Source organism: Mycobacterium angelicum (genome assembly GCF_002086155.1).
Taxonomy (GTDB): Bacteria; Actinomycetota; Actinomycetes; order Mycobacteriales; family Mycobacteriaceae; genus Mycobacterium; species Mycobacterium angelicum.
This window is the reverse complement of the sequence record NZ_MVHE01000002.1, coordinates 230,687-272,235: the sequence shown is the minus strand read 5'-3', so window position 1 is coordinate 272,235 and position 41,549 is coordinate 230,687. Positions and strand designations below refer to the sequence as shown.

Genomic DNA, 41,549 nt, shown 5'->3' with positions numbered 1-41,549 from the left:
GGTGGGAGACGGCCGCGGGGGTCAGCGGCGGGGCCGGGGCCGGCGCCACGGCCTTGGTCGCCACCGCTTCTGCGATCGGCGGCGTGGGCTTGTGCACCGGATGTTGCGCCGTTGCGGTGTCTTTCACCGGAGTCAGCTGAAGGCCGACGGCCAGCGACACCGAGGCGACGAAGGTCACCGCGGCGGCCGCCAGCGTGGTCGCGGCCCCGGTGTAGGACAACTGCCGCGACCGGTCAGCCGCGACGACGGGCTTGGCCGCGTCGGCCACCAGCTGCGCGTCGGTGAACTCCGTGCTCTGGGCCGCCGCGAGGGCCACGCCCCGCGCGACCGTCACCTGCGCCATCGTCTGCGCGAAAACCGGCACGGGCAGCGCCCGTTCCAGCCGCCAGGAAAAGTCGCTGACGTCACGGTCGGAACCGACCACCACCACGCCGGAGGGGCGCCACGCGTTGCGATCGAACATTCCGGAAAGCCAGGACGTCAAACCTTCGAAGCCGCCGCGTACATGCTTAACGGCCGTCTGGGTCTCCCCGTCGTGGGTGTCGACCATGACCACCGTGGCCCACTCGTGCTCAAGAATGCACACTGCGGTCTGCTCGTAGCCGATGACGGGTGCGATGGCCTGCGCCAGGGTCTCGACGGCATCGAGCATCCGAACCTGCACGACGTTGTCGAAACCGGCGTCGGTCAGTGCCTCCAGCAGCAGCGCCGCCTGCGCCGATGCTTCGTCGTTCCAGGTCACACCGATGACGCGCAGCCGATGGTTGCTCGCGGTGGCGATATCACTGGCCCGCATGACCTCCGCGGCGATCTGCGCAGCGGTGGTGACGGCACCCGCACCGCGACCGCCGTGCAGTTCCTGCTCGTGGTGGTCGAGTATGTTGCCGTCGGCGTCATGTCCTTCTGCGAGGACCCACCCAACTGTGGTCGGCGTGATTGATAGCCCAAGTACCGTATCCAAAGTTTTCCGCACCTCAATCAGTCCCGGACCGCCACGTATCCGGTGCCCATGCATAAAGCACCACGGGGCAGGGTGCGTTGTGCGTGAGCGCCGGAACGGGACGGGATAACCCGGGATGGCTTCGTCTCCATCGGCTTGCTTCGAGCGAGCCTACGCGGTCCGCGCAAGTTCGGCTGCCCCAGTATGCACCAACCCGGGGGGCCGCTGAGCGGCCTCAACCGGGCGGCCGCGGCCGTCGATTTTGCTTAGTTACGCCCGTGTAAGACGCCGCCGGCGTCGCTTATCCCCCGGTTCCAAATGCATAACGATGCATAACGCGTGCATAACGGCGGCGTGTGCGCCGTTTATCGGTGGCGGGCGGGGGTTATAACGAATGCGGTTAACCGTCGCGGGCTCACATAACACAGTTGCTGGGCTCGCGGCGGAAACCGATATCGAACTGAAACGTGATTGCGTCCCGATCGACATTTGGCCTATTCACGCGGTAAGTTCTGCCGGGAGCATGACCACATAAGGAACTAAGGGGCACAGGTATGACAGTGGTGAGCGGGAAGCTAAGGGCCTGGGGACGCCGACTATTGGTCGGCGCGGCTGCGGCTGCAACCCTGCCGGGTCTGGTCGGACTCGCTGGCGGAGCCGCGACCGCGGGAGCATTCTCCCGGCCAGGTTTGCCGGTCGAGTACCTGCAGGTGCCGTCACCGTCAATGGGCCGCAGCATCAAGGTCCAGTTCCAAAGCGGCGGCGACAACTCCCCCGCCGTCTACCTGCTCGACGGCCTGCGCGCCCAGGACGACTACAACGGCTGGGACATCAACACCCCCGCGTTCGAGTGGTACTACCAGTCCGGCCTGTCGGTCATCATGCCGGTCGGCGGACAATCCAGCTTCTACAGTGATTGGTATGCCCCGGCCTGCGGTAAGGCCGGCTGCCAGACCTACAAGTGGGAAACGTTCCTCACCAGCGAGCTGCCGCAGTGGTTGTCGGCGAACCGCAGCGTCAAGCCCACCGGCAGCGCCGCGGTCGGCATCTCGATGGCCGGCTCGTCGGCTCTGATTCTCGCCGTCTACCACCCGCAGCAGTTCATCTACGCCGGCTCGCTGTCGGCTTTGATGGACCCCTCGCAGGGAATGGGCCCCAGCCTGATCGGACTTGCGATGGGTGACGCCGGCGGCTTCAAGGCCGCCGACATGTGGGGTCCCTCCAGCGACCCGGCGTGGGCGCGCAACGACCCGTCGCTGCACATCCCCGAGCTGGTCGCCAACAACACGCGGCTGTGGGTCTACTGCGGTAACGGCAAGCCCTCCGAACTGGGTGGCGCCAACCTGCCCGCCGAGTTCCTGGAGAACTTCGTCCGCAGCAGCAACCTGAAGTTCCAGGACGCCTACAACGCCGCGGGCGGTCACAACGCCGTCTTCAACTTCCAGTCCGACGGCACGCACAGCTGGGAGTACTGGGGTGCTCAGCTCAACGCGATGAAGGGCGACCTGCAGGGCGCCCTCGGCGCTCGCTGACGGGCCTACCCCACACTGCACTACCGCAACTGCGCTTGACGGGCCGATTGATGGGCCGTCAAGCGCAGTTGCGTATTTAGCGGGTACTGGTGAACTGGCTGGTGATGTCGATCCAGGCAGACGGGTCGTTGCGGTGATCATTCATGTTCCGGCACTGCCCGTAGACGCGCATCTCCCCCACCTTCGGCTCCTCGAAACGGCGGTAGACGACCGCCGTGACGGCGCCTTTGACCAGCGTCCTGCCGAACATGTGCTGGTTTGGTGGCGAACCCTCCGCCCAGCCGTTGCTGACCAGTGTGGCGGCCAGCTCGCCGAAGTAGGCGTCGGTGCGTGCATCGGCCGGCAGAGCGAAGGTCAGATGAACCGCGCCCTGGTAGGGCGGACCGTCCTGGTCCTTACACGACATGAACAGATAGCCCGCCGTCGTGGTCCGCAGTCCGGCGACGGCGACGATCTGCCTGGCCGAGTCGACAACCTGGGCTTGGGTCTGCTCGTCGGAGGCCGGATGGGCGGGATGCTCGAGGGCGTCGGCCGCCGAAGAATGCAGCGTCTCGGTCAGCAGCACCGCGATACCGAGTAGCAGTGAGGTGGCGAGAGCAACGGCAAGCACCGGCCGGGCTCCCGGCCTGCGCAGCCAAGTCACCTTCCCGACCTCACGCCGCGTCATCGCCCAGGTCATTCTGAAAGTGTTGTCGCAGAACGACTTTCGTTCCGTATGGACCAACTGCCGGACCTGCCACCGAGTCCACCATTGACTTTCGTGCACACTGTACGTAACTTGCGTACTGTGAGTTTGTAAGTTCAGGTAAAGGATAGCTGAGATGGCACAGGTCGCGCTGAGGCACGCAACGATCAATTACCGGGTGTTGGGTCCGCAGGACTCGTCACACCCTCCGGTGCTGTTCGTCCACGGCATCCTCGCCGACGAACGCCTGTGGGAGCGAGTGGCGGAAGGCCTTGCTCAGAAAGGGTTTCGCTGCATTCTGCCGACCTGGCCGCTGGGTTCGCACACCATTCCCGTCGAGGACGGCCCCGAACTTTCGCCGCGCCGAATCGCCGCGCTGATCCACGAATTCATGGTGGCCCTGGACCTCTCCGACGTGACCCTGGTCGGCAATGACACCGGCGGAGGGCTGTGCCAGCTCGTCATCGACGCCTATCCCGACCGCATCGGTCGCTTGGTGCTGACCAACTGCGACGCATTCGACACGTTCCCGCCGTTTCCCTTCACCCTTCTCTTCGCCCTGCTGCGTGGTCCCACATCCATCAAGGCGCTGTTCTCGATGCTGCGATGGACGCCGATGCGGCACTCGGCGCTGGGCTACGGCCTGCTGCTCAGCAAGCCAGACGCGCAACTGACCGCCTCGTGGATTCGGCCCTGTCGGGACGACGTGCGCATCCGCCGCAACCTCGCGACCCTGCTGCGACACGTCGCGGCCACCGATCTCACGGACGCGGCAACGCGGTTTCCGCAATTCAGCAAGCCGGTCACGCTGGTCTGGGGAATGGGCGACCGCTGCTTCACCCCGTCCCTTGCGCGACGGATGGCGGCGCTTTTCCCGAACGCCAGGATGATCGAGGTCCCCGGCGCGAAAACGTTTGTCGCCCTGGAAAATCCGGACGCCGTAATCGACGCGATCGCCACTGTCAACGCCAACAGCCGCTGACGCGCTGCCGGCCTAAACCGTCGGGCTGCGGGAGTCTGCCCATTAGATAAGCAAATCGATTGATTGGTTATGGCGCCGATCGGGGACAAATCCGGGGTGACCACCGGCCGCATCCGCTAGCCCCGCGCTGGTCGGCAAGGCGAAATCAGCCCCGGCGCTCGACGCCGCGAATGCTAAGAGTTTCTCTCAAAATGTGATCGATTGGAGTTTGCTGGCCTCCCCGCTCGCGCCTTAGGCTCGAGCTCTCGGGCTGCGAAACGCGTGCACGTGTGCGGCTTCGGCGACCTGTGACAACGGGCCAGAGAAGCCATGGTCAGCTGCTGCTTCCGGGCTGCGCCGCGGGCCCGTTGCATCCAACTGAAAGGCGTTCGCGCCAATCTCGGAGAGGTGGATTTCCAATTTCTTAATTTTCTCTAATCGGTAACGCTTTGGCTAAGGCCGCCGAAATGCCGGTCATGACGAACATCGGCAAGCCCCTCATCAAGTCCGCTGCGGCGGCGGGTTTCCTCGCGGCCTCGATGTCGCTAACCACCGGCTTTTCACCGGGGGTCGCCCACGCCGATCTGATGAACTGGGAGGCCGTCGCACAGTGCGAATCCGGCGGCAACTGGAGCGCCAACACTGGCAACGGAGCCTACGGCGGTCTGCAGTTCAAGCAAGCCACGTGGGAGGACTACGGTGGCGTCGGAAACCCCGCAAATGCCTCTAAGCAGCAGCAAATCGCCGTCGCCAACCGCGTCCTGGCCGGCCAGGGACCCGCTGCGTGGCCGAAGTGCGCCACCGCCGGCGGCCTGCCGCCCGTCCCGGTGGTGCTGCCCAAGGAGATGCGTCCGCTGCAGCAGGCGGTGACTCAGATTATCGGGATATTCATGCCCAGTCAGTGAATATCGGCGCGTGGCCTGGTTTCGTTACAGTGAACATGTTTGGATCCCCCTATGCAGGGTTCAGCAACGGTTCATATGGCCGCGCAACCAGACACGATCTGGCAATTAATCGCAGATATTCGAAATACCGGACGGTTCTCACCGGAAACGTTCGAAGCCGAGTGGCTCGGCGATGCGACCGGTCCCGAGCTGGGTGCCCGCTTCCGCGGGCACGTCCGGCGCAACGAGATCGGCCCGGTCTACTGGACCACCTGCGAAGTCACCGCATGCGAGCCCGGCCGCGAGTTTGGATTTGCTGTACTGGTCGGCGATCGGCCGGTGAACAACTGGCACTACCAGTTGGCACCGGCCGGCGACGGCACCGACGTGACCGAGTCGTTTCAGCTCGCGCCGTCGCCGTTGCTCAACGTCTACTGGGTGTTAGGAGGCTTCTTACGTAAACGCCGCAACATCAGAGACATGACGAAGACGCTGCAGCGCATCAAAGATGTGGTCGAAGCAGGCTGAGGGGCGGCTCGGCCAGATCGATGAAGACGATATTCATCACCGGTGCCGGCAGCGGGATGGGCCGTGAAGGCGCAAAACTGTTCCACGCCAAGGGCTGGCGGGTCGGCGCGGTGGACCGCGACGAGGAAGGGCTCGCGTCCCTGCGCGCGCAGCTAGGCCCCGGGGTGTGGACCCGCGTTGTCGACGTGACCGACAAGACCGCGCTCGATGCCGCTTTGGCTGACTTTTGCTCGGGTCATGCCGGTGGCGGCCTCGACATGATGTGGAACAACGCCGGCGTCGGCCAGGGTGGCTGGTTCGAGGACGTGCCGTACGACGCCGCCATGCGCGTCGTCGAGGTGAACTTCAAAGCGGTGCTGACCGGTGCGTATGGCGCGCTGCCCTACCTGAAGAAGGCACCGGGAAGTCTGATGTTCTCCACGTCGTCGTCCTCAGGCACCTATGGAATGCCGCGTCTCGCGGTCTACTCGGCCACCAAGCACGCGGTCAAGGGGCTGACCGAGGCGCTGAGCATCGAGTGGCAGCGGCACGGGGTACGGGTCGCCGATGTGCTGCCCGGGCTGATCGACACCGCGATCCTGACCACTACGCCCGACCACTCGAACGGGGGTGCGACCGCTACGGCCGAACAGATTCGCGCTGCCGCACCCAAAAAGGGCATGTTCCGGCTCATGCCCGCCGCCAGCGTCGCCGAGGCGGCATGGCAGGCTTATCAGCACCCGACCCGGCTGCATTGGTATGTGCCGCAAGGCATTCGGTGGATCGACCGGCTCAAGGCGATCAGTCCGGAATTCGTTCGCAGTCGCATTGCCAAATCACTTCCCGCCATGGACCCGAATCGGCAGTAAAGTTTCGTGCACAATGCTCAGGCGCTAACTGGGAGGTGGCCGGTGCGGAATCGCTTCGTCACGGTGGCAGGGGTCGCATTGACGGTTGTCGCCGGCGTCGCGGGATGTGCGGATGCCCAGACGGTGCCCCGTAAAGCCGCCCGTCTGACCATCGACGGCGCTACCCACACGACCCGTCCTCCGGCGTGCAGTCAGGACCAGTCCTACCGGACCATCGACATCCGTGACCGCGACGGCCAGGTGCAGGCGGTAGTCCTGATCAGTGGTGACCGGGTGATCCCGCAGTGGGTGAAGATCCGCAACGTCGACGGGTTCAACGGCAGCTTCTGGGAGGGCGGGGTCGGCGACGCGCATGTCGACCTGGCCAATCGCACGTACACGATCACCGGAAGCGCCTACGGGATCAGCAACAGCAATCCAAACAAGGTCGTGACGACCGACTTCAAGATCGTCGCCGAATGCTGATAGCGCCGGACATATCCGGCCTGTCCCCCAGGGAGGTGTGGTGAGGGACAAACTGCATTGGTTTGCCATGCACGGGGTGATCCGAGGCCTGGCCGCCTTCGCGAGGCGGCGAGGTGACATGCAGGCCAAGCTGTTCGCCGACCCGGCCGTCGCCGTTGATCCGGTGCCCTTTTTCGACGAGGTGCGACGGCATGGTCGCTTGGTTGGGACCCGCGTCAACTACCTGACCGCCGATTACCGGCTCGCGCATGACCTGTTGCGGTCGGACGATTTTCGCGTCATCTCCCTGGGCGAGACGCTGCCGGCGCCGGTGCGCTGGCTCGAGCGTCGCACCCGCGACCATTTGCTTCATCCGCTACGGCCGCCTTCGCTGCTGGCGGTGGAGCCACCCGATCACACTCGCTACCGCAAGACGGTCTCGGCGGTCTTCACCTCGCGTGCGGTTGCCGCGCTACGTGATCGGGTCGAAGAGACAGCGATCAGCCTGCTGGATCGCCTCGCCGATCAGCCCGGCGTTGTCGACGTTGTCGGGCGCTATTGCTCCCAACTCCCCATCGCGGTCATCAGCGACATCTTGGGAGTACCCGACCACGACCGGCGGCGCGTCCTGGAATTCGGTGAGCTGGGAGCACCGAGTCTGGACATCGGGGTGTCCTATTGGCAATACCAGCGAGTGCAACGCGGCATCGCCGGGTTTCACTCATGGCTCATAGACCATCTGGCGCAATTGCGGCGGACTCCCGGTGACGACCTTATGAGCCAGTTGATCCGGACGGCCGAAAGTGGTGATCCGGACACACATCTCGACGAGTTCGAACTGCAGGCGATCGCCGGATTGGTATTGGTCGCCGGCTTTGAAACCACAGTGAACCTGCTGGGCAACGGGATTCGCATGTTGCTCGATGCGCCTGAGCAACTGGAGAAGTTGCGGGAGCGCCCCGAGCTGTGGCCGAATGCGGTGGAGGAGATTCTCCGGCTGGATTCGCCGGTCCAGATCAGTGGCCGGGTGGCCCGCAAGGATATCGAGATCGCGGGCACCATGGTAAAGCGTGGCGAGTTGGTGGTGATCTACCTGGCCGCGGCCAACCGCGATCCGGCCATTTTCCCCGATCCGCACCGGTTCGACATCGAAAGGCCTAATGCCGGAAGGCATCTCGCGTTCTCCACCGGCCGGCATTTCTGCCTGGGTGCCGCTCTTGCCCGTTCCGAGGGCGAAGTCGGGCTGCGTACGTTCTTCGAGCGTTTCCCCGATGTGCGGGCCGCGGGTGCCGGCAGCCGCCGCGAGACTCGGGTGCTGCGCGGGTGGTCAAGCCTGCCGGTGACCCTGGGTACGGCCCGGTCGATGGTCACGTCGTAACCGGCCGGCCCGGTGCCGCGATAAGGTGCGCGGGTGCCGGAATCCGAAGCGCCCGATCATGAACTTGTGGTCATGTCGTGGGGCGGGCCGTGGGACAGCGCCCTTCGAAGCGCGGTGTCGGATCCTTTCGAAGCGGCGACCGGGATCGCGGTACGTCACCAGAAATACGTAGGCCTGGCGGTGCCCGATCAGCTGGCCACGGCCGTGCGTGCCGGGGTGCGTCCACCGTGCGGCGTCGCGTGGACGAACGCGGTCGCCGCGATGCGCGCCGCCCACGACGGCTGGTGTGATCCCCTGACGCCCGAGCAGGTACCCAACCTGCTGAGTTTGCATCCGCGGGCCAAGCTCGACGGGTTTGACGGGTGGCCATTGGCGATGGTCTATTCGGTGATCTATGTCCTGGTATTTCAGCGGGCGGTGTTCGGCGGCCGCGGGCCGGAGTCCTGGGACGTGCTGCTCGACCCGCGACACCGCGGCCGGATCGCGTTGTATCCGGACGGCAACGGCATCCACGCCGTGGCGCAGGTTCTCGGCGGCGGCGCAGTCGACGACATACCTGAGCACATGGAGCCGTGCTGGGATTTTCTGCGCGCCATGCGGCCGCAGATTTCGGCGATGGATTACAGCGGACAACTGGCCGAACATTTGCGCGCGGGGCGCCTCGACTTGTGTTTTCGGGCCCTTCCCAACGCAATTGGATTCCAGCATGCGGGCATGGACGTCGGTTGGGTTGCCCCGGCCGAAGGTGTGCCCGACACCATGGACTGCTTGTGGATGCCGCGCGGGCTGCCGCCGCAGCTGGCCGAGTGGGCCCGCCGCTACATCGATTTCGCGCTGAGCCGGCCGGTGCAAGAGCATTGGTGCCGATTGCTGGGCGCGATACCCGCCCGGCCGGACGCGGCCGCGCCGCAGATACTGGGCGACGGTACAGCGACGCCGCAGTCCCTCGACGACCGCCAGCACCTGCTGTATGTGCCAGACCGCATCAAGGCGGTCCACGCGGCCGAATGGCAGCAGAAATTTCGGTCGATTTTCGATGAGCCGAATTCGTCGGCGACCGCGTAAAAGAAGGGGTGGAACACTTGCTCCAAGTTTGTTAAAGTCGTGTCGCCGACGTTGTCGGCCCAGGCATGGCGGGCTGGTGGGCAGCTCAAAATACTGTGAATTGCTGTACACCAGAAGGGGTTTCGGGGGTGTACCCGTACCATGGGCGATTTGTCGCGCAATTAGTCGACGACATCGCGTGTCTTATCCTCGGTGAGGATATCGAGGTCGACTCGATCCTCGATCGGTCGTTCGCCTTGGCCGCGGCCAATTCCCCATTGATCGCCGAGTATTGGCGCAGCACCCGGTTCGGCCACCCCATCCCGGACACCGCGTTCAAGCAATCAGCGCCATATTTGTTTCCGGATCAACCGCCGGTGCGGCAGTTTCACACCAGCGGTACCTCCGGTGCCGCACCTGGCCGAGTCGGCTACTCGGCATGCGGCATGGAATTGATGCGGATGTCCATCCTGGACAACGCCCGCAGGCACGTCATGGCCGGTTTGTCGCAGCCGGCCGTCATCCGATTCGTTCCACCGGCCGCCAGCGCGCCGACGATGGTGATGGCCTACGGCATGGAACTCATCGCCTCCGAGCTCGGCGACCCGGAGTTGAGCGAGGTGGTCGTCGGCGCCCACGGGGTGGATTACGAGCGGCTGGATACCGCAATCGAGCGGGTGTGCGACTTCGGTCAGCCGGCCGTGCTTATCGGCGGTTCGTCGGCGTTCGCCAACGTATGCGAGCACTTCACCACGCGCGCAAAGTCTTTCGTGCTACCGACGGGCTCGAGGGTGGTCGATGCCGGCGGGTTCAAACGACAGTCCGCGCCGCTGCACGTCGACGCGCTGCGGGCGAGTCTGACCGATGTGTTCGGAATCCCGGCGGGCCGTTTTGTGAATCTCTTCGGCATGACCGAGTTGGCCAGCCAGCTCTACGACCGCGGCGACGCCTCGATCGGCCCACTGGGCGAACGGATCAAAGGCGGCCAGCCCTACGTTCAGCTTCGCGTCCGCGATGCCGAAACGATGAACCCCGTCGACGACGGCCTCGGATTGCTCGAAGTGATCGATCTGTGCGTACTGGACCGGCCGCCGGCACTGTTGACCGGCGACCTGGCGATCGCCGCACCGGAAGGGGCCGCGATCGTCGGCCGGGTGCAGCGCAACAGCACCCGTGGCTGTTCGGTGAGCCTCGATGCTCTCACCGCCCGGCAGGCCGCGCATGTCTGAAACGGCCACGCTTGCTACGACATCGGTGATCTCACATCTTCCGGCGTGGCTGGCCGCACCCGACATCGAACGTGTGCGTATCCCCCATCATGAGCGCGGATATGCCGTGGACCGTCCGCGGCTGACCGCGTGGCCCGAAGTCGGGCGGCGACTGCGCGCGGCCACCACGAATCTTCGGACCCTCGAGATCACCAGCATTGTCGAGGCGATCGACGCCGTCGCCAGCCAATGGTGCGATCGCGAGTGGCCCGTCCGGCGCGCCACCCGGGACGCCGTCGCCGCGGCGACGGGACTTTCGGTCGAGACGGTCGAACGCAGCTTCGACGTCGAGCTGCGCAACTATCGGGCCGCGTCACTGTGGGCAGTGCTGCGGCGCGAGTTGGGCAATCCGCAAGTGCTGGACGACTTTTGCCTCGATGGCGATCTCGGCGGCCGGACGATGGCCGTGGGCCCGAGCCTGACCTGTCACGTCATGACTGGGAACGTGCCCGGCCTGCCGGCACTGAGCGTGGTGCGCGCGCTGCTGGTGAAGTCGGCCTCGGTGGTCAAGGTCGCAAGCAGTGAACCCACCTTTGCCGCGCAATTCGTCGAGACCCTGGCGCAGCTGCAGCCACTGTTCGGCGAAGCGGTCGTCGTCACCTACTGGGACCAGACGGAAACGGCCGTGCGGGATGCGGTGCTGGCCGAAGCCGACACCGTCATCGCCTACGGCGGCGACGAGTCGTGTGCGGCCATTCACGCGCGCATGCGACTCGATCAGCGGTTCATCGCGCACAACCACAAGTTTTCGGTGGGCCTGCTGACCCGTGAATACCTGGCGACCAAAGGGATAGCCGAAACCGCCGAGCAAGTGGCGCGCGACGCCTCGATGTTCGATCAGCACGCGTGCATCGCGGCGCAGGCCTATCTCGTCGAAGGCGGCATCGAGGCGGGCACCCTGTTCGCCGAGTCGGTGGCGCAGGCGATGCGGCGCTATGCGGCAACGTGTCCCCTGGGCCGCCCGGACAGCGCCGCGCTAGCCGCGCGCCGGATGCGCTGGGTGGATCGCCAATACTGGGCGGCGCAGTCTGCGCGACGGCGCGTCTGGACGTCGGCGGATTGCCTGGTATCCGTCGATGACACGCTGGCCGACTCGGCCGGTGGCGATCGGACACTGCAGATCGTTGCGGTGCCCGGCGTGGACCAGATGCTCGACGCGCTTCGCCCGTACGGAAGTTACCTGCAGAACGTGGCCGTCGGGGCCGTCGACAGCGAAATGCGAACTCTCGCACCAGCTCTGGCTTGCCTAGGTGCCACTCGTCTGTGTGCGCCCGGGCGCATGCCCGACCCGAGTTTGATCTGGAAGCACGACGGCCGCGCGTGTGTGGCCGAGCTCGTCGTCTGGTGCGACGCCGAGATGCATCCGTGGGCAACCATCGAGTATTAGGAAGGCACTTCGATGACCGCAGACAGGGACCGCGTCGAGATCATCGACTGCACGTTGCGCGACGGTGAGCAGGCGCCCGGTGTCGGCTTCTCGATCGCCGAAAAGGTGGAAATCGGAATGGCCCTCGACGCGGCCGGTGTCGACATGCTCGACGCCGGATTCCCGGCCAGTGACGCCACCGAGATCGAGGCGCTGCAGGAGCTTCGCCATCGTGGCGTCAACGCGACGATCGGGGCAACCGCGCGCCCGTTTGCCGGTGACATCGCCGCGGCCGAGCGAGCGCACGCCGACGAAGTGTTTCTGTTCATGCCGACCAGCGATGCCCGCATCGAGAAGACGCTGGGGATGGACCGGTCCGCTGCGGTCGACCTGCTCCGAAGTGGCGCCGAAGAGGTCGCCGGCCGCGGCATGGGGCTCAACATCGTATTCGAGGATGCGACGCGCGCCGATCCGACCTTCTTGATCAAGGTGGGCGAACGGATCGCCGACGACGGCTTGACCGTGCGACGAATGATCCCGGCCGACAGTGTCGGCTGTGCGACACCGGAATCAATGACCAGCCTCGTGCGGCTGCTTCGGGACGCGTTCGGGTCGACGATCGCGATCTGCCCCCACTGCCACAACGACTTTGGGTTGGCTACCGCCAACACCTTGGCTGCCGTTGCCGCCGGCGCCACGAGTCTGACGTGCACTGTCAATGGCTTAGGTGAGCGAGCCGGCAACGCCGATCTGGCCGAGGTCGCCGTCGGCCTCAGTTATCTGCACGGCCGCCGGCATGGGGTCAAGCTCACCGAGCTGCAGAACCTGGCCGAGCTAGTGGAACGCCACTCGGGCGTGCACACCAGCTTCATCAAACCGGTCACCGGGCTCAATGTGTTCCGGCACGAATCCGGAGTACACGTCGATGCCATGCTCAAAAGCGAAGACAGCTATGAATACCTACCGTCCGGCGGAGTGGGCCGCTCGACGGAGTTCGTCTTGGGCAAGCATTCCGGCCGTGCGCTGGTGCGGGTCCTGCTCAACCAAGCCGGTCGCGACGCCGACGACAACACGGTGACCCGGTTGCTCGCCACGGTGAAGAGCCGTTACGCGCACGCGACGAAGACCGCCCACCGGCAACTGTTCGAGCTGCACCGGCGCTTCTACGCAGAACACCTTTCCGGGGTCAGTTCCGCCGAGCTGGTGCAGCTGCTGGGCACTTCCGGTCAACCGGCGATGGACTGACATGGGCCACTCGATCAGCGACAAAGTTCTGCGCGCGCACGCCGTTGACTACGAGCCGTCGGCCGCCGTCCAGCAGGTTCGCGTCGATGCGCTGCTCGGCCACGACGCCACCATCGGGCTGCTGATGGAGCGGTTCGAACAACGGGGCCTTGAGATTTGGGATCCCACCCGGGTGATCTTCACCAACGACCACTTCTCTCCCCCGGCTACCGCCGACCGCGCCGACATCTCCCGGCGATTCATCGACTTCTCACGTCGCCACGGGGTGGGAAATCTGTTGGTGGACAAGGGAATATGCCATCAGTTGCTGGTCGAGAATCGGCTTTGCCAGCCGGGCAGCCTGATCGTCGGCGCCGACAGCCACACCATCATGGCCGGCGGTGTGGGTGCCTGCGCCACGGGGATGGGCTCCACCGACATTCTGTTCGCCCTAGCCACCGGCACTACGTGGATGCGAGCGCCGAGCAGCATCAAAATCACTTTCCGCGGCGAACTTCCCGCTAGCTGCAATGGGCGAGACATCGTTCTGCACCTGCTGGCCGAGCTCGGCGAGCACGGGGGCCGGTATCGTGCCCTGGAATTCCACGACCACGCCGAACCGAAGCTGGCTCAGGACGAGCGATTCGCGATCGCCAACATGGCCGTCGAAATGGGCGCTAAATTCGGCGTTTTCGTGCCCGACGAGGTGACGCTCGATTACCTGGAGCAGCGCGACGGTGCGCCGCCGAGCACGGTAACGCGTCCCGATGCCGACGCCGGGTACGAGCGGGAGATCGAGGTTGATCTCACCCGTTTGCGTCCGATGGTGGCCAAGCCGTGGTCGCCGGCGAACGTCATTCCGGTCGACTCGTTGGAGCGCACGCCGGTCACCATGGCCTTCCTCGGGTCCTGCAGTAGCGGCCGGCTTTCCGACATCAAGGTGGCCGCCGAGGTACTGCGCGACCGCCAGATCGACGATCGGGTGCGGTTCGTCGTCATTCCCGCCTCGGTCGAGGTATTCAAACAGGCGCTGAAGCTGGGGTACGTCGAAACGCTGACCGAAGCCGGCGCCTTGTTCAACCAATCAAGCTGTGGTCCGTGCGGCGGAATCGACAAGGGTGTGCTCGGGGCGCAGGACGTGTGCGTGTCGACGTCGAACCGCAACTTTCGGGGACGGATGGGGCATTGGGACAGTCGCACTTACCTGGCCAGCCCGCGAACAGTAGCGCTGGCGGCGTTGCACGGTTACATGGGAGGTCCGGTCCAATGAAAGAATTGAATCCATTGCACCCGGTGCGCGGACGCGCGTGGGTTTTCGGCGACGACGTCAACACCGACGTCATCCACCCGCCGTCGTTCTTCAGCCTGGACCGCGAGGTCGTCAAGCGCGGACTTTTCCATGAGTTCAATCCCGAGCTGCAGCCGGCAATTGTGCCGGGAGACATGATCATTGGCGGGCGCAACTTCGGCTGCGGGTCGAGCCGTGAAACGTCGATACAAAGTCTGCTGCTCAATCGCATAGCCGCGATCGTGGCGGTCGACTTCGCCCGCATCTTCTACCGCAGCGCCACCAACAATGCGCTGCCCTGCGTGAGCTTCGCCGATCCAGCGGACCGGCATCGCATCAAAGCCGGCCAGCGTATCGAATTGGACTTCGACACGTGGACGCTGCACACCGATGCCGACGATCACATCGCGCTGGAACCACCCGGTGCCTTCGTGCAGCGGATCTGGCGGGCCGGCGGCCTCCTGGAAATACTGGACAAGCGGGAAAAGATCGGCAGCGGCTAGCGTATCCGTAATGCGCGCAGCACCGCTCGCATGGCGGGGCGGTCGCCGATCGCCAGTCGGGCAGCGCCATCCCGGTAGGCCTTGACGCCGATGTTGGCGCGGGACAGGACTTCTGCCACGCCGGCGCACGGCAGGTAAAGGAAATTCGCGTGGCTTCGCGGTACTGGAATCCCGCTTTCCACCAATGCGTTTCGAAGTTCGTCCCGCTCTTTGACGATCGTCCTGACCCGCGCGGTCAACTCGCTCTCGGCGCGGTAGGACGCCTGCACCGCGGCTTCGGCGATCACTCCCAACGCGAACGGCACTTGTCGGGCACGCACCCGGGCCGCCAACTCCGCGGCGGCGAACGCATAGCCGATTCTGAGACCGGCGAGCCCGTACGCCTTGGAAAACGTGCGCAGCACAACGACGTTGGGATATTTGGCGACGATGCCGCGAGCGTCGATCCTATCCTCGCCGTCCAGAAATTCCACGTACGCCTCGTCCAAAATGACGGTGACATGCCGGGAGACGCGGTTAAAGAAGTCTTGGAGTTCAGCCGAATCGACGATGGTTCCGGTTGGGTTGTGCGGCCGGCACACGACGATCACGCCGGTTTGACTGGTTTGTGCGGCCGCCATGGCGGAGAGGTCCTGCCGGCCCGATGCGTCGAGAGGCACCGTAACCGGTGTGGTTCCCACAATGCGAGAGATGATCGAGTAACCGTCGAATGTCGGTGTCGCATAGATCATCTCGTCACCGCGGCGGGAGACCGAATCGACAATCTGCATGGCCACACCGGTGGCCCCGGCCCCGACTATGACCTGATCCTGGCGCACGTCAATGTGATTGGCGATGATCTGGGCGAGCCGCTGCGGCAAGAATTCCGGGTATCGGTTCGCGCGGTCCATGGCCTCATCGATGGCGCAGCGCACCGATGGCAAAGGGGGAAAGGGATTCTCGCTGAGACCGAGCTCGTAGCGGCACGAATCGGCCACCACACTTGTGTTAGATGTTGTCACTGTCCCCGAATCCGCCTGTCGTGGTGCTCGTGGCTGACAGTGTACCCAGATGAGCATCCAAAAAGGAGCGTATGCTCCGAATTTTTATCAGCTCTTAAGCGGCTATTTGTGGGCTCACCGATAGTGTGAAAAGCCGCTGGGGGCACTGCAGCTGGCGGTCGGTGCCCGATGGCGTCAGACTTCGATACGCGCACCGATGATCACAGTACGGTCCAGTGGCAGCCCAAAGTATTCGGCCGCGTCGGCGGTGCTGTATGAGGTCGCAATGAAAAGACGCTTGCGCCATGCCGCCATGGTTGGTGCCGTGCCCTTGATCAGCTCGAGCTTCGAGAGGAAGTAGGAAGCTTCCTCCACGGCGATCGGTCCCTCGGTTTGGGCCGGATCGAGGAGCCGAAGCGCAGCAGTGACATTCGGCGTTTCCATGTATCCGAAGTGTGCGGTCAAGTGGATGATGCCGTCCTTGGCGTAGCCGAGCGCGTCAACTTCGGTCCGCTCGGACTCGGGCACTCGCGGCACTGGAAGCGTATCGATCGCCATGATCACCACCTGCTCGTGCAGCACTCGATTGTGTTCGACATTGGCGCGCATGGCCAGCGGCGCGGTCTGTTTGCCTCGGTTGAGGAAAATTGCCGTCCCGGGAACGCGCGTAACCGGCGGCTTGCCCGTGGCGAGGCTATCGACGAATTCGCGAAGCGGCCCTTCGGCCTCTTCCCTTGCGTGGGTGACAATTTCGCGTCCGCGTTGCCAGGTGGTCATCACGGTGAAGGCGATTACGGCGATCAGCAGCGGCAGCCAGGCCCCGTGCACCAGTTTGGTCAGGTTAGCCGCCAGGAACATCAGGTCGATCAACAGCAGAGCCCCGCCGCCTATCACGATCAGCCACAGAGGTGTTCCCCAACGGGTACGGGCGATGTATAGGAACAGCAGCGTGGTTATCGTGATCGTGCCGGTGACCGCCATCCCGAATGCGAAAGCCAATGCAGCCGAGCTGCGGAACGCAAACACCAGAGTCAGCACCGAGACCAGCAACAGGCCGTTGATCCACGGAACATAGATTTGGCCGATCGTCGACTCCGACGTATGGGCTATTCGCAGTCGTGGCAGATAACCAAGTTGAGCGGCCTGGGACGCCACCGAGAACGCACCAGTGATCACGGCCTGCGAGGCGATCACGGTCGCGGCCGTGGCCAGTAGCACCATCGGCAACCGCGCCCAGTCCGGAATGAGCAAGAAGAAGGGCGCGCTGACGGCTCGGGCGTCACCGAGCAGCAGCGCGCCCTGGCCGAGGTAGTTGAGGGCACACCCCGGCAGCACGAACGACAGCCAGCCCCAGGTGATGGCGCGCCGGCCGAAGTGCCCCATGTCGGCATACAAAGCCTCGGCGCCGGTCACCGAAAGCACAACTGCGGCAAGTGAAAAGAACGCGAAGTGGAAGTGCCCCATCATGAACTTCGCCGCATACACCGGTGAGAGCGCCTTGAGGATCTCTGGGTGGTCGACGATTCCCGCCACTCCGCACGCACCGATCGCGGCAAACCAAGCGATCATCACCGGCCCGAAGAGGCGCCCGACGGCGCCGGTCCCGTGCCGCTGCACGGCAAACAGGGCAATGATGATCACCGCGGTGATCGGCACGACCCAGGTAGCGAGTTGCGGCTCGATGACCTTGACGCCTTCGACCGCCGAGAGCACCGAGATGGCGGGGGTGATCATGCTGTCGCCGAAGAACAGCGCCGCGCCAAACAGGCCCAAGGCGCTCAGGGCCATGACCGCACGGCGCGTGGTCCAACGCCCCAGCAGCGTGATGAGCGCCATGATGCCGCCCTCGCCGTGGTTGTCGGCTCGCATCACCAGGCTGACGTAGGTCAGCGTCACGATCAGCATCACCGACCAGAAGATCAACGACACGACGCCGTACACGTTGTCGGTGCTGATGGGCACCGGGTGCGGGTCATCGGGGTTGAAGACGGTTTGGATCGTGTAGATGGGACTGGTGCCGATGTCGCCGAACACCACACCCAGTGCGCCTACCACCACGGCGGTTGCCTTGACCGGGCTTGCTTTGACCGTGCCGAGCCGTTGCCGCGATACAGGTTCGGGATTTGTTTGCACGATTGATCGTACTCAGCCCAGGTACCGGCCGAACCAGTCCAACAGCCGTTGCCAGGCGTCGGACGCCGCGACCGGGTTGTAGCGCGGGCCGGTGTCGTTGAAGAAGGCGTGGTCGGCGTCGGGTTCGACGACCAGTTCGTTGACCAGGTTGGCGCGCTGCAGCGCCGCCTTGGCCGCGGTCTGCGACGCCGTGACACGACTGTCCAGGGCGCCATAGATTCCCAGCACGGCGGCCTTGGACCCGGCGAAGTCGGGGTTGTCGGGAAGCGGTCCGTAAAACGGGACTGCGGCCGACACACCCAGCGAGCCGGCGGCCAGCAGTTGCCAGACCAATCCCCCGCCGAAGCAGAAGCCGACCACCCCGACCCTCTGCCCCGGTGCCCGCAGCTTCAATTGGGCCACACCGGAATTGAGGTCATGAACGAACTGTTCTGGCGAAATTGTGCTCAGTGCGGCGGTGGCTGCGGCGGGATCTTGAAAGGCTGCGGTTCCCCCTTTCTCCGAGAGCAAGTCGATGGCCATGGCCGAATAACCGGCCCCAGCCAACCGGCCGGCAACCGACCGCACCCAGTCGTTCAAGCCCTTGTTCTCATGGACTACCAGCACGGCGCCTTTGGAATTAGCGGCTTGAGCCCACGCCGCTTGTAGTGGCCCCTGCGGTCCGGGCCAGGTGATCGGCGAGGTGGGCAGGGCGCCCGCCATGCCAGGTGGCTGCGCTGAGCCGGGGGCAGTGTCCGAGCTCGTGGCGCTCGCAGATGTCGACTCCTGCCCCTGTTGTTGCGGCTTGGAGCAGGCCGCGATCAGGGCGCTCGCGGCTGCCGCACCCATGCCGAGCAAGGCCAACCGCCGCATGGCTTCGCGTCTGGTCAGCAAGCCGTCGACGTGATCGGACGCGATCTCTTCGGCTAGGTAGCGCTGCAGCGAAGTCACGTTGGCGAGTATGCGCGCCAAAGCTGTGGTTGACACCCCACCGGTAAGCGGGTTAATTGACGGTTATGACAGACGTTTCTATGATCTCGGCCCAAGACGTCGTATTGGGAATGTGGCAGGCACTTTCACGACGGGACTGGGATGCGGTCAAGACGTTCTTGTCAGAGGACTGCCTCTACGTCGATATGCCGGTGCCGGCGGTGTCCGCGCGTGGTCCGGAAAACATCGTCAAACGCCTCAAGATCGGTTTGGCGCCGCTGGCGGGATATGAGAACCATGACGGCACGTTGCTGGCCGACGGTTCTGATGTCATGTACGAGCACTCCGAGACCTGGACGTTCGCGACCGGGGAGTGCGGAGTGCTGCGGTTCGTCACCGTTCACCGGGTTGTCGACGGGAAAATTGCTGTCTGGAAAGACTATTGGGACATGAACACCCTCGTCAGCTTCGCCCCGCCCAGTCATTTCGAGAACCTGGCGAGTGGGGACACTAGCTGGGTTTTTGATGCGACGGGCCTCGTCTGAGCGCTCCAACCGCGGGCCGATGTCAACGCGCTATGTCACACCGTTGATGTGGCCAACAGTTTGCCGGATCTGGGGGCCGCGCTGGCCGATGCCGGAGTCTTTGTCCCACAACACTGTTCGCGGGACTGCGCCGGTGCCACCGGACAGCAGCTGCCACAATTCGGCCAGCAGCTCCCCTGTGACTCACGAGGGGATCATCAAAGCGGCGACCATCGCCAAAACCGGAAACGAGCACAACAGCCCGCCGTGGTCGGGCAATACCTGCCCGGAGAACCGCAGATCGCACTGGACCTGATCACCGGGCCCCTCACGTCCAATCAACCCGGTCGGCGATAACCGACGGGATGAACTGCACGCCGAGCACGGTGCTGATCGACCGGTTACTGGACGAGCGAGCGGCAGTAACCGTCCTCCGCGGCGATCTTTCAGGTGAACCTTGCACGGAGATAGGTGGTAGTAGTGTTGTCACCCGCCAGGAAGGGGATGACAGTGCTTGACGTTGATTTGGAGCAGTTGATGTCCTCGGGACGGCACGTGAGCGGACAGGCCGAGGATTTGGCGACAGCGTTTCTGTCCGCCGACAATCGCGTCGAGGCAGCCCAATACGGATGGGCCGGCGCATCGGCGATGGTGCTCAACGCCAGGATTGCCCGCTGGCTAACAGCATCGCAGGCCTTGATTGGCGGGGTCGCAGATCACGGATTCGCGCTACAAGATGCCGCCGCACAGTACGCGGCCGCCGAGGCGCAACGCGCGCAAGCGCTCGCAGACGTGGCTGTCGCAGCCGATAGCCGGGCTTCGCTAAAGCACTGAGGCATGACCCTATCGGTGGCCGACATCGATCGGTGGAACGCCGAGGCAGTGCGCGAGGTATTTCACGCGGCCACCGCCCGATCGCAGGCCGCTACTGGGGCTTCTCGCGAATTGTCGTCGCTGTCGATATTCACGGCCTGGCAGGGCGCAGCCCATGATGCCGCCGCGCACTAAAACGCGACGATTCGCCAATACCTTGACGACCACGGCAATGAGGCGCTGGCAGTCGCACGGGCAGCGGGCAAAGCCGCCGACGACATCGACAAGGTCAAAGCCGACCTGGCGAAGTTGCGGGCAGATGTCACCGCCGCGGAGATGGAAATTGAGCCCCCGAGCAACCAAGTGCTCGCCATTCCCAGAGCGCGATATAGCGCCGCGGACTGGGCGAAGATTCAGGAAGAGCGCGCGGCATTGCAGGCGCGTTTGACTGCCATTGTGGCCGAGGCCAACGCAGTAGACGAGGAGTTGGCTACGGCGATCAATATGGCCGATGGCGACGCGCCTATTCCCCCAGGGCCCCATGACAATCGGCCAGACATTCAGCAGGCGTTGTCAAAGCCGATGCCGGAGGACCCCAATCAGTTCACCGACCTGTGGAACAAGCTCACCCCGGAGGAAAAGGACTGGCTGTATAGCCAAGACCACAACATCGGCAACCATCCCGGGATGCCGTGGGACCCGCCCGACCACTTGGGCAAAGACCACTACAACCGGCTATATCTTCCAGAACTTCAGCAACAGGCACAAGCTAACGTCGACAGTCTGCAGCAGCGCGTCGACGCGCTGGCACGCCAGATCTATATGGGCGACCACAGCGCAGCGACGACCAACGAATTCAATTCCCTTGCGCCCCAACTGCTGGCGGCCCGGCATAGCCTTGACGGCTATAAGGCAGTGCAGGCCGACTTGAACCGCAAGGATGGTGTACCCCGGTATCTTGGCCTTATTGACGACAAAGGTCACGCCGCGGTCGCGATCGGGAACCCCGACTACGCTACGCGGAATGCCCTCTTTGTCCCGGGCACCGGCCAAGACCTGCCCACCTTGGAGGGCAGCGACCTAAAGTCCCTGCGCATGTACAACGCAACGCTCGCCGCGAACCCCGACCTGAAACCCGGTGATGTCGCGGTGACGACCTGGATGGGTTACGACCGTCCGATGGACCTTTTCGAGGCGGCATCCCCCGATCGCGCCCGGGCCGGCGGGGCGGCTCTCGATTCATTCGAAAGCGGCATGCGAGCCTCCCACGTGGGAGCACCATCGATCGACACCGTGATCGGACATAGCTACGGCTCGACCGTGGTCGGTGCGGCCGCAACCGGTGGGCACCACCTCGACGCCAACAACGTCATCGCGGTCGGTAGCCCTGGGATGCTCTCTCACGACGCCAGCGACTTAAGCCTTGATCCCGGTGCCACCGTATACGGTATGAGGGCACGCAACGACATCATCGACGTAGTGACCGACCTGACGCTCGGTCATGACCCGGCCGCCCAGGAGTTTGGAAGCACACGGTTATTCGCGGCGCCAGGCCCCAGCAGCGACCCGATTGGGCTGACGCCCAGCGTCGCGGCCCACAGCAGCTACTGGAGTGAAGGAAACCCCGGACTGCTGAACATGGGCGCCGTCATCGCCGGCGTTCCGCCTCCCCAGCCCATCCCCAACTGATAAAGGACGTCACGCACCAGTGAGCCATCTCAGCCAGCGACCGCGAGTGCGTATTTTCAGTGCTCTCCTCATGCTCGTGTTCGTCGGTGCCTGCAGTCACGAACGCCCCCTCGGGCCGCAGACACCAACCGGCGCCACACCGCTTGGAGGACCACCCATGGAATCACGACCCCCGCCGCCACCGGGATGGAAGCTGCAACCCGTGATCCCTAAAAGCCAACAGCAGGCCCAAGATACGGTTATCGGCTACCTGAGAAAGACCCTGCAGGCGCTACCGCCTGGAACAACCCTTGACGCCAGCCGTTACAGCAGCGGTGCCACCGTCGCCCCGTGCAAGGATGTCGCCAACTCGCCGATGGAATTAGCAACCAACGGCGACATGACACTTCCGCCGGGCACCGACACGAACAGCATCGTCGCCAAAGCTGGCGACATCTGGAAAAGCTGGGGCTGGTACGTCTACGAACGGGACGCCTTCTACAAACCGAACCGCTTTGGGTACTCACCGGACGGTTACGTCCTGCAGATCATCGCGCGGTACAAGCCCGACTATCCCCCCGGCCTTCAAGGCATTTCGCCGTGCTTTCCGCGTGATCTGCCTGATGACCGCAGTCCGTTCCCGATGATCCTCAGGGCGTGACGAGAGGACCGACTGCACATGTTTGCAGCAGCAGGCCCCAGCGGCGACCCGCTCGGGCTATCCCCAAGCGTCGCAGCGCACAGCAGCTACTGGGACTACGACAACCCGGCACTACGGAACATGGGCGCCGTCATCGCCGGCGTTCCGCCTCCCCAGCCCATCCCCAAATGATGGAGGACGGCACGCACCAATGAACGAAGTCAGTCAGCGACCGGGAGCGCGCATTTTCGGTGCTCTCTTGATGGTCGTGTTCGTCGGTGCCTGCAGTCACAGCAACCCGCTCGGGCCGCCGACGCCGACTGGCGCTACCCCCCTTGGAGGACCGCCCATGGAATCAGCACCACCACCGCCACCGGGATGGAGGCTGCAACCCGTCATCCCCAAAAGCCAACAGCAGGCCCAAGATACGGTAATCGGCTACCTCAAAAAGACCTTGCAGGCGCTCCCCCCGGGAACCACCCTTGACGCCACCCGCTACAGCGGCGCCACCAAAACGACCCCATGCAAAGACGTCGTCAGCGGCACACCACCGATAGAGTTCTCCACGGTCGGTGACCTCAAGCCTCCACCCGGCACCGATTTCGCCGCCCTCGTTGCCAAAGCCGGTGAAACCTGGAAGAGCTGGGGCTGGCACGTCTACGAACGAGACGGCTTCTACAAGCCCAACCGCTTTGGTTACGCCCCTGACGGATACAGCCTGAGCATCGAATCGACGTCCCGGCCGGACTACCCTCCTACCCTCGGCGGAGTCTCTACCTGCTTTCCGCGTGATCTGCCCGATGACCGCAGTCCGTTCCCGATGATCCTCAGGGCGTGACGAGAGGACCGACTGCACATCCACCCGTATTAACCGGGCCTAACCGGGTAACGATTTACGGTATGGGAAGGCATTCCACGTAAATGGCTGTGCCTGCTGGCATTCCACTGAAAAATCCTGATGTTGCGGTTGCTCATCTTGACCGCCGGTCAACAGGAAACGGGCGACCAGGTGCACAGGTCCAACATGCTGGAAGGTTACGTGTCAAACTCGTAGCCGTGACGCCACAGGCGGCCTATGAGCGGATGCGGGCAGCGCACCTCGATGCGGTCCAGGCCGCTCTCAAAGATCACCTGACCCGACTGGATTGGTCGCGCCAACAGATCGAGGATTACCAAAACCACCGCCTGCGGGCCTTTCTCGGCTACGCCAAGCAACGCTCGCCATTTCACGCCCGGCGGTTGCGCGGCCTCGACCCGGCGCGCGCGTCGATCGCCGATCTGGCCTCGCTACCGATGATGACCAAGCAGGACGCCCAGCAACAGTGGGACGCCATCGTCACCCGCACGGATCTCGACCGCGCCGGCGCCGAGCGCATTCTTGCTGAGCAGCAATGGTTTTCATACACCGAAGGCGACCATCAGGTGTTCAGCTCGGGCGGTTCCAGCGGGGTGCGCGGTGTCTACGTGTGGGACTGGCACTTCTACATTTCGGCGGCCTGCCTGGCCTGGCGGACGCAGACGCGCGACGAGCGCCGCAGCCCGGCATCCGACCCCGTACGGTTGGCCGTGCTTTCGGCCGGTGTGCCTCCGCATGCCAGCACGCCCTTATTCGACGTGCCGACCGTCCCGAACATGCAGACCGTGGTGATCGGCGCCGGTGCACCGTTCGGCGAAGTGCTCGCTGCGGTGTCGGCCGCCCAGCCGACCCATTTGGTGGGCTACCCGACGGTGATCGGCCGGCTGGCCCGCGCGCAGCAGGCCGGCGATCTTCGCATCACCCCGGTGCGGGTGAGCACGAACTCTGAGCCGCTACTGGACGAGGACCGCACCGCCATAACCGACGCGTGGCATCCGATCATCCACAACCTCTGGGGCTCAACGGAAATCGGAGTGCAGGCCGTCGGCTGCGGGTATGGCGACGGACTGCATGTGTGCGAGGACGAGGTCGTCCTGGAACGTGTAGACGACAACGGCAGACCGGTGGGCCCCGGTGAGCCAGCCGCGAGGACGCTGGCCACCGGGCTGGCCAACCGGACGTTTCCGTTCATCCGGTACGACCTCGGCGACCAAGTCCTGCCGCTGGAGGGCGGCTGCGCGTGCGGCAGTTCCTTTATCCGGATCGCCGATATCGGCGGACGCCGCGACGACGACTTCGGCTACGGGGAAACGACGGTGCCCGCCCTCGCTTTTCGTCACGTACTGGGTACCAATCCGCGGATATCGGAATACCAGGTCACCCAGACCGCGACCGGAGCCGACATCGTAGTCGTCGGCAGCCCAGGACTGGAGGCATTGACCGCGTCGCTGATCGCCGCGCTGCGCCGCTACGGGTTGGCGAATCCGACGATCAATATCCAAGTGGCCGACAGCTTGCAGCGGCACCAGGCCAGCGGAAAGCTGCGGCGCTTCGTGCCGCTAAAGGGGTGAAGGTGAAGCGGTCATGATTCGGCAAGTCGCTTAAGGCATTTCAAGGTGTCGGCCAGGTTGCGTCCCACCTGACGAACCGCGATCCGATCGGCGATGTATCCGAATATCCCGCCGGGCGCCTGATACGACAGCCGGAAGGTCGCCTTCGTCCGGCCGTCGGCGGCGTCGCGCAACCTGATCCGGCCGCGCAGCGTGACACCGGTGATGCCCACCCAGGCCAGGTCCCGGCCCTCGTCGAACTCCACCACCTCGATCAGGCCGCCGACGGGGACCGAGCCGATCTTCCAGTGCACGGTGTATCGGGCACCAACGCCGGTGGCCTGGTCGTTTGCGCTCTCCCAGCGTTCCAAATTGGTCATGAACGACGGATAGCAGTCTGGGTCGCTGACGATTTTCCAGACCGCGTCGCGGTCGGCGTGGATCACGCACCGGCGTTCGACGCGCATCAGCCGATCACCGGGAATCGCCGTTCGGCGGCCAGACGGTCGACGCCGCCCTGCAGACTTTCCATCACCTTGTCGTGCACCGCCTGATCATCCCCGTCGACCTCGATGGGGTCCTGCACTTCGATCACGATCTTGGTGGGCAGCGGTATGTGACCGGCCAGGTCGCTGATGTTGAGACCCCACGGCAAGGCCAGCGAGATCGGGATGCTCTTGAGCCGGAGCAGCTTGTCGGCCATCAGCAGCTTGGCCAGCCATTGCCCGCGGTTCAGGAACAGCGCGCTCTCCTGGCCGCCGACGCTGGCCACCGGCACGATCGGGACACCGGCGTCGCGGGCCAGGCGCACGTATCCCTTGCGCCCGCCGAAGTCGACCTGGTGGCGCTCCCAGGACGGGCGGAAGACTTCGTAGTCGCCGCCGGGATAGACCAGCAGCGCGGCCCCGGAATCCAATGCGAGCCGGGCGTTTTCGTGGTTGGCCGCGACGGTGCCGAACTTGCGCAGCCAGCCCAGCGGCGGCGCCGACACCACCAGGTTGTGGGCCAATTGATAGAAGGGCCGCTCGACCCCGAAGTACGAACAGAACGCCAGGGTGAACACGAACGTGTCGGGTGGCACGTTGCCGCCGCTGTGGTTGCCGACCAGCAGCACCGGGCCCTCGGCCGGAATTCGGTCCATGCCTCGCACATCGGCCCGGAAGTACAGTGACGCCAGTAGCCAGGTGCCGGGCAGCTGGTCGCGGATGTAGTCAGGGTCCCGCTGGTCGAGGTCAGCCTTGGGCACTCGCGAGACGACCTGCGTCCGCGCCCAGTTCAAGGCATCCCCGAGGGCTCCCATAACCGCCTATATACCCCGGTGTTACCCGGAGTCAAACGCGTAAATGCGGGCGGCATTGTCGTGGGCGATCAGATCGACCACCCGAATGGCGTCGCCTTCACTCCAGTCGCCACTGGCCACAAACTCGCCAAGCACACGATGAATACCGTTGCGCCACAATGCCGCACCGAGATAGTGCAGTTCGGCCGGGCCGAACCCGTCCGAGGAGTACACGATCTTGCGGAACGGGGCCAGCTCGAGCAGCCTGGCCAAAAACGCCGGTGCCCGTGCTCCGAGGTGGTTCACGCTCAACCCGCAGTCGACGTAGACGTTGTTGAACGCCTGCGCAAGGTAGCCGGCTTCGCGCTCGTAGGGATAGCAGTGCAGCAGCACGATCGGGGTATCCCCGGATTGCCGCAGAAAATCGAGCAGCAACAGCGGGTTGGTCCGGTGCAGATCGCAGTCCCGGTCGCCGAACCCGACATGCAACTGCAGTGGCTTGCCCAGCCGCAGCGCCTGATGCAACCCGAAACGCAGCAGCACCCGGTCGCGCAGCCGGGTGCCGCCGTCGTCGCGCCAGCGCTGGGCCGCCTCGGCGACTTGCGCCGCCGGCGGTTCGGTCAGATCGCCCTCGAACCCGCCCCGGTAGGCCAGGATCGACTTGGTACCGACCGCGGTGACCATGCGCCGGCGCAGGATTGCATCGAATGCGGTGACGTAGTCGCCCGGTGCCTGCGCGGCCTGCTCGGCGACCTGCTCGAGCCGGACCACCTCCGCGGCCCGGCTTCCGGACAGATCGCGCAATGTGGCGAGATCGGTTGTGTCGCCAGCGATTCCGGTATCGAACAGCCACCTCGACACACCGGCGGCACGGAGGAACAGCCGGGCCAACTCGACCTCGCTGAACTGGCTGCGGCGTTGCCAATAGTCTTGCGGATCAGTGTGTCTGGGCAATCCCAGGACCTGGCTGCAATGATTGCGCACCGCGAAGCCCAGCTGCGAGTCGAAGCCGGAATCGAATTCGGCAAGCGGCTCGGTGTTGGCCTCGTTGAGCGCGTTCTCGAAGCGCCGCCGGTCCCCCGGCGTCAACCAGCAGCCGTGCACGTGCTGATCGATGAGCGACACCGCGCTGATGTGTTGGGCCAGCGCGGATTCGGCCGTCGCAGCCGGTCCCGTCACAGGCTCCAGGCCATCCGGAACTGGTCAGTCAAGTGGTCGGGACCGAATTCGTTGTAGCGGTCATGCTCTAGACGGCGGACCGCGACGACCATGTCGACAACTGGGTCACCGAGTATCTCGCGCAAGAGCTTTGAATTGCCAAGTGTGGAAATTGCTTTGATTTGCGACTCCGACAGACACATGATGCCGGCTCGAGCCAGGTCGTCCTCGGAAAGCCGTCCCGGATCTTTCGTCGTTTCCGGCGGCAACGCCGCTTCGGTCCTGATTCCGTCGAGAGCGAGCCCCAGGATGGTGGCCGACGCGTAGTACGGGTTTGCCGACGGGTCGATCACTTTTACTTCAACATTGGCCCCATGCGGATTTGCTGGGCTGGCAGGGATGAAACGCACTGCCGCTTCCCGGTTTTCGGTGCCCCAGCACACATAGGCCCCGGCCCAGTTGCCAGGCTGCATGCGCAAACCTGACACGACGGATCCGCACAAGATGCCCTGCGCTTCCGGAAGTCCCCTGAGCAATCCCGCCACCGCCGACGCTCCGGCCGGTGTCATGCCAGCGGGACCGGTGCCGCCGGAGAACAGCGGGCCGTCCGGGGTGGTCAATGAAATGTGCTGGTGGGCACCGGATCCGACATCGCCAGCGAACGGCGCCGGTGACAGGCTGACACGTAGTCCGTGACGGCGCGCGGCGCGACCGACGATGAGCCGGGTCAGGACCAGTTGGTCGGCTGCGGCCAACGGTGCCAGCGGAGCCAACGAGAGCTCAAATTGGTTGGCACCGTACTCGGGGTGAAACTGCTCGATCGCAACGCCGGCGGTCGCGGCCGAGGTAATCACGTCGCGGATGAATGCCTCATGCTCGAGCACACCGGCCAGGCCGTACTGTGCCCACAGCGTCGAGGGCAGCCTGCCCCCGTCGGGACCGACCAGCACAAATTCGACCTCGTGGCCGATCATCGCGTCGATCCCGGCCTCGGCGAGCACGGCCTCGACGCGCCCTAGGGTGCCGCGTCCGCACATGGCTACCGGTGAGCCGTCTTGTTGGAAGAATGCCGCAGGCGCCCACGCCAGCCCGTCGCCGATGATGCGCAACGCCGACAGATCGATCCGCACCCGCTGATCCCCGACCACCCCGATTTCCTCGGTGAAAGCGATACCGGTCTGATCGATGGCAAACGCGTGCCAAGAAGGACTGGCCCCCAGACCGGGATCGGCGAACGTGTTGGTCCGGCGGATCGGCACGGCTTTGCGTGCGTGAGCCCGGCGGGGTTCATGACGGTTCCGATTACGGTGTCGACGCCCGCTGCCTCCAATTGGGCGATTGCCGCGGCGGCAAGCGGTGTGACGGTCACGGCCTCTCTGGCGTCTATGCGCGGCTGGGCAGCGTCAGCTTGCAGGCCTGGCCGATATCAAGGGTGCGCAACACCCGGCCCATGCCTACCCACAGGGCGCAGGACAGCGCAAGGTCTGCGAGCAATTCCTCGGAGAACTGCGCGCTGCACCGGCTCCAGAAGTCTTCGTCGTCGCGCAGGGCGGTGTGCTCGGTGGCGAACCGGTAAGCGAATTCGGCTGCCAGCCGCTCCTGTTCGCTGTAGCCGGGCCAGGTGCGCCACTGCGTGGCGTGCTCATACAGCTCTTCGTCGACGCCGGCGGCGGGTCCGTCGGCGTCACGGGTGTTGGCGCAAACGATGCATTCGTTGGCGTCGGCGATCACCGCCCGCGCCAGCTCGCGGGTGCGCAGTGGCAGCCGATTTTTGGTGTAGACCATCTGACTGAAGTTGGCGATCGCCCCGCCTAGGTCCGGGGATTTCATGACCCAGCCGTAGACGTCGTCGTCGGCGAATGTTCCGATTCGGCTCATGGCGTGATGGTACGCCCCGGCGGAACGTCGCTAGCTGTGCTGGGCTACGGCCGCTCGCGGCGCGGTCAATGTCGGGCGTTCGTCGTGCCAATCACGTTGAGTCAGAACACGATACGCGACGCGCTGCAAGGCGGCTTCGACCTCGTGGCGATCCGGCCGACCCGCGGAACTGGCCGAGCGGGACAACTTGTCGACGATCCATCCCAACAACAGCGAGTACACGTAGTTGACCTGTTGGACCCCCGTCGGCGTCAGCCACATCTCGTCGCCGTCACGCACCGCGTAGCCGCCGGCGACCAACCGGGCAAAGGTGGGTTCGAGGACTTCGAACGGCACCCGCAGATGGTCGCCGATATCGGTGAGCCGGGCCGTGCCGAAGAACTGTCCGTAGCGGTTGATGCGCAACAGCCCCCACAGGCCGGCGACGTCGAGCTGACAATCGGGGCGCAGGGCGATGCTGCGCAGGCGCACACCCGGATCGCCGCGCAACATGCGCATGATGGCGTTTTCCAGCAGTCGCTCCGGTGTGTCGGTGCTCGGCATGCCGAACCCGTCGCCGAGGTCGACCGCGCTGTTGTGGATGTCGCGCAGCGGGACCTCGCGCAGAAACAGCGCCAGCACGAACCCGACCGCGGCGACCGGGGCGGCCCACAGGAACACCTGGGTCAGCGACTCGGCATAGGCCTGCACGATCGGCGCCGCCACGGCCGCGGGCTGCCGGTGCAAGGCCCCCGGGGAGCTGACCGCGTCCGGCGGCGCGCCGCTGGCCGCCAGCGCACGCCCCAATCTCTCGTCGAGGAAGTTGCCGAACAGCGAACCGAAGATCGCCGCGCCGAACGAACTTCCGATCGTGCGGAAGAACGTCACACCCGAGGTCGCCACACCGAGGTCCTCGAAATTCGAGGTGTTCTGCACGATGAGCACCAGCACCTGCATGGACAGGCCGATACCGGCGCCCAGGATGAACAGGTACAGCGATTGCAGCAGCGCCGAAGTGGACACGTCCATCCGCGACATCAACAGGAACGCGATGCCCATCAAGGCCGTGCCGGTTACCGGGAAGATCTTGTACCGGCCGGTGCGGCCGACCAGGGAGCCGCTGCCGGTCGAGGTGATCAGCATGCCCACCACCATCGGGAGTGTGCGCAGGCCCGACGTAGTGGCCGAAACGCCGTCCACGTACTGCATGTAGGTCGGCAGGAACGTCATCGCGCCCAGCATCGCGAAACCCACCACAAACGAAAGCGCACAGCAGACGGTGAATACCGGGCCGCCGAACAGCCGGATGGGCAAAATCGGTTCGGCGGCACGCTTTTCCGCCCACACGAATACGCACAGTGCCGCCGCTGCTGCGACGAAAAGGCCGATGATCGTCGCCGATCCCCACGGGTACAGGGTGCCGCCCCAGCTGGTGGCCAGGGTCAGGCCGGTCGCGCCGAGACCGATGAACACGATGCCCGCATAGTCGATCACCGGCTTGCTGGACGCCGTCACCGCCGGAATCGCGGCGGCCGCCACGAAAATCACCAGCACCGAGACCGGGAGGTTGATCCAGAACGCCCAGCGCCAGGTGAGGTAATCGGTGAAGTAGCCGCCCAGCAGCGGGCCGACCACCGTGGTGACGCCGAACACCGCACCCAGAATCCCCTGATAGCGGCCCCGCTCCCGAAGCGGGACGACCTCGCCGATCAGCGCGCTCGCCGTCACCGTGATGCCGCCGCCGCCGATGCCTTGCAGTGCCCGGGCGCCGACCAGCATGGCCATCGACTGGGCCAGCCCGCACAGCACCGACCCGGCGACGAAGAACACGATCGCCGCCTGGAACACCCGCTTACGTCCGAACAGGTCGCCGAGTTTGCCGACCAGCGCGGTGACGATCGTCGACGCCAGTAGGTAGCTGGTGACCACCCACGACTGACGGCCGGCGTCGCCGAGGTCGGCGACGATGGTCGGCAGGGCGGTGGCGACGATCGTCTGGTCCAGCGCCGCGAGCAGCATGCCGAGCAGGATCGCGACGAAGATGAAGTTGCGCCGTTGTGGGCTGATGCGGGCGCTGGGCGCCAATTCCGCGGAGGTAGCTGGAGCGACCGCTGGTCCCGGGCGTGTCATCGCTGCCTTCCCATCGGCGTCCGATGCTATCGGGTGCCTTGGGTTACCCCGTCCGGCCGGATTTTAACTGCCGGCGGCCGGCGTCAGCTCGGCGGACGCGAGACGCACTGCGCCGAGTACAGCTCCTCGCCCAGCTTGTCCATCAGCTCCAGCTGGGTCTCCAGGTAGTCGACGTGTGATTCCTCGTCGGCCACGATCTTCTCCAGCAGGATCGCGCTGGTGCTGTCCTGCTTCTCGCGGCACATGATGATTCCCGGCTTGAGGCGCTCCAGCACCTCGTATTCGATCGCCAGATCGGCCTCGAACTGCTCGCGCAGTGTCTGGCCGATGCGTAACGAGAAGATGCGCTGGTAGTTGGGCAGCCCGTCGAGCAACAAGATGCGGTCGGTGATTGCTTCGGCGTGCCGCATTTCGTCGAAGGATTCGGCGCGGGTGTGCTCGGCCAGTTCGGTGAAGCCCCAGTTGTCCTGCATCTTGGAATGCAGAAAATACTGGTTGATTGCGGTGAGCTCGCTGGTCAGTTGTTCGTTGAGTAGGCGCAAAACGTCCGGATCACCTTGCATGAGCACTCCTACGGTGTGAAGGCTGGCACGTTAAACCGCAGCAGGTGGGCTGGGCTGGAGCACACCATGCGCAGCTGTAGCGGCACCTTTAGGTGCCGGTCTTAATCTAGTGCAGCGATTGGGCGTCAGCGCGAGTTTGTTGGGCGCTGCGGCGCGTCACGCTCTGGTGAAGGTCAGGCCCCGGGTCGTTAACTTAGGTTAGACTCCGCTAACCAACTTAGGTTAGACTCCACTAATATGCGGCCTGTGAATGTGGCGATGCGCGTGCCTGTGGTGGGAGACCACTGATGTACGTGTGCTTGTGTGTGGGCGCCACCAACCAGACCGTGTGCGATGTAGTGGCGCGGGGCGCGTCAACATCGAAGGAGATCGCCGCTGCCTGCGGGGCCGGTGGTGACTGTGGGCGCTGCCGTCGCACCCTGCGGGCCATCCTGGCGGCTTCTCAGCTCGAACCCGCTCCGGCTGGTTAGATTCCGCGTTAGCGGCGCCGTTCGCTGAATTCCGCCAACGCCGCGGCGTTGGCCTGCGCGCCCATCAACTCTGCGAAATGCGCGTTCTCCCGCGCGGTCGCGGCGGCGATCTCCGGACGGATCGGTTCGACCATCGTGTGCTTGACGGCCATCAGGCTCGAAATCGGCCGAGTGGCAAGGATTTCGGCGTGCCGGCGAGCCTCAGGCAGTAGCGTGTCGGGATCGCATACCCGCCACACCAGGCCCATCCGCAACGCTTCCTGGGCATCGACCCATTCCGAGGACATCAGCAACCAGGCCGCGTTCTGACGCCCCACCAGCTGCGGCAGCAGATACGACGATGCCGCTTCGGGCGCCACGCCCAAGCTGGTGAACGGGCATTTCAGCCGCGCGGTCGAGGACATGAACGCCAGATCGGCATAACCGAGGATGGTGGCCCCGATGCCGACCCCGACGCCGTTCACCGCGCAGATCAGCGGTTTGGGGAAACCGCTCAGCGCGTCGATGAAGCCGGGGAAGCCGTACCTGCCCGGGGTGAAGTCGGGGTCGGTGATGCGGGCCTGCATCTCGGCCAGATCGGTGCCGGCACTGAAGCCGCGGCCGGTCCCGGTGAGCAGTACCACGGCGACCTCTGGATCGCCGGCGGCATCCAACAGCGCCTCAGCGGTGGCGTCGTAGAGGGCTTCGTTGAAGGCGTTCAACGCCTCGGGCCGGTTAAGGGTGAGGGTGCGTACGCGGTTCTCGTCGTCGATCAGCAGCGTCACGGCTGCAGCCTAACCCGCTTGTCAGCCGTTGCTGTAGACGCGGGTTGGCGTGATCAGCACGACGGCACGCCGTTCGGCGGCCATCACCCGGTCGTACTCGTCCCAGTTGTCGTGCGTACCGCCCGCCGCGGTGAAAACCCTACGCAGCAACAGCCGCAACTGGTCGCCGTCGGCCAGCCAGGACTGTTCGTCGTCGGGGCCGACCAGCTCGGCGCGCCCCTCGGCCGTCGCCCATTGCCAGCCCTTGCGGAAAGTGACGGCCAGTTGGGGGCGCGCCCGCAAATTGGCGAGCTTGACCTTGCCGTAGGTGGTGAAGCCGAGGACCGGCTCTCCCCCGGCCGGGTGCGGCAACAGACCGACATTGACCAGCGACGCCTGCACGGTTCCGTCGGCGCGAACCGTGGACACCACCGCCAGGCCACTTTCGCCCGCGGCCAGCGCCACGGCGTCGTGGAGAGTTGTCATGTGCTAGTCCTCATCGGGGTCCTCGCTCGGCTGAAAAGGTGTCTTGAACACGTAGCGGCTGGTTGGGACGGTGTCGATGTTTTCGTTGGCACCGAATGCAGTTGTGCTGGCGACCATCCGGCCGAGCCGGTGCTGCAGGTCGTCGTCGTCGGCGGCACCGAAGAAGGCTTTGAGATCGGTGATCGCTTCCGCAGGAAACAACTCTTCGACGATGGCCGCGATTCCCGGCGCGCCCGCGGTGAGCGCCCGAACCACCCAATTCTGGGTGTAGCCGAACGTCGACTGCGTCTCGATGGCCACCGGGGTGTGATCACGCTGCCACCGGTCCAGCCAGGTCGACTGGTCCAGGTCCGCGGGCCGGCGCAGCAATGCGATATTGGCTAAACCCGGTGTGCGAGAACCATATTCGGGAATCGGACCGGGCAGTGGGACGGACTCGGTAACCAGGTAGGCGGCGAAGCGCTCGCATTCGGCGGCGAGCAGATCCAGCGCTGCCGTCATCGGTTCGCCATAGCATTGCTGGGTCCACAGGCTCACCACCGCGGCCACCGGCGGATCCAGGGTCGTCAACGTCATCAGGGAGTGGCGCACCGCGGCGTCGCGAACATTGACCGACAGGCCGGGGACGCTGAGCTCCAACAGGGCGTCGGCGACCGGGCCCCGCTGTCGGGCGCACCACTGGTCGTCCGGTTCGGCACGCCGCAATAGTGCGATTACCTTTTCCATAGGGGCTCCATAAGGCATGAACTTACATTCACCGGAGGTGCGCGGCGGTTGAGTCGATCATGGGTTGCGCACGTGATCTGGTGGCAGGTCTATCCCCTCGGCTTCGTCGGGGCCTTTCCCGCCGATCACCCGCCCGGTCCGGGCGAACACCGGCTGCGGCGCCTCGTCGACTGGCTGGACCACGCCATCGCGCTGGGTGCTTCGGGGATTGCGCTGGGGCCGATCTTCGCCTCGCACACACACGGTTACGACACCACCGACCACTACCGCATCGATCCGCGGCTCGGTGACGACAACGATTTCGACGAGTTCGTGAGCCAGGCGCACCGCCGGGGGCTGCGGGTCATGCTCGACGGCGTGTTCAATCACGTCGGCGTGGAGTTTGCGTGTCCGGCCGCCTGGTTTAGCGGCGACACATTCGAAGGCCACTCCGAGCTGCGTACCCTGAACCATGACAATCCCGAGGTCGTCGACTACGTCGTCGACGTCATGGCGCACTGGCTGCAGCGCGGTGCCGATGGCTGGCGGTTGGACGCGGCTTACATTGTGCCGCAACGATTCTGGTCTGCCGTGTTGCCCAGGGTGCGCGAGCGGAATCCGGATGCGTGGATCGTCGGTGAGCTCATCCACGGCGACTACGCGGCCGTGGTCGATGCGGCCGGGTTCGACTCGGCCACCCAGTATGAGCTGTGGAAGGCGATCTGGAGCAGCCTCAACGACGGCAACTTCTTCGAGCTGGACTGGGCGCTGCAACGCCACAACGAATTCCTGGGCAGCTTTGTGCCGCTGACCTTCATCGGCAACCATGACGTCACCCGGATCGCGAGCCGGCTGCAGCGGCCCGACCATCTGCCCCACGCGCTGGTGCTGCTACTGACGGTCGGCGGGGTGCCCAGCATCTACGCCGGCGACGAGTTCGGCTTTCGTGGCGTCAAAGAAGAGCGGTACGGCGGCGATGACGCGGTGCGTCCCGAATTCGCCTCTCCCCCGGTGCCATTGGATGAAACCGGCGCTCAGGTGTGGGAGTTGCACCAGTATCTGATCGGGCTGCGTCGCCGTCACCCCTGGTTGCACGAAGCATCGACCGTCGCGGTGCGGCTGGAAAATCGGCACTACGTCTACCGAACCAGTTGCGGCGATGACGCGCTGCTGGTGGCACTCAATATCGACGATGAACCGCTGCGCTTCGACACGGCGCGCGTCGAGGTGGTGGCGGGATCATCGGCCCCGCCGCAGGTGGTCGTCGACTCGGTGGTCGTCGAACCACATGGCTGGCGGATCCTGCGACCTATTTGATGGCCAGTCGGGCCACGGTTCGGCGGTCCTCGCCGCCCCCGTAGTACTTGTTCAGCACCGCGACGAAATCCTCGTTGTCGTCGGTGGCCCGGGCGAACAGTGTCATCGACGAGCACAGCTTCAGATCGTCAGGTGCGCCGAAGATCTCGTCGATCGAGCGGCCATGCACCTGGTTGACCAACTGGGCGCACTCGTGCAATCGCGGCCCCAACGCCTCATGGGCAAGGTAGGCGCGGGCCTCATCCAGGGACGAAATGCCATATTGGGCCGCCATTGGGCTGCTGCCCAGCCCGCGCAGCTGCGGGAAGACGAACCACATCCAGTGACTGCGCTTGCGTCCGGCGCGCAACTCGTCGACCACGGTGCGATAGACCGGCGCCTGCGCGTCGACGAAGCGGCGCAGTCGGAAGGGGTCGGTTGCCGAGGTCATGGGACCACATTCGCACACTGGTTAGATGAATTGGTGACGATTGAACGGCGCGTGCCCAGAATCGGTGATCTCGCGCCGCTGATCGGGTTCAAGCGGCCGGAGTTCGATCGCGTCAAACGCCGCCTGGATGCCGCGCTGACCATCGAGGATCTGCGGCGCATCGCCAAACGCCGCACCCCCAAGGCGGCCTTCGACTACACCGACGGCGCCGCAGAGTACGAACTGTCCCTGCAGCGGGCCCGACAATCCTTCCGCGACATCGAGTTTCATCCGACGATCCTGCGTGACGTCACAAATGTGTGTGCGGGGTGGAATGTGCTCGGCCAGCCGGTCGTGTTGCCGTTCGCGGTCGCGCCGACGGGATTCACCCGCTTGATGCATACCGAGGGAGAGATCGCCGGCGCCCGCGCCGCCGCCGCGGCCGGGATTCCGTTCTCGCTGTCCACCCTCGGCACCTGTTCGATCGAAGACGTCGTCACTGCTGTTCCGCAGGGCCGCAAGTGGTTTCAGCTCTACATGTGGCGGGACCGGGACCGTTCGATGGCATTGGTGCAGCGCGCGGCCGATGCCGGATTCGACACCATGCTGGTAACCGTGGACGTTCCGGTTGCCGGGTCGCGGTTGCGCGATGTCCGCAACGGGATGTCGATCCCGCCGGCGCTCACCCTGCGCACTGTGCTCGACGCGCTGCCGCGCCCGCGGTGGTGGTTCGATCTGCTGACCACCGAGCCGCTGTCGTTCGCTTCGCTGGATCGCTGGTCGGGCACCGTCGGTGAGTACTTGGACACCATGTTCGATCCCGGCGTCACCTTCGACGATCTGGCCTGGATCAAGTCGCGCTGGCCGGGCAAGCTCGTCGTCAAGGGCATTCAGACACTCGACGACGCGCGCGCCGTGGTCGACCGCGGTGTCGATGGGATCGTGTTGTCCAATCACGGTGGCCGCCAATTGGATCGGGCTCCGGTGCCTTTCCACCTGCTGCCGACGGTTGCCCGGGAACTGGGCCGCGACACCGAGATTCTGCTCGACACCGGGATCATGTCGGGCGCCGACATCGTCGCGGCGATCGCGCTGGGAGCACGCTGCACGCTGGTCGGGCGGGCCTATCTGTACGGGCTGATGGCCGGCGGCGAAGCGGGCGTCAAGCGTGCCATTGACATCCTGGAGAGCGGCGTCATCCGGACCATGGCCCTGCTCGGGGTGACCTGTCTGGAGGAGCTTTCGCCCAAGCATGTGACGCAATTGCGCCGGCTCACGCCGCTACAGCAGGAGTGAGCGCGCGGTCTTCAGGCGCGTGGCTCGCGTCGTTCAGGCCGGCCAGCGCACGCCACGCACCGACGGCGTGACCGCTGACCTCCACTAACCGGCCTATCGGGGCGTTCTCGGCAGCTATCGCGTGGGCGTTCAGGGCGTGGCCGATCACCTCATCCAGCCGCAGCATCAGGTCGGCGCCCATCACCGCGGCCGCGTCGTAGGAGGTCCGGATTGCGTACAGTCCGGCGCAACTGCGGGCCGGGTTCATCGCGTTCACGGCGCGCGCCGCAGCATCCCAGTCGGGCGGGATCCCTTGGCCAGCCTCAGCGGGTGAGTCATGCGGTAGAGCTGCATCTCTGTTAGCTCCTTTCGCTTTCCGTCGTTCAGTAAGACGGTCGCGACGCCGGTTGCGTTCATCGCTCTCCAGGTCCCGCGACTGTGACGGCTGCGTCACGTTCGGCGCCGAGTGTGACGACAGCGTCACGTTCGCCGAGGGCATAGCGGCAACCGAGCGGGAACAAACCGACCCTGCCCTGGGTTGAGCGCAGCAGACTTAACTTTGGGAGGATTGATGGCTCAAGCCATGTCATTGCCGGTGTTGTTCGCGACCGACACGATCGTGCTGCCTGAAATGGTGGTGCCCATCGAGCTCGACGACGCCGCCCGCGCTGCGGTCGACGCCGCTCAGGCCAGCGAGTCACGCCAGTTGCTGATCGCTCCGCGGCTTGCGGACCGCTACCCCACCCACGGGGTGGTGGCGAAAATCTTGCAGGTCGGCCGCATCGCCGGCGGCGGCAGCGCCGCTGTGGTTCGCGGTGAGCGGCGGGTGCAGATCGGTGCGGGCGCGACGGGCCCGGGTCCGGCGCTGTGGGTCGAGGTGACCGAAATCCCCGCGGCCGAGGTGACCGATGAAATCAAGTCGCTGGCAGCCGAATACAAGAAGTTGCTGCTGGTGATGCTGCAGCGGCGTGAGGCGTGGCAGATCATCGACTACGTCAACCAGTTGACCGACCCGTCGGCGCTGGCGGACACATCGGGGTATGCCTCCTACCTGTCCGATGTGCAGAAGCGCCAACTGCTGGAGACCGATGACGTTGCCGAGCGGCTGCGGGTGCTGATCGACTGGACCAGCGAGCATCTGGCCGAAGTCGAGGTCAACGACAAGATCGCCGAGGACGTGCGCGAAGGCATGGAGAAGACGCAGAAGGAATTCCTGCTGCGTCAACAACTGGCCGCCATCCGCAAGGAACTGGGCGAGGGTGAGCCCGACGGTTCTGACGACTACCGGGCCCGTGTCGAGGCCGCCGAATTGCCCGAGAAAGTCCGCGAGGCCGCGCTGCGCGAGGTCGGCAAGCTGGAACGGGCCAGCGACCAAAGCCCGGAAAGCGGCTGGATTCGTACCTGGTTGGATACCGTGCTCGACCTGCCCTGGAACGAGCGGACCGAGGATTCGACGGACCTGACCGCGGCGCGGGCAATTCTGGATGCCGACCACCACGGGCTGGACGAAGTCAAGGACCGCATCGTCGAATACCTGGCGGTACGCACCCGCCGCGCTCAGCGCGGGCTTCAGGTTGTCGGCGGCCGCGGCTCCGGGGCCGTCATGGTCCTGGCCGGTCCGCCCGGCGTCGGCAAGACGTCATTGGGTGAGAGCGTGGCCAGGGCACTGGGCCGCAAGTTCGTGCGCGTCGCGCTGGGCGGTGTGCGCGACGAGGCCGAGGTCCGCGGACACCGGCGCACCTACGTCGGCGCGCTGCCGGGCCGCATCGTGCGCGCGATCGGTGAAGCGGGGTCGATGAATCCCGTTGTGCTGCTTGATGAAATCGACAAGGTCGGTTCGGACTACCGCGGGGACCCGAGCGCGGCGCTGCTTGAGGTGCTCGACCCCGCGCAGAACCACACCTTCCGCGACCACTACCTGGATCTGGACCTGGACCTGTCCGATGTGGTGTTTCTGGCCACGGCCAACGTGATCGAGAACATCCCGTCGGCGTTGCTGGACCGCATGGAGCTGGTCCAGATCGACGGCTACACCGAGGACGACAAGGTTGCCATCGCCCGCGACTACCTGCTGCCCCGGCAGCGGGAACGGGCTGCGCTGACCGAGGACGAGGTCACGGTCACCGACGCGGCGCTGCGCAAGATCGCCGCCGACTACACCCGCGAACCGGGCGTGCGACAGTTCGAGCGATTGCTGGCCAAGGCGCTGCGCAAGGTGACCACCAAGATCGCAGATTCGTCGATCACGATCGACGAGCCCGATCTTGTTGGCTACTTGGGTCGTCCGCGGTTCACCCCGGAGTCCGCCGAACGCACCGCGGTGCCCGGCGTGGCCACCGGTCTTGCCGTCACCGGCCTAGGTGGCGACGTGCTCTACATCGAAGCCGGTGCTACCGACGGCGAAGCCGGCTTGCAACTGACCGGCCAACTCGGTGAGGTGATGAAGGAGTCGGCGCAGATCGCGCTGTCCTATGTGCGTTCGCACGCAGCCGAACTCGGTGTCGACCCGACGGTGCTGGACCGGCGCATCCACGTGCACGTGCCCGCGGGAGCCGTTCCCAAGGACGGCCCGTCGGCCGGTGTCACAATGGTGACCGCCCTGGTCTCGATGGCGACCGGACGCCAGGTTCGCTCCGATGTCGGCATGACTGGCGAGGTCACGCTGAATGGCCGGGTATTGCCGATCGGCGGCGTGAAGCAAAAGCTGCTGGCCGCCCAACGTGCTGGATTGTCAACGGTTTTCATTCCGGCGCGCAACGAGCCGGATCTGGATGACGTGCCCGCCGAAGTGCTCGACACGCTCACGGTGAAGCCGATGACCGACGTCGCCGAGATCGTCGCGCAGGCGCTCGAACCTGTGGCTGTCACGGCAACCGCGGCCGCCTGACAGGACTGCCATACAGGCCCATAACGCCGCGGAGCGATCGCTCCAATTGCGTTAGGCTTTTTCAAGCGATCAACAGCTGAGTTGACGTAGCCGTGTTTTGGCTTTCGCCGCCGGGGTAACCGGGGTGATCGGGGGGTTTTCCGTACGAACAGCCACGCTGCTCGAAAAGGAGTTCACCATGAAATTGAAGAAATTCGCGGCCAGCGCCGCGATCGCCGGGGGGTTGGCGTCCGGAGCGCTCGCGTTGGGTGCCGGGTTCGCACAAGCCGACCCCAATGACCCGGTTCCGCCGCCCGCACCGATTTGCACGGGCGGCCCGGGGGTCAACTGCAATGGGCCGGGCACTCCGCTACCGCCCGGACAGCGTGGCGCTCCCCCGCCGGGGCACTACAACGACCCGGTCGGATATGGGCTGCCCGCCACCTGGATGCCGCCCAATTCGGTGGTGGCCTACCCGGTCGTCTGGAACCCGCAGGTCTCAGCCTGGGGCGTCTTCGTGCCCGGCGGTCCGTTCGTTCCGTACGCGACCTAGCAGGTAGCCGGATAGGCGCCGTCACCGCGTGGCGGCGTCTATCTTTGTCGGGCTCGACGGGCAGAATCGGAATATGACCGACCTTCGAGACCTGAAACGAGCTTTCGTCCATCGCGTCCAACGGCTGGTGGCCAATCCGCTCGGGCGGCAGTTGCCGGGGACTCTGCTGGAAACGACCGGGCGTAAGTCAGGTCAACCGCGGCGCACCGCGGTCGGCGGCAAGGTCATCGACAACCAGTTCTGGATGGTCTCCGAACACGGCGACCATTCGGATTACGTCTACAACATCAAGGCCAACCCGGCGGTACGCGTGCGCGTCGGTGGCACCTGGCGCAGCGGCACCGCGCACTTGTTGCCCGACGACGATCCATGGCAGCGGTTGCGCAGCCTGCCCCGCTTCAACGGCGTCGGCGTCCGGACCATGGGCACCGACCTGCTCACCATCCGCGTCGATCTGGACTGACACCGCATGGCTTACGACACCGATCTGGTCGAGCGGATCCGCGAGCTGCTGGCGTCGCAGACCGGGGTCGACGAAAAGCGGATGCTCGGCGGGCTCGCGTTCCTTATCGGCGGGCACCTGGCCGTGGCCGCCAGCGGCCAGGGCGGACTTCTGGTGCGGGTGCCGCCCGAGGACACCGACAGGCTGCTGGGCCGGGCCCACGTCAGCCCAATGGTGATGGCCGGCCGGGAAACGCGCGGGTGGTTGCGCATCGCCGCCGAGGGAGTGAGAACCAAACGGCAGCTCGAGGGGTGGGTGGCATGCGCCGCG

44 protein-coding genes and 2 pseudogenes (1 of these 46 cut by a window edge) are annotated in these 41,549 nt (G+C 65.1%); 28 read left to right on the top strand and 18 right to left on the bottom strand.

The features are described 5' to 3' along the window. The coding region (locus BST12_RS02685) for a DUF7159 family protein (RefSeq protein WP_083111476.1) at positions 1-961 on the bottom strand (961 nt) is incomplete at its 3' end. A gap of 533 nt (positions 962-1,494) precedes the next feature. Between BST12_RS02685 and ag85B the strand changes: the two genes are divergently transcribed. Then, positions 1,495-2,472: a diacylglycerol acyltransferase/mycolyltransferase Ag85B gene (ag85B, locus tag BST12_RS02680; protein ID WP_083111443.1), complete on the top strand. Its 978-nt coding sequence runs from the start codon at positions 1,495-1,497 to the stop codon at positions 2,470-2,472. A gap of 76 nt (positions 2,473-2,548) precedes the next feature. Here ag85B and BST12_RS02675 read toward each other — a convergent pair whose 3' ends face one another. Then, the gene (locus tag BST12_RS02675) at positions 2,549-3,151 is read right to left on the bottom strand and encodes a hypothetical protein (RefSeq protein ID WP_245850022.1); all 603 of its coding nucleotides are present in this window, start codon (positions 3,149-3,151) and stop codon (positions 2,549-2,551) included. 142 nt (positions 3,152-3,293) lie between these two features. On the opposite strand from BST12_RS02675, the gene BST12_RS02670 reads away from it, so the two are divergent. The 12 genes from BST12_RS02670 to BST12_RS02615 all read left to right on the top strand — a co-directional run bounded on the left by BST12_RS02670 (position 3,294) and on the right by BST12_RS02615 (position 14,893). Continuing rightward, a complete protein-coding gene (locus BST12_RS02670) occupies positions 3,294-4,139 on the top strand; it encodes an alpha/beta fold hydrolase (RefSeq protein WP_083111442.1) in 846 nt (281 codons plus the stop codon). 455 nt (positions 4,140-4,594) lie between these two features. Then, on the top strand, positions 4,595-5,023 hold the full coding sequence (locus tag BST12_RS02665; protein WP_083111474.1) for a transglycosylase family protein: 429 nt from the start codon (positions 4,595-4,597) through the stop codon (positions 5,021-5,023). A gap of 51 nt (positions 5,024-5,074) precedes the next feature. Continuing rightward, positions 5,075-5,530 (top strand): SRPBCC family protein, encoded by a 456-nt coding sequence (locus BST12_RS02660; protein WP_083111441.1) that lies wholly within the window; start codon positions 5,075-5,077, stop codon positions 5,528-5,530. A 20-nt stretch (positions 5,531-5,550) separates the two neighbouring features. Continuing rightward, entirely contained in the window at positions 5,551-6,378 is an 828-nt protein-coding gene (locus BST12_RS02655; RefSeq protein WP_083111440.1) for an SDR family oxidoreductase, read from the top strand. 42 nt (positions 6,379-6,420) lie between these two features. Further along, positions 6,421-6,843 (top strand): lipoprotein LpqH, encoded by a 423-nt coding sequence (locus tag BST12_RS02650; RefSeq protein ID WP_083111439.1) that lies wholly within the window; start codon positions 6,421-6,423, stop codon positions 6,841-6,843. Positions 6,844-6,883: 40 nt separating this feature from the next. After that, the gene (locus BST12_RS02645) at positions 6,884-8,200 is read left to right on the top strand and encodes a cytochrome P450 (protein ID WP_083111473.1); all 1,317 of its coding nucleotides are present in this window, start codon (positions 6,884-6,886) and stop codon (positions 8,198-8,200) included. A gap of 33 nt (positions 8,201-8,233) precedes the next feature. After that, entirely contained in the window at positions 8,234-9,265 is a 1,032-nt protein-coding gene (locus tag BST12_RS02640; protein ID WP_083111438.1) for an ABC transporter substrate-binding protein, read from the top strand. Between the two features lie 128 nt (positions 9,266-9,393). Beyond that, positions 9,394-10,473, top strand: coding sequence for a LuxE/PaaK family acyltransferase (locus tag BST12_RS02635; RefSeq protein WP_170062040.1), 1,080 nt, complete (start codon positions 9,394-9,396; stop codon positions 10,471-10,473). Next, positions 10,466-11,899: an acyl-CoA reductase gene (locus BST12_RS02630; protein ID WP_170062039.1), complete on the top strand. Its 1,434-nt coding sequence runs from the start codon at positions 10,466-10,468 to the stop codon at positions 11,897-11,899. Before BST12_RS02635 ends, BST12_RS02630 begins: the two co-directional genes overlap by 8 nt. A gap of 12 nt (positions 11,900-11,911) precedes the next feature. Then, positions 11,912-13,123 (top strand): LeuA family protein, encoded by a 1,212-nt coding sequence (locus BST12_RS02625; protein ID WP_083111435.1) that lies wholly within the window; start codon positions 11,912-11,914, stop codon positions 13,121-13,123. 1 nt (position 13,124) lies between these two features. Then, positions 13,125-14,372, top strand: coding sequence for a 3-isopropylmalate dehydratase large subunit (locus tag BST12_RS02620; RefSeq protein ID WP_083111434.1), 1,248 nt, complete (start codon positions 13,125-13,127; stop codon positions 14,370-14,372). Beyond that, the gene (locus BST12_RS02615) at positions 14,369-14,893 is read left to right on the top strand and encodes a LeuD/DmdB family oxidoreductase small subunit (protein WP_083111433.1); all 525 of its coding nucleotides are present in this window, start codon (positions 14,369-14,371) and stop codon (positions 14,891-14,893) included. Before BST12_RS02620 ends, BST12_RS02615 begins: the two co-directional genes overlap by 4 nt. On the opposite strand, the gene BST12_RS02610 is transcribed toward BST12_RS02615, so the two are convergent. The 3 genes from BST12_RS02610 to BST12_RS02600 all read right to left on the bottom strand — a co-directional run bounded on the left by BST12_RS02610 (position 14,890) and on the right by BST12_RS02600 (position 18,936). Then, the gene (locus BST12_RS02610) at positions 14,890-15,951 is read right to left on the bottom strand and encodes an aminotransferase class I/II-fold pyridoxal phosphate-dependent enzyme (protein ID WP_083111432.1); all 1,062 of its coding nucleotides are present in this window, start codon (positions 15,949-15,951) and stop codon (positions 14,890-14,892) included. The two genes, BST12_RS02615 and BST12_RS02610, sit on opposite strands and share 4 nt — an antisense overlap. Positions 15,952-16,068: 117 nt before the next feature. Beyond that, positions 16,069-17,931: a potassium transporter Kup gene (locus BST12_RS02605; RefSeq protein ID WP_372510861.1), complete on the bottom strand. Its 1,863-nt coding sequence runs from the start codon at positions 17,929-17,931 to the stop codon at positions 16,069-16,071. Positions 17,932-18,018: 87 nt separating this feature from the next. Beyond that, positions 18,019-18,936, bottom strand: coding sequence for a dienelactone hydrolase family protein (locus BST12_RS02600; RefSeq protein WP_083111472.1), 918 nt, complete (start codon positions 18,934-18,936; stop codon positions 18,019-18,021). Positions 18,937-19,016: 80 nt separating this feature from the next. On the opposite strand from BST12_RS02600, the gene BST12_RS02595 reads away from it, so the two are divergent. After that, complete coding sequence (locus tag BST12_RS02595) at positions 19,017-19,460, top strand: nuclear transport factor 2 family protein (protein ID WP_083111430.1); 444 nt, start codon at positions 19,017-19,019, stop codon at positions 19,458-19,460. Positions 19,461-19,535: 75 nt separating this feature from the next. On the opposite strand, the pseudogene BST12_RS33200 reads toward BST12_RS02595, so the two are convergent. After that, positions 19,536-19,763, bottom strand: a pseudogene (locus BST12_RS33200) (IS21 family transposase); the annotation flags it as partial. 186 nt (positions 19,764-19,949) lie between these two features. On the opposite strand from BST12_RS33200, the gene BST12_RS02585 reads away from it, so the two are divergent. From BST12_RS02585 to BST12_RS02565, 7 genes are all read left to right on the top strand, one after another. Next, on the top strand, positions 19,950-20,273 hold the full coding sequence (locus BST12_RS02585) for a WXG100 family type VII secretion target (RefSeq protein ID WP_264061189.1): 324 nt from the start codon (positions 19,950-19,952) through the stop codon (positions 20,271-20,273). A gap of 3 nt (positions 20,274-20,276) precedes the next feature. Then, the gene (locus BST12_RS31860) at positions 20,277-20,447 is read left to right on the top strand and encodes a hypothetical protein (RefSeq protein ID WP_170062038.1); all 171 of its coding nucleotides are present in this window, start codon (positions 20,277-20,279) and stop codon (positions 20,445-20,447) included. Positions 20,448-20,588: 141 nt separating this feature from the next. Continuing rightward, positions 20,589-21,941, top strand: a complete 1,353-nt coding sequence (locus BST12_RS02580) for an alpha/beta hydrolase (protein ID WP_139801454.1) — start codon at positions 20,589-20,591, stop codon at positions 21,939-21,941. A gap of 202 nt (positions 21,942-22,143) precedes the next feature. Further along, positions 22,144-22,581, top strand: a complete 438-nt coding sequence (locus BST12_RS02575; protein ID WP_245850017.1) for a hypothetical protein — start codon at positions 22,144-22,146, stop codon at positions 22,579-22,581. 18 nt (positions 22,582-22,599) lie between these two features. After that, positions 22,600-22,752, top strand: coding sequence for a hypothetical protein (locus tag BST12_RS31855; RefSeq protein WP_170062037.1), 153 nt, complete (start codon positions 22,600-22,602; stop codon positions 22,750-22,752). A gap of 157 nt (positions 22,753-22,909) precedes the next feature. Further along, positions 22,910-23,398 (top strand): hypothetical protein, encoded by a 489-nt coding sequence (locus tag BST12_RS02570; protein WP_139801452.1) that lies wholly within the window; start codon positions 22,910-22,912, stop codon positions 23,396-23,398. A 245-nt stretch (positions 23,399-23,643) separates the two neighbouring features. Next, positions 23,644-24,987: a phenylacetate--CoA ligase family protein gene (locus BST12_RS02565; RefSeq protein WP_083111471.1), complete on the top strand. Its 1,344-nt coding sequence runs from the start codon at positions 23,644-23,646 to the stop codon at positions 24,985-24,987. An 11-nt stretch (positions 24,988-24,998) separates the two neighbouring features. On the opposite strand, the gene BST12_RS02560 is transcribed toward BST12_RS02565, so the two are convergent. From BST12_RS02560 to bfr, 7 genes and pseudogenes are all read right to left on the bottom strand, one after another. Further along, positions 24,999-25,433 (bottom strand): SRPBCC family protein, encoded by a 435-nt coding sequence (locus tag BST12_RS02560; protein ID WP_083111424.1) that lies wholly within the window; start codon positions 25,431-25,433, stop codon positions 24,999-25,001. Next, positions 25,433-26,266, bottom strand: coding sequence for a lysophospholipid acyltransferase family protein (locus BST12_RS02555; protein ID WP_083111423.1), 834 nt, complete (start codon positions 26,264-26,266; stop codon positions 25,433-25,435). Before BST12_RS02555 ends, BST12_RS02560 begins: the two co-directional genes overlap by 1 nt. A gap of 21 nt (positions 26,267-26,287) precedes the next feature. After that, positions 26,288-27,424 (bottom strand): amidohydrolase family protein, encoded by a 1,137-nt coding sequence (locus BST12_RS02550; protein WP_372510860.1) that lies wholly within the window; start codon positions 27,422-27,424, stop codon positions 26,288-26,290. Continuing rightward, a pseudogene (locus BST12_RS02545) lies at positions 27,421-28,772 on the bottom strand (type I glutamate--ammonia ligase). The gene BST12_RS02550 and the pseudogene BST12_RS02545 overlap by 4 nt, the downstream one beginning before the upstream one ends. A 14-nt stretch (positions 28,773-28,786) precedes the next feature. Beyond that, on the bottom strand, positions 28,787-29,281 hold the full coding sequence (locus tag BST12_RS02540; protein ID WP_083111422.1) for a carboxymuconolactone decarboxylase family protein: 495 nt from the start codon (positions 29,279-29,281) through the stop codon (positions 28,787-28,789). Positions 29,282-29,311: 30 nt separating this feature from the next. Continuing rightward, a complete protein-coding gene (locus tag BST12_RS02535; protein WP_083111421.1) occupies positions 29,312-31,390 on the bottom strand; it encodes an MDR family MFS transporter in 2,079 nt (692 codons plus the stop codon). 83 nt (positions 31,391-31,473) lie between these two features. Next, positions 31,474-31,953, bottom strand: a complete 480-nt coding sequence (gene bfr, locus BST12_RS02530) for a bacterioferritin (protein WP_083111420.1) — start codon at positions 31,951-31,953, stop codon at positions 31,474-31,476. Positions 31,954-32,240: 287 nt separating this feature from the next. On the opposite strand from bfr, the gene BST12_RS02525 reads away from it, so the two are divergent. Further along, positions 32,241-32,423: a (2Fe-2S)-binding protein gene (locus BST12_RS02525; RefSeq protein ID WP_083111419.1), complete on the top strand. Its 183-nt coding sequence runs from the start codon at positions 32,241-32,243 to the stop codon at positions 32,421-32,423. Between the two features lie 8 nt (positions 32,424-32,431). Here BST12_RS02525 and BST12_RS02520 read toward each other — a convergent pair whose 3' ends face one another. From BST12_RS02520 to BST12_RS02510, 3 genes are read right to left on the bottom strand one after another with little or no spacing between them, the layout of a single operon-like run. Further along, the gene (locus tag BST12_RS02520; protein ID WP_083111418.1) at positions 32,432-33,187 is read right to left on the bottom strand and encodes an enoyl-CoA hydratase/isomerase family protein; all 756 of its coding nucleotides are present in this window, start codon (positions 33,185-33,187) and stop codon (positions 32,432-32,434) included. A 21-nt stretch (positions 33,188-33,208) separates the two neighbouring features. Continuing rightward, a complete protein-coding gene (locus BST12_RS02515) occupies positions 33,209-33,652 on the bottom strand; it encodes a PPOX class F420-dependent oxidoreductase (protein ID WP_083111417.1) in 444 nt (147 codons plus the stop codon). Between the two features lie 3 nt (positions 33,653-33,655). Continuing rightward, a complete protein-coding gene (locus BST12_RS02510) occupies positions 33,656-34,378 on the bottom strand; it encodes an EthD domain-containing protein (protein WP_083111416.1) in 723 nt (240 codons plus the stop codon). Between the two features lie 48 nt (positions 34,379-34,426). Here BST12_RS02510 and BST12_RS02505 point away from each other — a divergent pair, with 48 nt between their 5' ends. Continuing rightward, positions 34,427-35,674 (top strand): alpha-amylase family protein, encoded by a 1,248-nt coding sequence (locus tag BST12_RS02505; RefSeq protein WP_083111415.1) that lies wholly within the window; start codon positions 34,427-34,429, stop codon positions 35,672-35,674. Here the strand turns inward: BST12_RS02505 and BST12_RS02500 are convergent. Beyond that, positions 35,667-36,104, bottom strand: a complete 438-nt coding sequence (locus tag BST12_RS02500; protein ID WP_083111414.1) for a DUF1810 domain-containing protein — start codon at positions 36,102-36,104, stop codon at positions 35,667-35,669. The genes BST12_RS02505 and BST12_RS02500 overlap by 8 nt on opposite strands. Positions 36,105-36,137: 33 nt before the next feature. Between BST12_RS02500 and BST12_RS02495 the strand changes: the two genes are divergently transcribed. Further along, positions 36,138-37,379, top strand: a complete 1,242-nt coding sequence (locus tag BST12_RS02495; RefSeq protein WP_083111413.1) for an alpha-hydroxy acid oxidase — start codon at positions 36,138-36,140, stop codon at positions 37,377-37,379. On the opposite strand, the gene BST12_RS02490 is transcribed toward BST12_RS02495, so the two are convergent. Next, positions 37,357-37,635, bottom strand: a complete 279-nt coding sequence (locus tag BST12_RS02490) for a hypothetical protein (RefSeq protein WP_083111412.1) — start codon at positions 37,633-37,635, stop codon at positions 37,357-37,359. The genes BST12_RS02495 and BST12_RS02490 overlap by 23 nt on opposite strands. A 294-nt stretch (positions 37,636-37,929) precedes the next feature. Here BST12_RS02490 and lon point away from each other — a divergent pair, with 294 nt between their 5' ends. The 4 genes from lon to BST12_RS02470 form a co-directional block, all read left to right on the top strand. Beyond that, positions 37,930-40,245 (top strand): endopeptidase La, encoded by a 2,316-nt coding sequence (lon, locus tag BST12_RS02485; protein ID WP_083111411.1) that lies wholly within the window; start codon positions 37,930-37,932, stop codon positions 40,243-40,245. A gap of 178 nt (positions 40,246-40,423) precedes the next feature. Further along, positions 40,424-40,777, top strand: coding sequence for a hypothetical protein (locus BST12_RS02480; RefSeq protein ID WP_245850016.1), 354 nt, complete (start codon positions 40,424-40,426; stop codon positions 40,775-40,777). A gap of 73 nt (positions 40,778-40,850) precedes the next feature. After that, positions 40,851-41,240: a nitroreductase family deazaflavin-dependent oxidoreductase gene (locus BST12_RS02475; protein ID WP_083111410.1), complete on the top strand. Its 390-nt coding sequence runs from the start codon at positions 40,851-40,853 to the stop codon at positions 41,238-41,240. Between the two features lie 6 nt (positions 41,241-41,246). Further along, positions 41,247-41,549: the 5' portion of a TfoX/Sxy family protein gene (locus tag BST12_RS02470; RefSeq protein ID WP_083111409.1), read on the top strand. 30 nt of this gene lie beyond the right edge of the window; 303 of the gene's 333 nt are visible here — the first part of the coding sequence; it begins with the start codon at positions 41,247-41,249; its stop codon lies off the right edge, out of view.

What these genes read in the sequence shown, in the direction of transcription:
- BST12_RS02535 (WP_083111421.1), bottom strand. Translation starts at nt 31,390, where the DNA reads ATGACACGCCCGGGACCAGCGGTCGCTCCAGCTACCTCCGCGGAATTG.
- BST12_RS02610 (WP_083111432.1), bottom strand. Translation starts at nt 15,951, where the DNA reads ATGCTCATCTGGGTACACTGTCAGCCACGAGCACCACGACAGGCGGAT.
- BST12_RS02555 (WP_083111423.1), bottom strand. Translation starts at nt 26,266, where the DNA reads ATGGGAGCCCTCGGGGATGCCTTGAACTGGGCGCGGACGCAGGTCGTC.
- BST12_RS02620 (WP_083111434.1), top strand. Translation starts at nt 13,125, where the DNA reads ATGGGCCACTCGATCAGCGACAAAGTTCTGCGCGCGCACGCCGTTGAC.
- lon (WP_083111411.1), top strand. Translation starts at nt 37,930, where the DNA reads ATGGCTCAAGCCATGTCATTGCCGGTGTTGTTCGCGACCGACACGATC.
- BST12_RS02570 (WP_139801452.1), top strand. Translation starts at nt 22,910, where the DNA reads ATGGAATCAGCACCACCACCGCCACCGGGATGGAGGCTGCAACCCGTC.
- BST12_RS02655 (WP_083111440.1), top strand. Translation starts at nt 5,551, where the DNA reads ATGAAGACGATATTCATCACCGGTGCCGGCAGCGGGATGGGCCGTGAA.
- BST12_RS02475 (WP_083111410.1), top strand. Translation starts at nt 40,851, where the DNA reads ATGACCGACCTTCGAGACCTGAAACGAGCTTTCGTCCATCGCGTCCAA.
- BST12_RS02480 (WP_245850016.1), top strand. Translation starts at nt 40,424, where the DNA reads ATGAAATTGAAGAAATTCGCGGCCAGCGCCGCGATCGCCGGGGGGTTG.
- BST12_RS02565 (WP_083111471.1), top strand. Translation starts at nt 23,644, where the DNA reads ATGCGGGCAGCGCACCTCGATGCGGTCCAGGCCGCTCTCAAAGATCAC.
- BST12_RS02560 (WP_083111424.1), bottom strand. Translation starts at nt 25,433, where the DNA reads ATGCGCGTCGAACGCCGGTGCGTGATCCACGCCGACCGCGACGCGGTC.
- BST12_RS02525 (WP_083111419.1), top strand. Translation starts at nt 32,241, where the DNA reads ATGTACGTGTGCTTGTGTGTGGGCGCCACCAACCAGACCGTGTGCGAT.
- BST12_RS02515 (WP_083111417.1), bottom strand. Translation starts at nt 33,652, where the DNA reads ATGACAACTCTCCACGACGCCGTGGCGCTGGCCGCGGGCGAAAGTGGC.
- BST12_RS02595 (WP_083111430.1), top strand. Translation starts at nt 19,017, where the DNA reads ATGATCTCGGCCCAAGACGTCGTATTGGGAATGTGGCAGGCACTTTCA.
- BST12_RS02665 (WP_083111474.1), top strand. Translation starts at nt 4,595, where the DNA reads ATGACGAACATCGGCAAGCCCCTCATCAAGTCCGCTGCGGCGGCGGGT.
- BST12_RS02615 (WP_083111433.1), top strand. Translation starts at nt 14,369, where the DNA reads ATGAAAGAATTGAATCCATTGCACCCGGTGCGCGGACGCGCGTGGGTT.
- bfr (WP_083111420.1), bottom strand. Translation starts at nt 31,953, where the DNA reads ATGCAAGGTGATCCGGACGTTTTGCGCCTACTCAACGAACAACTGACC.
- BST12_RS02660 (WP_083111441.1), top strand. Translation starts at nt 5,075, where the DNA reads ATGCAGGGTTCAGCAACGGTTCATATGGCCGCGCAACCAGACACGATC.
- BST12_RS02625 (WP_083111435.1), top strand. Translation starts at nt 11,912, where the DNA reads ATGACCGCAGACAGGGACCGCGTCGAGATCATCGACTGCACGTTGCGC.
- BST12_RS02670 (WP_083111442.1), top strand. Translation starts at nt 3,294, where the DNA reads ATGGCACAGGTCGCGCTGAGGCACGCAACGATCAATTACCGGGTGTTG.
- BST12_RS02540 (WP_083111422.1), bottom strand. Translation starts at nt 29,281, where the DNA reads ATGAGCCGAATCGGAACATTCGCCGACGACGACGTCTACGGCTGGGTC.
- ag85B (WP_083111443.1), top strand. Translation starts at nt 1,495, where the DNA reads ATGACAGTGGTGAGCGGGAAGCTAAGGGCCTGGGGACGCCGACTATTG.
- BST12_RS02580 (WP_139801454.1), top strand. Translation starts at nt 20,589, where the DNA reads ATGGAAATTGAGCCCCCGAGCAACCAAGTGCTCGCCATTCCCAGAGCG.
- BST12_RS31855 (WP_170062037.1), top strand. Translation starts at nt 22,600, where the DNA reads ATGTTTGCAGCAGCAGGCCCCAGCGGCGACCCGCTCGGGCTATCCCCA.
- BST12_RS02510 (WP_083111416.1), bottom strand. Translation starts at nt 34,378, where the DNA reads ATGGAAAAGGTAATCGCACTATTGCGGCGTGCCGAACCGGACGACCAG.
- BST12_RS02500 (WP_083111414.1), bottom strand. Translation starts at nt 36,104, where the DNA reads ATGACCTCGGCAACCGACCCCTTCCGACTGCGCCGCTTCGTCGACGCG.
- BST12_RS31860 (WP_170062038.1), top strand. Translation starts at nt 20,277, where the DNA reads ATGACCCTATCGGTGGCCGACATCGATCGGTGGAACGCCGAGGCAGTG.
- BST12_RS02675 (WP_245850022.1), bottom strand. Translation starts at nt 3,151, where the DNA reads ATGACCTGGGCGATGACGCGGCGTGAGGTCGGGAAGGTGACTTGGCTG.
- BST12_RS02630 (WP_170062039.1), top strand. Translation starts at nt 10,466, where the DNA reads ATGTCTGAAACGGCCACGCTTGCTACGACATCGGTGATCTCACATCTT.